The organism is Clostridium sp. LS, from assembly GCF_002760435.1.
Taxonomy (GTDB): Bacteria; Bacillota; Clostridia; order Clostridiales; family Clostridiaceae; genus Clostridium.
This window is the reverse complement of the sequence record NZ_AUUU01000121.1, coordinates 57,672-115,342: the sequence shown is the minus strand read 5'-3', so window position 1 is coordinate 115,342 and position 57,671 is coordinate 57,672. Positions and strand designations below refer to the sequence as shown.

Sequence of the window (57,671 nt, the reverse complement as noted above, 5' to 3'; positions counted from 1 at the left end):
TCACTATTAATTTGAACATCATTTGGAACTTCATTTAGTGAAATTACCATAATATGAGGAAATACCATTTCAATTAATTTTCTAAATACAGGTCTTATGTTTGGAGAAACTAATATAATTGGCTGATTATTATAGAAATAAACGGATTCTACAGTATTCTTAATGCCAGTAAGTATTTTTGTAGTTGTATCTGGATTAACTGTAGGGAAAGAGCCTTGAACAGATTTTTGAGTGTTATTTGCTATTATCTCTTCTATTTCAGGGTCTAATGTTACCACTATAATTGTTTTATTTTCATCTACCACCTGATTACAAATAGTTCTTGCTAATGAAAACCTAACATATTCAGTTAATAATTCTAAGTCTCTAGTATTTTTTGCATTATCTGCTAATGATTCCATAATAGTAACTATATCTTTGATAGGAACCTTTTCCCTAAGTAAATTTTGCAATACTTTTTGCAGTTCTCCTATAGTTAATAAATCTGGGATTAACTCTTCAACAACTGCGCTATATTTTTCTTTAGCATTATCAACAATAAGCTTAACTTCTTGTCTTCCAAGCAATTCATATGAATGACTCTTTATTGTTTCAGTTAGGTGGGTTACCATAACTGTTGTTGGATCAACTACTGTTAATCCTTTTATTTCCGCCTCTTCTCTTTGATCTTTATTTATCCAGACTGCTGGAAGACCAAATGTTGGCTCAATTGTTTTTATTCCTGGTATATCAGAATTTTCTCCTGTTGGGTCCATGCAAAGTAACATACTTGGCATTAATTCAGAAGATACAATCATTGTTCCTCTAATTTTAATTACATATTCATTAGTTTTTAATTGAAGATTATCCCTAATTCTTATAGGTTGTACCACAATCCCCATTTCTATAGCACATTGCCTTCTAACAGATGCAATTCTTTGAAGTAAGTCCCCACCTGATGTTTCATCTGCAAGAGGTATAAGACCATAACCTATTTCAACTTCCATTGGTTCAACAGAAATTAAATTCATAACATTTTCAGGCTCTTTTCGTTCTGCCTGTATGATTTCTTCTTCTTCTGATACATATTCTTTTGCCTGCTTAACATTCTGATCTTGATATAGCAAATATGTTAATATTCCCATTGCTATTGATGCTGTAAAAAATGGGATTTTAGGCATATTGGGTACAATTCCCAAAAACAACATTAATGCACTAGCAATTCCTGTAGCTATAGGAAAAGCCGTTAACTGAGTAGATAAAGTGTCACCAAGGTTATCTGTACTTCCAGAACGTGTAACTAAAATACCAGAAGCTGTAGATATAAGTAACGCTGGCACCTGACTTACAAGTCCATCCCCCACAGTTAAGATAACATATGTTTGTGCTGCATTTGCTGCAGTCATATTTTTTTGCAGTACTCCAATAATAATACCACCTATTATATTAATAATTGTTATTATTATTGCTGCTATTGCATCACCTTTAACAAATTTTGATGCACCATCCATTGCTCCATAAAAATCTGCTTCAGATTGAAGATCTTGTCTTCTTTTTTTAGCAATAGCTTCATCAATCATTCCAGAATTTAAGTCTGCATCAATACTCATTTGTTTACCTGGCATGGCATCAAGAGTAAATCTTGCTGATACTTCAGCAACTCTTCCAGCACCATTAGTAATAACCATAAATTGAATTACTATTATAATTAAAAATATTATGATACCAACAACATAATTTCCACGTATTACAAAATTACCAAATGCAGATATAATCGTTCCTGCATCCGCTTCTGTAAGTATTAATCTTGTAGAAGATATGTTAAGTGCTAATCTAAATAAAGTCGTAACTAACAACAATGTTGGGAATACTGAAAGTTGCAACACATTTGTTGTAAACATAGTTATTAAAATTATAATTATTGAAATTGTTATATTTAATGCCAAAAGCAGATCAAGTGCTTGCTTTGGTAATGGTATTATTATCATAAGTACTATAGTTATAACACCAAATGCCACTATCACATCCAAATTATTTTTAATATTTAGCTTTCTATTACCAAATTCCAAAACTCAAACCTCCCATTTTTATTCCCATTTATCATTGTAATCTTAATTTGTTTATAGATAAATCCTATTTCTTTCTAAGTTTCATTACAATTACTAAAATTTCAGCAACAGCTTGATATAAATCTTGAGGTATTTCCTCATCTATTTCTACCCTATCATACATTAGTCGTGCGAGGGGCTTGTTTTCAATTACTGGAACATCATTTTCTTTAGCAACGCCTTTTATTTTCAGTGCTATATAATCAGCACCTTTGGCTACAACCTTAGGCGCCTCCATATTTGATCCTTCCTCGTATTTTATAGCAATTGCCAAGTGAGTAGGGTTTGTTATTACAACTGTTGCATCTGCAACAGACTGCATCATTCTTCTCATACCTATTTCTCTTTGCTTTTGCTTAATCTTACTCTTTATTTGAGGATCTCCTTCAGCTTGCTTAAATTCATCTTTAACTTCTTGCTTAGTCATTTTCATATCTTTATTATGCATTCTAACTTGTAAGAAATAATCTATTGCCGCTATAATCACAAGTACAATACATATTTGTTTAAAAATATTAACCACTAGGTTTTTTACTTCACCGCTTAGTGAAGGTAAATATAAATTTGAAATACCTAATATATTCTGGTAATTCGATGCAATATAGTTGTATGCTATAATTGACACTATTGTTATTACAACTAAATTCTTAGATAAATCTACTAAACTTCTCCTAGATAACATATTTTTCATTCCTGATAAAGGATTTAACTTTCCAAAAGAAGGTTTCAAAGGCTCATATGTTATCATAAATCCTGTTTGAAGTAAACTTGCTGCTATTCCTCCCACCATTATAGATAATGCAAAGGGCAATAGGCAATTAGCTACTTTCATTATTACAGTAATTACTATATTTGAAAGTGATATTTGATTAAAATCTGTTAACATTGGAAAACTTAAAAAATAAACAATTACGTCCTTAAATCCATTAGTTATCATTTCCCATAGTGAACTAATTAATAAAGTACAAACTACCATTGTAACTGCTACTGATACATCTTTACTTCTTGCTATTTGACCTTTCTTTCTAGCATCTGATCTTTTCTTTGGCGTTGCTTCTTCTGTCTTATCGTCATCTGCAAAAATAAACGCTAATGGTACTGCCGGAATTAAATTGACTATTTCCCGGAAAATATCAGGTAAATTACTTATGGCATTTCCTATTAACTTTAGCATTAAAGGCAATAAGATAATATATGTTATAAGTCCTAATATATTTTTAATAGGCATACCAAAAATCATAATCGGGATTGTTGGTACTGTTCTTGAAATTAGTCCAAGGCATACGTCAGTTATAACAATTATTAAGACTAATGGGATTGCAATTTTTATTCCCAATGTAAAAAAATTAAAAATAGTATGCATAACTCCCATTAAGGTCTCTTGATAAACAATTGTTTTTCCTATGGGAATTATTTTTGTACTTTCTGCTAGCATGTTTATTACTATATGATGTCCATCAACAATAAAAAAGAATGCTAGAGAAATAAAATATGAAAAGTTTCCCAAAAAAGTTGATACTGTTTCACTAGTTGGATCTAGTATTGTTACCATTGAAAATCCAGCATGTATATCCATCCAAGATCCAGCTAATTTTACTGTTTGAAAAATTAAATTAGTTATGTAACCTAATATAAGACCTGTCATTATTTCACTTATTGCATAAAAGACTAACATATAGCCGCTATTCAATGTATTCAATGTGGAATAATCTATTCCGGACATAATTCCATATGCTAATATAAGTGAAAAAACTCCCTGCATAACTTGAGGTGTTCCTGTAGGAAAAAATACTTGAACAGCCACAAAATATGAAGTTATTCTTAAAAAAATTAGGAATAATGCAAGAAAGTAAGCTGCATCTATCACAGTGCCTTACCTCCTTATGTAACTACTTTTGTAATTAAATCAAAAATCCTAGTTGTAAAAGACATAATAGTCTCTAACATCCAGCTTCCTAAAAATATTCCAACAATAGCTGCTGCTACTAATTTAGGTACAAAAGTTAAAGTTTGCTCTTGAATTTGAGTTGTTGCCTGTATAATACTTATAACTAAGCCTAATACAAGAACTACTATTAATATTGGTGCTGAAACTTTTGCTGCTGTTACAATTGTATCCTTAACTACAGCATTAAGCATAGTTTGTGTCATACTGCTCACCTCACATAAAACTCTTTATCAAAGATTGCACTAATAAATACCAACCATCTACCATAACAAATAATATTAGCTTGAAAGGCAGAGATACCATAGTAGGTGGTAACATAAACATACCCATTGACATTAACACACTGGATATTACCATATCAATTACCAAAAACGGTAAATATATTAAAAAACCTATTTGAAAGGCTGTTTTTAATTCACTAATTGCAAAAGCTGGAATTAAAGTTGTAAATGATACATTATCTTTTGTTAAACTATCCTTGTCCACTTTTCCAAGTTCTACAAATAACTCTAAATCTTTATCTCTTGTTTGCTTAAGCATAAATGTTTTTAATGGTTTTGAAACTTCTTCTAATGCTTGTTCCTGAGTTATTTTATTTTCCAAATAAGGCTGGATTCCATTTGTATTCATTTGAGTATAAACAGGTTGCATAATGAATAACGTTAAAAATATAGCTAGTCCTGTTAGAATTTGATTTGGAACAGACTGCTGTATTCCCATGGCACTTTTAAGAAAAGAGAATACAACAACTATTCTTGTAAAGGACGTCATCATTATGACTATAGATGGTAATAATGATAAAATCGTAAAAAATATCAATATTTTAATGCTAGACACATAATCCTGTGGTGTCCCATTTCCATCCCCAAGAGAGATATTTAATTGAGGTAAATTTGTACTACTCGGAGCCGCATATGCATTTATAGTGCAAAACATCATAATTCCAAGAGTTATCATGAGAGTAAATACAATTCTTTTTTTATTCTTTTTCATGTTTCTCTTCCTTTGATCCTTTATTCTTTACTATCTTAGAAAAACTTCTTTTTAATTGTCGTATTAAATTATTATAATTTTCGGTCATCTCATAAGCAGCCTTCTTTTTATTCTCTTCAATAACATTAATTTCTTCTATAGACAGTTCTGATAGTTTTTCCATATGTCCTGCAGTACTAGTCATTACATATCCTTTATTTCCAATTTTAACTATTAAAATAGCATTTTCTTTTGTTACTTGTACTCTCTCAATCACCTTAACATATTTATTATTATTAATAGTATTAAGCTTTGTTCCCATTAATTTAAAACTTAAAAACATTAATCCTAATGTAACCCCTAATGCTAAAATGAGTTGTACAATCATGCCTAAAAATTCAAAATTCATTTCCTTTACCTACTGTACTATCATACTTTTGAATCTTATATCGGTAATTTTACCCTTAGTCAAATCTTTATTAATTGCCTCAATCAATTGCTTCTTTATGCTGTCTTTGTTTGCAACATTATTTATAAAATCTGCTTTTTGACTTTTAAAATAAAAAATAATATCATCTCTTACAACTACTTGATTAGTTGTTAATTCTTCTTGAAGTTTTGTTTTAGTCTTATCATAACCTAATGAGATCTCTCCCTTAAAATATCTTTTTCCACCTTCATCAGCTAAATTAACAGTAAACTCAGGCAAATCTAAATATGCGTTTTCAACTACAACTTCTTGTGCTTCTACTGTTTTATTAGTTTTCATAAATAAATACACTCCACCAAAAGTTGCTCCACCTAAAACAAGTAATCCTAAGATAAATAGAATTATCATAACTCCTTTATTGCTTTTTCCAGTATTTTCCCCTTTTTCTTTTCCTTTTCCAAAAGCCATTGTTATCACTCCTTATTACTTCCAACAATTCTAAAATTTTAAACCCCATTAATTGAAAATTTGCTTACTTTATTAACAATATTACTTACACTTATATTTTGTAAGTAAAGATCTTATTTTTATATTCTATAACAGACCTTTTTACTTCATCAATGCTTTCTAGAACTATATACTTTCTGCCATTTGTTAATGTAATTATTGTCTCTGGTACTTCTTCTATTTTTTCAATATGATCAGCGTTTAAAATAAAATGTTCATGATTCATTCCAGTTACTTCTATCATAAAACTCACCCCTTTAAAATAAATGTACAGTTCACAATACACAATTAAATAATATAATATTAGTTTTAATATTAAAAGATAAAAATATTCCAATATAATACAACAATTTCTAATTGTGCATTGTGTAGTGTGCATATATGCTTCTTAATGAATGATTAATGATGAATAGTGAATGATTGAGGATGAAAAGCTTATGCTTTTCATTAATTCTTGATGCTTCGCACGCTTTATTCCTTAAAGAAATTCCCTAAGGATTTCATCCATAATCATTCATTATTAACCATTCATCATTAATTTCTTTAAGTTTATCTCATTAATCCAGTGATAGTTTGAAGAATTTCATCTCCAGTGCTTATCATTTTTGAAGCAGCTTGGAAACTTCTAGTTGCTGTAATCATATCAGTAAATTGTTCAGTTAAATCTACATTTGATCCTTCTAAAGTTCCTTGAAGGATATCTCCAAAACCACCTTGATTGCCAGTAGCAGTTGTTGTTGAAGTTGATGCACTAGTGTCAGCTTTTCCAGTTTTATAAACTATTGGTCCTGAGTTTGAAGAGTTTAGACACATATTTCCACCAAGGTCAGTTAAACCTTCTGGGTTCTTAAAACTTGCCATAGCCATTTGTCCAATGGCAGCTCTTTTACCATCTCCTAATACTGCTACGATAATACCATCTTTTCCGATTTCAAATTTCTTAACAGGTTGCGTTACTGCTGTTGCTCCAGATCCAGAAATAGTAACGCTATCTGGTATTGCCAAAGGTTTTAATGTATTATCAGTTTCTACTTTTAAATCTTTAGAATCTGCGTTTACATAAGTAGCATTTAAAATATCATTAGTATTGTCATATGCCAAACTTTTTGCATTAGCAGTTCCACCAGTATTTGTAGCACTAGTTAAATAATATCCCATAACTCTATGCCCATCAGCAGTTAATAAATTCCCTTTATAATCTAATGTTAAATTTCCATCTCTTGTAAATAAAGTTTCAGAAAGTGTTCCAGTCGTACCAGCTGCAGTTGCTCCTGCACCTGTAGTTTGGTCAACTCCAATTCCTGCGGTAATATCACCTTTAGCTACAACTAGATATCCATCTCCATCAATACACATATCAAGACTTCTTCCTGTAGATAAGGCATTTCCTTGTCCCATCATTTTATTTATACTTGAAAGCTGTGCACCAAGACCTATTTGCTTAGCATTTGTACCTCCAAGCACTGAAGTTGGAGCTGTTGCTTCTCCTGCATTTTGATAAAGCATATCTTTAAATCTTGCACTTGAAGATTTAAAAGCTGTTGTTCCTACATTGGCTATATTATTACCTATAACATCTAATTTAGTTTGGTTAACCTTCATTCCGCTTATTCCAGAATACATACATCTTAACATAAACGTACCTCCCAATTATATATAATATTTATTTAACTTGCTTCTGTCATTCCACAAGTCTTAGCCCCCGCGTACCAGTTATAAGTTATAAGTTATAAGTTATAAGTTATAAGTTATAAATTTATGGTTGAAATGCCATAGGCATTCCTTTAAATATTTTTAAATCACGTAGTGATTTGTTCCTTAACTTCTAACTTCTAATTTTGAACTTTTAACTGACCTAAGTCCAGCTATAAAATTACAACACTATCTACATTCGTAAATATGTTATCCTTGGCTCTTTCTTTTTCAACAGCTGTTATTAAGGTTTTATTTTCAACACTTGCGATTAATGCTATATCCTTATATAACATAACAGTATTTTTTGAATTTTTGTCTTTAGCTATTTCAAAACCCTTTTCTATTTGTTTCATATCGTCTTCTGTAAAATTGATTTCACGAAGTCTTAGAGCTGCATGTTTTGATACAGTAAAACCATCATCACTATTCTTAGCAATATCTAGAACATCTTGGAATCTTGTCTTGTCTTTACTACTTACTTCTTTATTAGTTTTAGTTTGCGCAGTAGTAAGTTGTCCAATGTTTCCAACAGGATATGCTTGTCCGTTTATAATTCTATAACTCATTTATATTCCTACATTCTTATCTAAGCTGTAGTACTATTTGTCGAAGTACTGCCAGTTGTATCTGAAATAGTGTTTACTGATGTTCCACTTGTTGAAGTACTTGAACTTGATGTACTCCCTGAAGAACTTGTACTTGATGAAGTATCTGTAGTTGAAGTACTAGTTGAAGGTAATTTTACATCCATTTCATCAGATGTTAAATCACCAGCTCTTACAATATCACCATAGCTATAAGTCTTTGTTTCCCCCGTTGAATTTCCTTTATCATCTAAAAGCTCAACCTTTATCTTTACTGTTGGACTATTTACAGTATCAATGTATGCACCTACTGCTTTTCCCTTTATTAAAGTAGTAGTACCATCATCTCCTACTTCTGCTAAAACAACATTTTGATTCTTTGCCGCCAATGCTGAGGCTGCCATAAAATCTGAATTAAGAGCTGCTCTACTATTTGCTGCTGTATTGCTGTCTGTTGACTGAACAACACCTATAACCTTTGAAGCATCAACTTCTTCAGTTTTTCCATTAATGTTCAACTTTACAAAAGTACCTGTAGATTTTTTAATTACTTCAGTTACATACCCTTGAATATATGATTTTCCATCGTCAGTAGTTTCGTTTATTGTAACTAACTTTCCAACCATTTGTTGATATGCAGAATCTGACATAGTTGTATTTAAATTTTGCATTTGTTCAAGAGAAGCAAATTGAGCCATTTGTGCAACATATGCACTTGAATCTTGGTTTTGAGTAGGATCTAAATTACTTAATTGTGCAGCTAAAATCTTTAAAAAACCATCTTTACTAACACCACTATCGCTCTTTTTCTTAATGGGTGTTCCTCTATCGGTCGCGCTTTTCGTTACGTCATCTGTTACTTGTATAGCCATATAATCCACCTCCTATGCAAACATGTTTATATTACTATTGTCTTTAGCTAAATTTTCCGCTAAAGAATCGCTAGAAGTAACTTGCTCATTTGATACATTACTTTGTGAACTATTATTTTGCTTATTTTGTTCTCCAGCAAAATTTCCCGCAAAATCTTTTCCGCTAAAATGCGTAGTATCATCATGATAGAGCTCAATATTTACATCTGCAATTTTAATATTTTGTTCACCTAATTGTTTTTTTATCTCAGTTAAATTTTGTGAAAGTAAAGAAGTTGTTTCCTTGGAATTAGCTTTTAAGTTAGCCTTCATAAGACCATCTTCTTGTATTAATTTAATAGTTATTTCTCCCAAATTACCTGGATTAACCTTTACTGTTAATTCCTTAAGTGAATTAGTATTCATATATTTAACATCTTTTATTAAATCATCTACAAAGGTAGCCTTATTAATTGTAAGCCCTCTTACAGTATTAACCCCTTGATTTTGAATAGCTGAGCTTCTTGATGCAAACAAATTAATTTTATTTAATGAATCATCTTTTTTATCATCAAGTAAAGAATTTAAAAATTTATCTTCTTTTGATACTACTTTATTATCTTTTGAAGCCTCAGTATCATTGCTTTCAGTTGAACTTTCATTATCACTTTGTGAATAACTTTGATTTAGCATATCTTTAAGTTCAAAAACTCCTCCATTTTCATTCTGTTTATTACCTAAAATATTGGATATTTCAGACATTAAATTTTTTAGATTGTTTTTTATGCCTTTAGTGGATTCAGAATTATCATCAGCAAGATTAGAACTTAAATTATTCAAAAGTTTTTCCATTAGCTTTAATGAATCATTATCTAAACTATTCTTTACGGAATCATTTTTTAAAAGTTCAGACATATTTTCCAAAATGCTATTTAAATCACTGATAGAAGATTTTTGATCAGTAATTCCCTTAAGCATCATCTCTAAAGACTCAGAATTTAATTTAACATCAGTCTTCAAGTTAGAGTCTTTGTTCCCCAGCTTAACAAGTAAATTATATAACTCTGATAAAATTTCTTTAAGATCATCTTTTGAAACAGTTTTACCTGATTCGCTATCCTTCTCCATTTTTTCAAGTTTGTCTTTTAACTCATCAAGTTTTTGAGCATCAGTCTCTTCGCTTGTAGGTTGATTATTATTAACGTCACTTACTTTCTCAGTATCTTCATTTTTAGAACTAGTCTTTGAATTTAAAACTTCTTTAAAATCTTCATTTTTAGAAGTAGTTCTATTTGTATCTGCTTTCTTATATAAATCTGAAACACTTTTATTTGTAAAATCCGTCTTTGCTGATTTATATGAAAGATCAACTAAATCATTTGATGTTTTTGTTGCTGTAACCATTATTCTCACCCCCTTTCAAGCTCGTTAAATACTCTGATTTCTAACATATGCATAAAGAGCTAATTCATCTAGATTTATCTGCTCAATTCTATCTTGCTCTTTAACATATGCCGCATATTTTTTTTCTCTCAAGGTTTGAACAGTTTTTCTTTCCATCTGTTTTACTGTTAAATCTCTTCTTCGTTTATCAACTTCTTGATTTTTAATGTTTAAATCTTTTTCTGTTGATTTTATACCACTTTGAATTCCCTGAATATAATATCTTTTTAGCTTTTGATATATTATATCTTCATCTGGTGATATACCCTTATATTTATGGTAATTATCATTAAGTTCCTCTAGTTTTTCTTCCAGCTTCTTTTTTTCCCTTTGACTTTCAGTAAATAGCCTTTTACTTTCTTCTTCTTTTGCTATTCTAATTTCAAGAAGCTTTTCCAAACCAAACTTAAATCTTTCAGCCAAAACCAAACCTCCCCTTTATACAGTTATAGATAAGATTATCACTAAATATCTTAATTTATTAAATAATATTCTCTATTTAAACATTGACATTAAAGCATCTTCAGCTTCTTCAAAGTTTGATTTTTCCTCTATTCCCTGACATAAGTAATTATTTAATGCATCATTATAACTAATTGCCATATCAATTTTTTTATTGCTTCCTTTAACATAAGCGCCTATATTTATTAAATCCTCGGAATCTTTATAAGTTGCTAAAAGATCTCTTGCTAAAGATGCAGCTTCTTTATGTTCTTTAGATGCTATTTGACTCATAAGTCTGCTGACACTATTTAAAATATCAATAGCCGGATAATGGTTTTTATGAGCCAAGTCTCTAGATAGAACAATATGACCATCTAATATACCTCTAACTGCATCAGCAATTGGTTCATTAAAATCATCTCCATCAACAAGCACTGTATAAAATGCTGTTATTGAACCTTCAGTTGATGTTCCTGATCTCTCCATGAGTTTAGGAAGCTTTGCAAAAACTGAAGGTGTATACCCTTTAGTTGCAGGAGGTTCACCAATAGCAAGTCCAACCTCTCTTTGTGCCATGGCAAATCTCGTAACAGAATCCATCATAAGAATTACTTTTTTTCCTTTATCTCTAAAATATTCAGCTATTGCTGTTGCAGTTAATGCCCCTTTAATCCTTATTAAGGCTGGCTTATCTGACGTAGCACAAACTACAACTGACTTTTTCATACCTTCTGGTCCTAAATCTTTTTCAATAAATTCAAGGACCTCCCTTCCTCTTTCCCCTACTAGCGCAATAACATTTACATCTGCTTTAGCCTCTCTTGCTATCATTCCAAGTGTTGTACTCTTACCAACTCCACTACCTGCAAAAATACCAATTCTTTGACCATCACCACAAGTAAGAAAACCATCAATTGCCCGTACGCCAGTTGGCATTATATCTTTAATTCGTTTTCTCTTTAATGGATCTGGAGCTTCATTTTCTAAAGGATATTCTTCCCCTTCTAGTGATATGCTTTCACAATCTAAAGGCTTTCCTAGTCCATCAATTATATGTCCAAGCAACTTATCTGAACATTTGACACTTAATGGTTTATGTTGAGGTACAACTCTGCATCCTGGCGAAATTCCTATAAGCTCATCTAGTGGCATTAGGATTACAAATTCATCTCTAAATCCAACAACTTCACAATTTATAGGCACATTTCTTTCATTGTGTATTACACAAAGCTCTCCAACAAATGCCTTGATACCTTGCACTTCAATAGTTAATCCTATTACCTTTTTTACAACACCTTCACTATATATAGTAGATATATTATTGACTTTTTTAACTAGCTTATTAAAATCCAAGTCTAATTCTAACATACAGAATTACTCCTTTACCCTTCAATTACTTATCCAAGTATCGCTTTCCGTATTTGTTCCATGCCAATTTCTACACCTACTTTAACTATACCGCTAGGCTTTTCTAGAATTGCATTTCCTGGTTCCATAAAGTTATCTTCAAGGACAAATATTTCATTTTTTATGCTATAAGCTACTCTCCATTTTTCAACTCGAGACTTTAATTCTTCAGCATGGATTGAATTTACTTTTAAAATAACATTGTCTTCTCCTTTTGAAATTTTAAAAGCTTCTTCAACAATCGAATTTAGAGATTCTTCCTTGCTTAATTCTTTTTTTGTAATACTTTTAGCTATTTCTAATGCTAATTTTATTACTTCTATTTTTTTGTCTTCTAAATATTTTTCATAATTCTCATGAGCTGACTTTAAAAGCTGCTCTGCTTTATTTACAATTTCCGCTGCTTCTGCTCTTGCAGCTTCAATCGTCTCATCATATGCCTTCTTATATCCATCATCATATCCGTTTTCAAGGCCTTGTGCATAACCTTTTTCATAGGCTTCTTTTTCAGAAACATTAGCATCCATTTGAGCTCTTAAAACGATAACCTGACTTTCTTTTTTTGCATCTTGAATTATTCTATGACCAATATCTTCATAGCGTTTTAATAGTTCTTCCGGATCTATTTGAGGGGCTTTTATAACATTATCTTCATCAGCTCCCTCTTCAATTTCACCAGCTGATGGCTTAGTGCTTACATATTCTGTTGATATAACCTTACTCTCGCCTTGTTTTGACAATCCTTTTTTTATTAAACTGTAGTTATACGATGATTGCATCTTCTCCACCTCTTGAAATGATGATTTCGTTAGCATCATCTAACCTTCTAATAACTGAAACAATCTTTTGCTGTGCCTTTTCAACATCCATAAGTCTTACTGGACCTAAGAATTCCATATCTTCCTTCAATGAAGCAGCAGCTCTCTTTGATTGATTTCTGTAAATACTATTAGCAACTTCATCAGAACATCCCTTAAGAGCAAGTGCAAGATCAGAAACTTCAACTTCTCTAAGAATTCTTTGAATAGATACATCATCAAGAGAAACAATATCTTCAAATACAAACATTGAACTCTTAACTTTATCAGCAAGTTCAGCATCTTCTCTTTCTAAGCCCTCAGTAATATTCTTCTCAGTTGTTCTATCAACTGCATTCAAGATATTAACTAATGTTTCTACTCCACCTAGGCTTGTCATTTCAGTTCTTACAACTGAAGACAGTTTACTTTCAAGAACAGATTCGATTTCCTTGATTACCATAGGAGACGTATTGTTCATTGTTGCTATTCTATAAGCAACTTCACTTTGCGTCTCTTCTGGCAGTTCTGCCATAACCTGTGCAGCTTTATCTGGTTGAAGGTAACATAGTATTAAAGCTATAGTTTGTGGCTGTTCTGATATAATTACGTTTAATAATTGATGAGAATCTGCCTTTCTTGCAATTGAAAAAGGTCTGTATTGAGCAGTAGCTTCTGATACCTTCTCCAATATTTCACTAGCTCTTTGACTTCCTAATGCCTTTGATAATAATGTCTTAGCGTAATCCATACCACCTTCGATAATATAGTCTCTGGCTTTATTTATTTGTAAAAATTCATTTAATATTTCTTCTCTTTGTTCTGGAGTAACAGAAGTAATATTAGCTATTTCATAAGTAATCTTTTGAATATCAGCTTCTGGCAATTTCTTTAGTATTCCAGATGAAGCTTCTGGACCAAGTGTTATAAATAAAATTGCTGCTTTATGCACTCCTGTTAACTGAGTTTGTTCTTTTGCCATAGCTATCACCTCTCATTTTCAGTCAACCATGACTTAATTATTTCTACAACTTGCTCTGGTTTTTCTGTTGCGTATTTCTTAATCTCATCTTCTAAATGAGACTTTTGAGTTTTAACCTCAAATTCTATTGGATCAAAGTGATCTGGTTCCTTAGGTATTATGCTGTCATCTATCAATGTATTAATTAATTGTTCATTTTCTACTTTCTTCTTCCTTCTTCTTCTAGCAATTAAGAAAATAATTAATCCTAACAGTACTGCACCTAAAACTCCAGCAATAATCATCATTTTATTCTTACTGTCTGTTGCTGCTTGAGCATTCATTGCATCTAATTCTGCCTTAGCTTGATCTTGAAGGGATGTATCAAATGCCATTCCAACTACAGAAACTTGATCTCCTCTTAGTTTATCAAGTCCTATTGCATTTCCTATTGCATCTTCAAGGGTCTGCTGTGTTGCAGCATCTAAATTTCCATCGATCATAACTGTTGCTGTAAGTCTTTTTACTTCTCCTGGTGCACTTATAACCTTAGATTCAGTTTTACCAACTTCATAATTAGTTTTCTGATCTTCCTTAGCAGAAGTTGAATTATTATTGTTATTGGTTGCTGGTGTTGTATTACTCATATTATTATCAACAGGACTTTGGCTAGTTGCCCCTGCTGTTGAGTTATCCGATTGTTTTGAATTTTCTTGACTCACAATAACTTTATTTGGATCCACTACAGTTTGTGTCTTTTGCTTTGAGTCAAAATCTAAATTTGCATTAACAGTTGCTTTAACTTTGCCTTTCCCCACAATTGGTTCTAATGTTCCTTCAATTGCTTTATTAAGCTTATCTTCATAAGCTTTTTCCGCATCCTGTTGCTTTGATATTTCTTCAGAGCTTACTTGTCCCGACTGTTCTGAATTAATATCTTTAGTAAGCAAATTCATTTTATCATCAATAACATCTATGTTTTCTCTTGGAATATTTTCAGTAGCTCCTGATACAAGCGCTACTATTGATTTAACTTGATCTTCTGTAATAGTTGTCCCTTTTTTTAATTTTAAATAAACTGCTGCTTTTCCTGGATTCTTATCTTTTACAAAAACAGAATCTTGAGCTTCAGTAATATGTACTCTTACATCATCTACTTGCGGGATTTTTTTAATAGTTTTCTCTAACTCACCTTGTTGCATTCTAACTTTTTTAATTTTAAATTCTTCATCAGTCATCCCAAAAGAACTACCACTATCCATCAGTTCATAACCCTTACTGCCTGATGTTAATGTTGGTGCTAACTCTAAACGTAGTTCGTCAACTTGATCTTTTGGAACCATGATAGTATTATTGCTGCTATCAATTTTAGTAGCAATTTTTTTATCATTTAAAGTATTTATCACGGTTTGCGCATCTGTTGCATCAAGGTCAGAGAATAGTATTTGGTATTTGTTTGAAGTCGAATAATAAATTCCACTTATAATTGCTATAATAACTGCTAAACTTGCTGCTATAACAGCAAACTTTATTCTTTTACTCTGGGAATTAAACTTTTCCAGAAGCCCCTTAACTTTCTCTAAAAGTTTTCTCATTATTTAGCTCTCCTCACCTTACTACAATTGCAACCTTGATAATTGATTATATCCTTCCAGTAATTTATCTCGAGTTTGAGTTAAAAATTGTAAACTTAAACTAGCCTCTTGATTCTTAATCATTACTTCATCAATATTTACATCTTCACCCTTAATAAATTTTGTTGCTGTTACATCAGCGCTTGTCATCTTTCCATTAGTGTCATCTATAGCCTTTTTTAATACATCTCCGAAACTAACCGCTTCAGTCTGTTCATTGTTATCTTTGCTGCTACCTATATTTTGAAATTTACTATTAAACAGAACCTCACTTTGTGCAAACTTATCTTCTATTCTCATAATTATTTACCCCTATCTTCCAATTTCTAAAGCTTTTGAAAACATACTTTTCAAAGCGTTGAACGTATCAACATTCGCCTCATAAGACCTTGTTGCTACCATCATATCAGCCATCTCATTTAATACATTTACATTTGGCATAGTAACATATCCATTCTTATCTGCATCGGGATGAGTTGGATCATATACCTTCCTTAAAGGAGATGGATCCTTTTCAATTTTCACAGCTTTAACTCCAGCCATCTCTTTTTTTGCATCAAGAGCTTCTTGAAATACAGCTACCTTTCTAACGTATGGACCACTTCCATCAGCACTCCTAGTTGTACTTGCATTTGCCATATTGGAAGTTATGGTATCCATTCTTAATCTCTCTGCTGAAAGCCCTGTTGCACTAATTTGCATAGAACTAAATGCGTTCATTCACAAATCCCCCTTACTCTTATTTTCTAAAACAATTAATTTATAGCCTTATTTATTACTTAATGATCAATTTATTCTTTTATCTAATTACAGTTTTTAAATTATTATATTTGTTATTTAAATCAGTTATCAAAGCATTATACTTTAGGGTATTTGCAGCTTGATTAACTTTTTCTATGTCTAAGTCAACATTATTCCCATCATTTCTCATGCTTGTACTTTTATCTTGCTGTATTGATATATAATCATCTTCATCTTGAGAATTACTGCTGGCAAAATGCGCAGAATTAGTCCTTTTTAATTGAAACTCTGAAGAGCTTTCATTCTTTAGATTCTCTTCAAAAACCACGTTAAATCTCTTGTAGTCCTTTGTATTTATATTTGCCATATTATTTGCAATTGTTTTAGCCCTAACATTAGATGCCTTAATTCCCTCTTTAATTAAGTCATAAGTAGAGTCATTACTAATAGATTGAATCCCCATAATTGCATTCCCCCATATTTCTTTATAAAATTTTGTTTAAATACTAAATTCTCTCTATTGATACTTATTTTACAATTTTAATATTTTTTTGTAAAATACATCGTTTTTTTACTTAAAATGCCATATTATAAAAGATTTATGATTTTAATAAACATTTATATTTTAATTATAAAATAATTAATAAAATTTAGCCATAACATTTTTAAATTTTTTCTATAATTCGAATGAAATTTAAAAATATTAGCAATATTATGTGTTGCAATTTACAATGTACAATTTACAATTGGCAATTGAGGTTGAAGCTCATAGAGAAAGTTCGAGAAACCAAATATGAAATTTGGACTCTCACTTTTCCTTACAGGATTTCTAAAATTTATGCTGTATAATTACTAGTACAATAATATAACAATCTAATTTCAATATAAATCTAATAAAAACTCCTATATACTTTTGTTTTACAGTAATTTACATAAAAAAGAAAATAGTGCCTATAATTATAGACACCAAAATATATTAATATACGCACTTATATATAATTACATTTTGGTAACCTGACAATCATAGAAATTTACTTCCCTTAGACTCACGGCTTTGCGACCTTATTTTTCAATAAGTGTGCCAGTTTCATTTATAATTACTCGCTTATATTCTATATTACCATTTATTTCTTGGTTTTTCAATAAAAATTACTTATTTGCACAAAAAAAGAACAAATATTAGGACTTTTTCCACAATATTCATTCTTATATTCTTTTAATTTTGTAAAATGTGTTATATTATGATCATAAATGGAATAATTCATTATCTAACGTTTGCTAATACATTTAACGAATTTTGTGGCAGCTTATTGCTTTGTGCCATTAACCCTATTGATGTTTTATATAATATTTGAGTCTTTGAATAAGTTAACATTTCTTCAGCAATATCGGCGTCTTCTACATTGCTTTGTGCTCTTGAATATACTTCACTAATTTCATTAGAAGTTGCATAAGTATCCTCTAATCTTGATTGAATAGCTCCGTATCTACTCCTTATCTTTGCTATATTTACTGTAGCATCATCAACTGATTGAATTGCAGCCTGTGAATTAACAGTTACATCAATACCGTTTATATTCATGGCACTTTCTAAATTGTAAAAAGGTATATAAGTTTTTTCATTTGGCAATATTCCAATAGCCGCTAAAGATTTATCTGGATTACTTATATCCCCTGGTGGTGTAGGCGTTGATGATGATAACTTCTTTCCATTAAATGATGTATTTTCGCACAAATCCTTTATAGTTTTCTTCACCCCATCTACTTCCTTTTGTATTACTGCTAACTCTCCACTATCATATGTTCCAGTAGCTGCCTGCACAGTTAATTGTTTTAATCTTGAAAGGTTATTATTAACTTCTTGAAGAGCTCCATCATAAGTTTGAAGCATAGAATTAGTGTCTTGAATGTTTTGAGATGCCGCATCACTTGCTTTAATTTGTAAATCTAAATTTTCTACCTCTGCTATTTTATTCGGATTATCCTTCGCAGAACCTACTTTTTTACCAGTACTTATATTATTAAGTGCTTGGGATGCCTCTGAAAGGGTATTTTTATAAGTTTGATATATTCTCATTGAAATCATATTATGATTTAATCTCATTTATTTTCACCTCCTACTAATTATATTTAAACTGTTACATCTATATTTCTTCCTAAGTTCTCATCTGTAGCCATATTATTCATCATTTGTTCCATTTCAACATCTACATCTTCACTATTATTCATTGCCATTTTCATAACTGATATTTGAACTGAATTAGCAACAGAAGCTTGGCTTAATCCCATTGATAATGACCCTATATCCATAAAATCACACCTCGTTTTTTATAAAATTTAAAATCTATATATTTTTCGATAAAAAGTATAATAACTTAATATAAAATTTGAAAATAGGTTAATTACTTTTTAATTTAACAGTTAAAATTCATGAAATAATCCTTAAATCCTAAGGACAATGTTCCTTCTATCATAGCTCCTCTACTGCAATTTATAAATTCAATATGATTATTTCTGCTTATTAATTGTTCAATTTTATGTTTAAAAGTCAAATACCCCGGCGAGGTTTCCAGAATTTCTCCGTTAACTCCAAGTACAGTTTTAATTTTATTTCCCAACTTCTCACTGTCTTTAAATCCATATACCTCTTCATAAACTTTTGTGTGAGATCTATCTTTTAGATAAGCTAAATCTTGTCCTAATAACACAACAGTGTTTGCATCACTTTTTATTGCTATATCTATAGCAGAAACTGCAACAGTACCTACAACTTCAATATATGAATTACCTTTTTCTTTTTCAAAGATATATTTAGGTCCATTATAAAAATTTATAGCCCATTTAGAAGCTGAAGCTGGAAAACATAATGGTATATTTTCATTTTCATATCCCTCAAATTGCTTTTGAACAATCTCTTTCGAGTCAATTATCACTATTACATTTGGCCTTATATTCTTATTCATAAGAGCTCTTAAGGAGCTTCCAACACATATTATAATAAATTTGTTTTGATGTTCCTCTAAAAGATCTAAATCAAAATCTAAAGACGGACCGGCAGATACAATCAAAAATGGTTTTTCACATAATTTTAATTCTTTTAAGAGCTCACTTATATGTGGATAGTTTTTCAAAAAATTTTCTTTTTCATTTTCTTCTCCTAAAATCTTATAAGTATCATCAATTCTTGAAAGTTGTTTCGTTCGATTAAAATCATTAATTAAATTAAACAAATTAGCATTCGACTCTTCAATAGTTTCTAAGGAGGCTCTATGTATCATTATATCCTCAACTTTATTTAAGCACTTTGATAATAGTGAATAAAAGTCCTTATTACTACCTTCAATTATTTTTATATTTTCATAATGAAAAATCTGTGGATTTATTTCTTTGCAATAATTTATTAGCTCTTCATTGTATTCAAAAACATATAAAACAGAGTTCTCACTAATTATTTTTCCTATTTCATATATATGATATCCAAGTCCCAATCCGTATAATACACTAATTTGTTTATTTATTAATTCAATATTTCCTTTTGCAAATTGCTCTCCTTCCTTACTTGGATCATACTTGCTATGTATATATTTATTCTTATATGTTAGTGTAATAGCTCCACATTTACTTTTTTCCAATTGAAACATAATATTCTATTATCTCCTCACTAAGATTATTCTTTTATATAGTAATTTTCATGTTTGCCAGTTTTTCAATTCCTTTTGCCAAATCCCTTGCTCCATTAACATTTACAATATTTTTTTGATTATTTATAATTCGTTTCCTAATAAGCTTATTGTCAATTAATTTATTAAGAGAATTAACTAATTCCTCGGCGTTTATGTTTTTAATGCTAAATACATCTAAAACGAGCTCCTTTTCTTTCATTATATGAGCAACTTCTTCTTGATTATCTGCAATAATCACGCCTATACTTGGTACTTTCATAGCACACAGCTCATATATTGTTGACCCACATGCAGAAATAGCAATATCACATTTCTTCATAAGTTCAGACATATTTGCATTCTCATAAGGAAAAATACAGCAATATTTTTTTGATAAATCATAAATCTCCTTAACCAATGCTTTATCAAAAGCACTTCCTAGTACCACATGAATATTCTTATTACAATCCTTAATAAGCTCCAGAACTTTTTTTGTATTATAATCATTATCCATTCCACCTAAGGTTATAAGAATATCTTTAACTTCCTCTTTTATTATTTTTTCATTAGAATTTCTTCTAAATTCCTCTCTAATCATGCAATATTTAGTTCCTAGGAATAACTTTGTACGACTACTTGTAGTTTTCCCATAATCCACAAGTGATGCATTTATATTTTGATTTATTAAAAAATCAACATTCATATTGGTTGTATTAACATCATCAACATATCCAGTTAACATGAAGTGCCTTCTTAATAATTTAAAGTACTCCTCATCAACATTGTAACTATCTGTAATAATCACATCAGCCTTATGCTCTTTTTGTATATTTATAATATCCTCAATATAATTCTTCTCCCTTACTTCCATAACTTGAAATTTATTTTCTTTTAATATCTTTATTCCTGCACTATATTTTTCATCTAAGCTATTTCTGCATATAAATATTACCTCATTATTTTTTCTTAGTTCTTTTCCTAAAACTATCATCCGCATTATATGACCAAGACCAATAGACTTTCCACCATCTGCCCTTATAAAAATCTTCATATACATACCTCCGTAAAGAATAATCTTTATTAACCTAAGGTTACTCCTGAAAAGCCTTAATTTCCTGGATCTATTAAAAATCCGCCAATTACAACCTTATTACCTAAACTATTTTCATTTTTCTTATTACTTACTATCATAGTCAAAGTATGATCTCCGTTGTCTAAATTATACGAATTAATTGTAGTACTAAAGTAACATTTCGAATTCATATATAAGTCAATATTAAAGGTATAATCATCAAGCTTACATTCTAGGATTCCAGACTCATCATTTAATAAGTTCATCATACTTAAATGCTTACCCTTAAACTTAAAGATAACTCCATTTCCAACCGAAGTAGTTAAAGCACCCGAATTAAACTTATTATTCAAATTGAAATTATCTTCATGCCAGTCACCATAATACTCAATTTGTGTACTATCATAAGCAACTAAACTTGGGCTCCTAAACTTGTACTTACTTAAAACTCTGTAATCCATTTTTATTTTTATATTATTTAAATCAATATTCTCCAAGTTATCTTTTATGATTTCAAAATACAGCTCATGTCCTCTATCATTAGGATGAAGATTATCAACTGATATTTTTGACCAAGTTAGTTCCCTTAGTCCAATTTTTTTCCATACGTCATCTTAAACATCAATTAGCGGAATATTATAAAAGTAAGCAAATTTTTTATGTATATTTGTACAGCTATCGCACATTCCTGTTGGCAAATCAATAATAACTATTCTTTCAGCAAACTTAGCACATTCCCTTAGCAAACCCTCGAAATATATGCTAGAATCTGCTGAATTATATATCCTATCATTTACTGCAAATTCAATAAAGATTACATCAGGTTTAAAATCTCCCAGATCTCTTTCTAATCTAAATAATCCAAAGTTTGATGCTGTACCGCCTTACCCTAAGTTTTTAACATTAACTTCTTTATATTTATACCTTAAGTATTCTTCTAATCTATAAACATATGAATTTTTATATTCACTAGCTCCTGCACCTTCAGTTATTGAACCACCAATTATTGCAATATTCACCCTTTAGTCCTCCTATGAATTATTGTTTGTATTTATAGTATTACTCTATTTGATTTAACAAAAATTCTATTAAGTTCTTCATAGGATTTAAAATTTCCAGTGCTTCTTTTAAAGCTTTTATATATAAGCGAATATTATTATCCTTATACCTAAATGCTTTATTTAAAAGTAGTAAAAAACCTTCCTCCTCATTTTTTACATCATTAATACATGCCATATTAATAATAAAATCAGTGTATACAAGGTGTAAATATTTAAATCCATATTCTATATATAAATTATATATCTTTTCCATTTTTTCTTTATCTAAGCCTTCTAAAATAATTAAGTAATGAAGAAGTTCTTTATAAAATCTTATATATATAAACTTATCTTTTATTGCAGTATTTGTTATATATTCATAAATAATTTCACTAGTATTTTCATATTTTTCGGAAATATATTGAAAGTAACTGCTTATTTTGTTAAAGTTGCAATTTGATAATACTTTTGCCATATCATATCTTATTGCTAAAAGAATATAGATAAAGTCTCCATAGTAATTATTTTCTTTACTTAAATCAATATGAGATATGAACTCTTTATAATTGCTTAAGTCAATTGAATTATTTTTCCTAAACTCCATTCTTAATTTATTTAATGTACTATAAACTGATACACCATTACTAAAAGCCTCTTCCATCAAGGTAATATTATCGTCACTAGCACTTAGCTTATAATTTTCCAATATAATATAAAATTCATTAAGCTGCTTTTCCCTATTGCTTTTTATTAATTCATTCTCGTAATCAAGCAATAATTTATGATTATTTGAATTAACGATACCATCAATTAAATTTTTGTGCAGAACTTGCAGACTGCCTTTATTTTCATCTGCCCTTATTAAAACAGAGATGGCATTTATATAATTTTGTTCCTTGATGTATAAATCAATTAAATTATAATAAACTTCATTAATGAAATTTAGAGAATAGTAACTGAACATAACATTCTTTTCTAAATTATCGAAATTGTAATATAATTCAAGGTATTTATTTAACGCATTAATTGCCTCATTATTTTTTCCTAAGTTCGCTTGTGCCAAACCCAAAAGAAAATAGAAGTCAATAAAATCATTTTTTACTTTTAATGATTCAAGTGCATGTTTTTCCAAACTAATGTAATCGCCAATATTATAATATTCTATACATATGGACTGATAGACATATATGTATTCAGTCTTGTTAGGTCGTTTTTGTGCTAGATCATATGCTTTCTTCATATAATTAATTGCTTCATTATGATTTGCATGCACACTATAGCTTGTAGCTGCTTGATATAAGTAGTAGATATTATCCGGATCTTTTGAAAGTGTTTCCTTTAAAAGAGTTATATTTCTATTAAACTTTTTTTCCGCTAATTCTTTATCATTAGTCATATATCCATAATGAATACAAGTAACATTAAGATATTCTATTGGCGCTCTAGTTAACGGCTGCTCATGTATTGCCCCTGAAAATTTAAAATCTCTATCTTTTTTAAATAATCTAGCTGGCGAAAATATAACATAATTATTTCCAGTAGTTATACTTTTAATATTTATCGTTGCTGAATTAAATTCCATATATTTTCTAGAGTTAAAAAATTCTATTAGATTTATGCAATTTTCAATAATCTCATCAGCATCAATAAATAAAAACCATTCTCCTATACAATAACTCAAAACAATGTTTCTCATTTGTGCAAAATCATTGTTCCATTCATGAAAATATACCTTATTTGTATATTTTTTAGCAATTTCAACTGTCTTATCAGTAGAACCAGTATCTACAATAACAAGTTCAGCTTCTAAATTATCTAAAAGTGGCTTCATTGCGCTCAAGCATTTATCTAAGTATTTTTCTTCATCCTTAACCATCATCCCAATACTTAATAACATAGTGTATATCCGCTCCTTAATAAATAACTATTACTCTATTAAATTCCAATCCATAGGGGTTCCCTTTTTAATGTTTTTCTTAGCTTTTTTCCCAAGTATATCTTTTATATATTTAGTTTCTAAACCAAATCCTGGTCGTATACTCTTAAGATTCTTTTCTGAGAATATCTCACCTTCTTTAATATCTTCAATTACAAATAAACTTCTTGAATGCTCCCTGGAATTAGATTGCTTTTGAGTTAAATCATAAGTAACCTTTCCTATAGCTTTTTCAACTATTCTTATATTATCTACCATTTCCTTAAATTCTTCTGGTTCCATGGAAAACTTAGCATCTGCCCCTCCATCACTTCTTCTAAGGGTTAAGTGCTTTTCAACTATCTTAGCTCCAATTGCCACTCCTCCAACTGAAACAGCATTACCCATAGTGTGATCAGATAGACCAACTATACAATCAAAAGTTTCTTTCATGTTAGGAATAGTTTTTAAATTTATTTCTTCTATAGGGGCAGGATATGAGGATGTACATTTTAGCAGTGCAACATTTTCATTTCCCATTCTCTTGCAGGCATCTAAAGCATCTTGAATATCACTCAATCTAGAAATACCTGTTGATATTATTACTGGTTTTTTCTTGGCAGCTATGTATTCAATAAATGGAATATCGTTAATTTCAAAAGATGCAATCTTATAAGCTGGTACATCCATTTCTTCCAAAAAATCAACTGCTGTAAAATCGAATGGTGATGAGAAAAATATTAATCCTTCATTCTCTGCAACTTCTTTTAGCTTTGATTGCCATTCCCATGGAGTGTAAGCAGTTTGATAGAGCTTATGCAAAGTAGTGCCATCCCAAATAGTTCCTTGCTTTATTTGAAAATATTCATTATCACAATCAAGAGTTATAGTATCTGGAGTATAGGTTTGGAGCTTAATTGCATCAGCACCTGCCCATGCAGCCTTTTTAATAATTTCTACAGCCCTATCATAGTCTTGAAGATGATTAGCTGACATTTCAGCTATTATAAAAGTTCTTTCATCTTCCCCAATTTTTACATTATTTATTTTAAACGTTTTATTCATAATTCACCTCAAATAAGTCTATTTCTTTATTATTGTCGAAATTTTATTTCTTTTCTTTAGATATCTTAGTATATTGAAAATTCTTCAAATCTTTGTATTCAATTATAGCAAATATTATTAATAACCAAATAATAATTATTTATAAACTTACACTTAAAATATTAATTTTAATATTTTATTTATTATAAAGCTTATATTATACTATAACTTAAAGGAGTTGAATTTATGTTACTAAGCATTGGATTAATGGTTAAAAATGAAGAAAAGTATCTGGATAGATGTTTAAAATCTCTACAGATGATTTTAGACAATTTAGATTCAGAATTAATAATAGTAGATACTGGTTCTACTGATAATACTATAAATATAGCAAAGAAATATACAAGCAGAGTGTATTCACATAAATGGAATAATGATTTTTCAGAAATTAGAAATATAATTTTAGATTACTGCAAAGGTGAATGGTTCTTCTTTATTGACGGAGATCAAGTGCTTGAAGATTGTACTGAACTTATAAATTTTTTCGTCAATAATACATATAAAAAATATAAATCAGCAACAATAAACATTAAAGAATTGGAAGATTCAAATAATGAGGATTTATTTTCTATAAGTGTTGGAGCAAGACTGTTCCTTAAAGATAATGATTTTAAATTTGTTAATGCTATTCATGAACAGCCTTTACTAAAAGACCCTATTAAAAATCTAAATGTTTTTTGTAAACATTATGGCTATATTAATAATGATGTAGATGCCCTAAAAAATAAGTCTAATAGAAATATAGAGATACTGGAGAAGGAGCTAGAAAAAAAGCCAAATGATATTTATTTCTTATACCAGTTAGCATTATCTTATGGCCTAATAAAAAATTATTCAAAAGCGCTTAATTATATAATAAAAGCATATAACTTAACTCAAAGTAAAACTGATAAATTAAACTACATATATGTATACCAAACCCTATCTGTTTTATATTTTAATTTAAAAGATTATAGCAAATTAGAGAATTATTCAACAGAATTGTTAAAATATAATGCAGACATAATGGATAGCTACTACTTCTTAGGTGTTGCACAGAAAGAGTTAAAGAAAGATACTGAAGCAATTTCTTCATTTAGATCTTATTTAAATTTATATAACTCATTTGCCCACCAAGAAAAAGACCTTTCCATTACATATTATACTTTAGATAATTTAGATGATGCTTATTATCATTTATTTGAATTATTAAAAAATACTGATTATAATTCTGCAAAAGAATATTTACTTAAAATAAAGAGCATAAAATACAGTGATGAACTAATTAATTCAAAATTTATAGAATTGATAAAAGGTTCAAGACAATATGATGATTTAAAAGAATATGAAGAGATGCTGATAATTAATAACCAAATAAATAAATTAGATATTTTTTATGGAAACTTAGAAGAACTAAAGAAAGATTTAGATAAAAAGGATATTGACTATATCGAAAATTTATTTTCTGAAGGAAATACTCCCTATAATACTTTAAATAAAATGAGACAATCCTATAAAAAAATTAATACTACTAATTTAAATAAATACAAGGCAGTATTTTCTAAAATAAATTTAGGCAATAAACCCTACTATTCTGATTTAATATATTATTTCTTAATTGATATGCAAGACTTATCATTAATTTTATCTAATGTATCATTTCGAGAAATAAATCATTTTTTAAATAATATAAATTCTAAATATGAAAATCTAGATATAACTTTATATGATTATGTTGCTAAATTTAAAAATAACAATAAATTTCTTTCAATAAGGTTAAATAAACAAATTCTTCATCATTTAATAATATCAAATAAGCTTAATAAAACCGAATTAGAAGAAATTTATAATTTGTACATTAAATTTTCTTTAAAGTATGTCAGTATTGTTTATAATGAATATGTATTAAATAACGAGTTGTTAGGAGATTTGAAGGATAAAGAAGAAATTTTAATTATTTTCTTAAACAAAGCTTTTAAATATAAAGAAAATAACTTAAAACTATATATAAAATATTTAAAGAAAATTATTGAAATATATCCTCAAATGAAATTTTTTATTAATTACTTGTTAGATAAGATAAATAATAATTCTGAAAATACTTCGTTGGAAAATAAAATATTGATGAAAAACCAAATCAATGAAAATTTAGAAAGCAATAATTTAATTGAAGCAGAAAATTTAATAAATTCTTATGCTGAAAAATATTTTAATGATATAGAAATTTATTCATTTATGGGAATACTCAGCATATTAAAAAATGATTTTAAATCTGCAGAAAATATTTTGAGAGATGGTTTGAAATTTGATAGAGATAACTTTGACTTGAATTATAATTTGGGATTTGTATATGAAAATCTTAATGAAAATGGATTGGCTGTAAAATATTATGGTATTGCACTGGTTAATGCTTCTTCTGAGGATATGAATGTTCAGATTAAAGATTTACTAAAAAGCCTACTATAAGTCATTTGAGGTTGGCTCATTTGAACTATTACGATATTTTAGAGTAGGTATAAAAATTATCACATTTTATAATTATATAAGTTACCACAAAACATCCCAGGTAAGTGCATTCAAAACTTAACTGGGATCAAATCCAACTTTTAGTTGTAACTTTATTTTTCTCCACATGTTATTTGACTAATACACAATTCTACTAGTTAAACCATCTCTATTAGATATATCTATCTTTGATTACAAATTATCCAATAATGCAATCTTTACTCATTGCTATGTTTTAACATAATCTAGTTCTTTACACAATGTACTTTAAGGTAAATCTATTATCCTGAAAATTTGTTGAAAGTAGTTAAAAATATTCCTATAAATTATTTTGATTTATTATATTTTTGTTGCTTTAATCACTTTATATTAATGAATATTTTTTACTATATTTTTTTGAAAAATTTCATTTTGACATAGATATGTTTCATCATATTTTAAGAACATCTTATCTATTGTAAATCTTTCACAAAACTTGTTATATGCATTTTTTATTATTATATCTTTTTCCTGATAATTTTTATTTAACACTTTTAAAATAATTTCTCTTAAAGACTTAACATCATCATTTTCAAATAAATACCCTGTAAACTCATCTTCAATAATCTCTTTAAACGTGCTAATATTACTGCAAATTACTGGCACTTTTTCTCTAAATGCTTCTAAAATTCCTATGCTAAATCCCTCACTTAGTGATGGCAATATGAAGAAATCAAAATATTTCAAATACTTACTTGCATTATTTCTATATCCATAAAACTTTATTTTTTCTTCTAGCTTGTATTGTTTAACCTCATTCTCTAAAGCTTCAAGCATATCTCCTTCACCTATAAATACACAAAACAATTTCTGCTTAGTATTTATGTCTTTTAAAGCATTTATTATTATCTGTTGATTTTTTCTTCTACATATCGTCCCAATGCACCCGATTATATTAAAACCTTGCTTCTTTTTTAGTTTTAATTCTTCTATTAACTCATCATTTTTCTCATTAGAATTTTCCTTTTCTATACCATTGTATATCGTAATAATTTTTGAAGGTTCTACTCCTTTGTCAATCATTAGTTTTTTATCACTTCCGGATACAGCTATAATCTGATCCAAGCTATTCATAATTGTTATATCCACCTCCTCATGCTCAACTCTTTTATTAGTTCCCCATCCGTGCATGGTCTGTATTACAGGAACATATCCATTATCTATTCCTGCCCTTGCAATAATACCTATCATTCCTGGTATCGCGGCATGTGCATGTATAATATCAATATTATATTTTTTTATTATTTCTTTTAACTTGCTTACAACATTTAAATTTAAATAAAGGTCTCTTTTAAAAGTTGAGTCTATTAGAAATACAAAAATACCCATTTCATTAAATTCATCTAAATACTCTTCATAATTACAATATCCCGGTTCGTGACTTTTACTTGTTAGTATGTATACATTGCTCCCATTGTGTTTTTGATGAAAAGCTATATCCTTAATTACTTTTCCAGCACCGCCTTGAAGAAAAGTTGTTATATGCAATATATTCATAAATGTATTCCCCCCACTAAATTAAGTCTTGTAATAAAAAAATTTTAGGCTTTATGTTCAAATATATATACCTTTCAAGTATATCCTGCTTTATTTCATTCTTAAATGCGAAAGATCCAATTGCATAAGTATGATTTCCTTTCCTAATAGCCTCTTTTAATGATATTACCTCAACATTATTTATATATTTTCCATGCAAACTTTCATTTCTATCTATCATATAAGTAACTCTTATATCATAAAGTTCTAAGGCTCTCATAAGATAATTTCCCGCCTCACCCGATCCGTAAATCATAATCTCTAAAATTCCATTATTACTAACATTTTCAGCTATGGAACACATTGATTTAAGATAACCTTCTTTATCACTATCTTCAATTAGTTTCTTTAATATGTAATTAGGGTGCTTAATTGTTACTAACGCTTGTGGCCATTTAAAATCTTTTGGATTTGCTAATTTCAAAAATTTTTCTATATCTATTTTATCTAAAACATCATTATTACAATTATCATTAATTCTTATAATATTTTTGCTGCCATAATTACTTTCGTGATGTAATTTCGAAAGTGCTACTGCTTCTTTAAAAGTTGGAATTTTATATAACCTCTCAAGCATGTTTCCCATTGATCTCTTATTTTCAAAAATTTTCTCCTTGATAAACGGTTTAATTTCAATAAAATCCAAAAACATTCTCTGAAACTTTAATATGCCCCTCATACATATATCTTTTAATTCAAGCTCTTTCCTTGGTATTCTGTTCTTATCTAAAACAGGCATAAATTTACCGTCACTTTCCTGATACCCTAATGTTGAACCAACGTTCCCCATCATAAGTTCTTCGATTATATCAGGACACCAAGTAATTGATTTTACTATGTCAATATTTTCCCCCGCGTTTCCAATGAATCCTCTAATATCCTGCCCCAAAAGAAGATTATTTTTTATGCATTCCTCACCAAAAGCAAGCAAATGAATTATTCTATCATTTTTATAAGAATCCAGGATATTATCAAGCGCAGACTGCATTGTTCCCCTAAAACCTAAATCTACAGTAATAAATCTATGATCAATATTAAAATCTTGTTCAAAATATTGAATAAATAGATTCCTTTGTTGGTTGATATTATAATCTATAATATTCTTTATTTTATCACTTAACATATACTCAAAAATTTCATTTTTCAAGTTTCCATTATTTACATTAATCTTATACGCATCTTCTAATTTGACATTTTTAAATTCAGAAAATCTCTCAATATACTGGTCAATCTTTAAGCTATTGAAAAGGTCTTCCACTGTAAAATTACTTCTCTCAAACATCTTCTTCAATACTTCATTATCAAGAAATTTTAATGACGGAAGAAATATTGCTTTCCTAGAAATATAGATTGGCTTTATATTTATCTCTAAATTTCTATACTTCACTATTTTTTTAAGCATCTTTTCAAGAATATATCCCTCCCTCATTAAAGGATATATTTCTTTAACATTTTCTTTAACAGCAGTATCCACAACCCATTCACAAAACAAAGTCAAAAATGGTCCTAAAACCGCCGCACCAACTTCATACCAAATTCTTGCATTATCATCAAAATTACTACCTTCACTATGTGCTAATTTTCTCAATGAAAGAATCTCGGGTACTATATTATTATATTTCATTTTTTCTAACTCAAACAAAGTACCTTTTTCGTCAGACAAAAGATTGTAGTGAAAAGTTCTTATGTTAAATTTTTCAGCATTTATTATGTCTGAGAACAAACTATCACCTATATGTAACATCTCATGAGGTTTTAGCGTAGAATACTCCTTTATTATTTCCTTAAATAGTTTTCCCTCACTGCTTTTAGAAACATTTTTTTCAGAAGAAATAAAGAATTTATCAATTGATCCTAAATTTAATCCATTGAATTTTAGTATGCTTTTTATCTGTCCTAAATTAAGGTACATATCTGATGCTAGTACCACTTTTATCTCATTTAATTTGCATATATTAATTAATTCATAAATCTGAGGGTTTAAATAGCAATATTTTTTTTCAAGTTCTAACTCTAAATCCCCTAATCCTTTACTGGAACAACATAATTCTGGCATGCATTTATATATTTCACTCAAAAACACTTCATCAGTTCCAAATTCTTCCTTTTTGTTTCCTCTTGCTTTTTGTTCCGCTTGAATTCTTATTTGTCTAAATTCAAAAGGAGTCATTTTGAACTTATAATCATATTTACTCTTTAAAATCTGTCCCATTTCAAGAAATACATCTGAAGGACTTCGTACTATTCTAAAAATTAATGTATCAAATATATCTAAACTTAATAGTTTTATCTCTTTCTTTTCAATAACTTCCAAAACTTCTCTAAACTTCTCTAATTTCTTCATATATTCTCACACTACCTCAACTTATCGATTGTATTCATTTTATGTTTAAATTTAACTCTACCAATAGCAAATCATAAATTCTTTTATGTTTATAAACTTATTTTGCTGAAGATATTCTTTAGCATAGTACTTACCAGGCGAAGTAGCTATAAATATATAATCGAAATCTAATTCTAATATCTCTTTCGGGCTATATACTTTTTTACCAAGAAAATTTCCTTTCTTAAATTTATCGACCCAACCAACAAAATTAGAATTAGAAAATTTACTTTTTAAAATATTATTTACATTCTTTCCTCCGTCTCCAGCACCCCAAATCAAATAATTTAATCTTCTACTTTCAAAAAATTCTTTTATATACTCCACTCGTACCTTAAAAGTATCTTGAGCTGCAAAACTTCTTTCAATATATGATTTAGAATTATCATGTAATCTATACTTCAGGAGTATATCATCCAACTTTAAAATCTTAAACCCTTTTTTGATTGCTCTAAACCATAACTCTATATCCTCTGAATATTTATACTCAGAGTTATATCCATTTAACGATTTTAATACCTTTGTTCTTATCATGACTGAAGGATGACAAATTGTATATCCATCAAACAAATCCGTTTCATTTCTATCTTTATCACTAAACCCTTTAAACATTTCTTTATATGTACGCATATATTCTTCATCTATTGTGCCAAATAAATCAACATTTCCAGCTAATATATCGACATCACCATTTTTATCTAAGAACTTTACTTGCTTCTCTAACCTATTTGCTAGAGATATATCATCTGAGTCCATTCTAGCTATATATTCAGCTTTAGCTAATGAAATCCCTTCATTTAAAGAATACACTAACCCTCTGTTCTCTCTAGAGATAAGTGTTATCCTTTTATCTACATTCATATAATATTGTATTATACTTAATGATTCATCTGTTGATCCATCATCTATAACTATAAATTCAAAATCTTTATAACTTTGTTTTAATATACTCTCTATTGATTGCTTTAAGAACTTCTCTCCGTTGTAAACTGGCATTATTACAGATATTTTGGGATTAAGTGTTTTCATTAGTTTTCCTCCCCTCATTATATGAGTACAATTATTAATAATAAATACATTCACCAATTAATTATCTTATTTAGTATTTGAGTAAACTTTATCGCTCCAGTTTTGTTTAAATGAGAAACATCTTTAAAATCATCATCCTTGAACAGACTTGATCGAAAATAATCTATATATTGAAAGTCATATTTTTTCTGCACTTTTTCTATTATGTTTTTAAATTCCTGTTCAATCCGTTCGGAAAAATGGCTTGTATAATATTTCGTTGCTGGAAATACAACAACTATTGGTTTGATATCATTATCCATTAATAAGTTTAAATATGCCTCAAATATTTCAACGTTTTCTTTAACAGTATTTGGATAATTTTTATTGCAATCTCTTTTCGCCTGTTGCTTACCTATAAGCTCCATATTTTCAAATACATTTATTTTTTCATCTTCCATATCTTGAATGTCATATTTTCCATCTTTATTCTTTCTTAGAAGTTTATCACCTATACTTTTATTAATATCATATTCTTCATAAACTCTCTGAATCTCCTTGAAATGATGAGAATCTTTGAGAACTTCATAATACATCACTGTCTTACTTTTCATAGCAGATAAAGACATATCATATTGAAAACTATAATAACTTAATCCTATTATTACTGCTTTAACATTGCTCATTTCATATTTATAATTTTTAATAAGATACTTAATAATATTATAATCATAAAATAAATCTTGGCTGCTAAATGCAAATTTTAACGTTCTTTTAATACATTTCTTTTCACTGAAGCCAAACAATGCATAAGATATACCTGTAACTAATACTTCGAAAAATCCATCTAAGTGAGATTTAAAAACGTTAATATACTCTTTGCAGTAATTCCAATAATTATCCATGAATTTAGAATATTGAAATATCTTTCTCTTATCTATATTCATTAGCAAGAGCTGAGTATATATCTCCTCATTAAATTGACTGGCTATAATTATATAATCATAATCATAATTTGCTATTTTATCAGGACTTATTATATATTTATCGTTTTTCTTGCTGTTCCACTTATTGTGGTCATTATCTACATAAGCAAGAATATTTACCTTATCATTTAATAAATTCTCTATAATTGAAGATAAATTTCCTGTTCCAAACATTAGTATAGTATACAAATTATCACCTTTTAACTTTTTATATTTTGTTCTTAAAGATATGTAAATCAATTTCGTAATAACTTTATCAAATTAAATGTAACTCCTAAAACTCATCCCAAAATTTGCATAGATATTGACAAAAACTTTCTATCTTAAAGTTATTTTGAGCAAAATTATAAGCCGAATTAACAACATTTTCACTAAACTCTTTATCATTTAATTTTATTATAGTTTTTGCTATTTCTTCTGCTAAAAATTCTTCATTTAGTTCAACTAAAGATGAGAAACTATCTGCTAAAATAACTTCTGTATCTCCAACATTTGATGCTATAATATAATTTCCACAAGCAATAGCCTCCATAAGAGATTGTGATGGATAATTTTCAACTTGTTGCAAAGATAAAAAGATTCGCGATTCTTGAAAATATTCTGTTGTATCTACATAACCTTTTAACTCTATTAAATCATCCAATTTATATCTATTTATAAGTACTGATAGCTTTTCTATTTCTGGCCCTTCACCCAAAAATAGACACTTATAATGATATTTTCTAATTAAATTTTTCGCTAAATTAATCGCTTCTAGTGCTAACATTGGGTTTTTAAAATTTTGCATTCTAGCTGCAAAAATGATAGTATTTCGTTTATCCTTAGATGGTTTGAATTTTAATAAGTCAATAAAACTATTTATTGTAGGTGTTATATAATTTTGATTACAACAAATTTCTTTCAAAATCGGAACTTTAGAAGGATACAAGCAATCAATACCTTCCACAAGTTTTAGCATTTTTTTAAAAATTGGTCTATTCAAATATTCATTATAATATAATTTATTTGTATCTGTTATAGAAATAAGAAAGTTTTTTACTAACTTTTTCATTAATATAAACATTTTGTATTCTTTCTCCAAAAACTCTGTCATATGAAATATTTTAGGTTTATATTTTTTTACTTTTTTTAACGTGTCGTAATTATCTTTTGTATAAATAAATTTAATCTCTTTGAAAGAGCAGAATTTATCAATTAATATATCTGCATAATTTTTATTTCCTTGTAACACAACATATATTTCCATATCGTTAATCATATTATTTTCACATATATAGCTTATTGCTCTTAAAAATCTTCTTTCAGATCCCCCGATAGCCTTTATTGCTAATATATGAATCATAACTACATTATTGTATCTAACTAAAAATATTCTTCGTAAAATTTTTATAATTGAATAACACATATATTTTAAATAAAATATTGCGTTATATTTTTTTTCAATTGCTTTCAAAAATAGTTGAAATGAACTTATATTTATAATTTCCGTCTCTCCCAATTTGTTAAAAAAGATAACTTCTTTATATTTTAATCTTAATATTAATTTTTCAATTTCTTCGTATCCTTCAAACTGCTCTAGTGATGATGGAATTATTATTTTCCCAAATTCTTCATTTATAATTTTTTTTATATTTTTGTTTCTTCTTAAATTCTTATAGCAAAAAAAATCATTATCTACTTCAATATATTTTATATTCTCATAATCATTTTCCTTAAAATATTTACTTTCGTTTTCTTGTATAACTAAGAAAATATTACTCTTTTTACTGTCTAAGCTATCTATTAATTTTTTTACTATAAAATTTTGAGCACTACGAAAAATTAGTATGTTCTCCTCCATCATATAATCACCTTTCTGTAATTGTATTACCAATCTAACTTTAAAGTAATAAAATTTTTCATAAGAGCAAAATTTCTTTTTATAAATTTTATAGTTTTAGATTTTTCATAAGAATCGTAATCCCAAAAATATTTACATTCTTGTTTCATTATTTCTTCAAATTGCTCTTCAGTAATGCCGAATTTTTCTACTAAATAATTCATATCATCTTTTAGTGCTAACTCATCATATAACGGCTCTTTAAGCTCTTCTAATGCTTCATCTCTTGAAATTTGATTGGATGATATTAAACTTGATAAATGTGCTTTTCTTTTATCGAAGTTAAATTTATTGGGTAATATATATGCTTGAAAAAATTTAGTATAAACTGATTCATAATGCTTTCCGCCATAATCTCTCCAGCCATATTTCTCAATCAACATACTTTTTGCTTTATTTTTGTTATAATCAACATAATCTAAAATACAAATATTTTTTATTTTATATATATTATTAAAGTAAAAGATATCTAAAAAACTATATTTAGGAAAAGTTTTTAATTTTTTATTACCAAATAATTTATTAATAGTCTTTATGTACTTCCAATCTTGATGTCCATGGGACCAAGTTTTGGGCAAAATTGATTCAGATGTTGTATTTACTCCATTTATAATATATTTAACATCATATTTATGTGCTACCTTTAAAAGTGTAGACTGAATCGCATGATCTGTTGGTATTTCTGAGTCAGGTGTGGACGCCTTTAAAAATGCCAATTGTAAATTTTTAAATTCTTCCCAATTAATAACATATGTATATAAATCAATATTTAATTTTTCCAATAAGATCCTTATATTCTCCACAGCAAGTTCAGAATTCCAGCCATTATCTAAATGTACTGCTAGCGGGCTTAATCCCAATTGTTTTACGAGATAAGCAACATAGCTACTGTCAACTCCACCACTTACCCCAATAATGCAATCATATTTTTTATTCTTCCCCTTTTTCTTTATTTCCTCAACAATATTATTAAGTATATTTGCATTGCCTTCCCTTTTCATTTTAACTTCTTCAAAAACCTTGATTCCAATCTTACAGTTATTACATACTCCATTAGAGTCAAATACTATATCCTGATCTGTTGTATCCATAACACATCTAGTGCACATTTGATATTTTCTTGACATGTATATTACCCCAAACTTTCCTTAAATATTTTATTTAAATCTTCTTGATTCGGATAATTTATCAATACTGCTTTATTTATTCCATAAAATACAAAAAGACTTCCTGCTGCTGCTGCACTTGCTTTACCTCGAGTTATCACTTTATTAAAATCTTCAAGTTTTCCTGCTCCACCACAGGCTATAACAGGAATCTTAACTGATTCTGAAACCATTTTAGTTAGTTCCAAATCATACCCATTCATCATTCCATCATTATCTATAGAATTTAGAAATATTTCCCCAGCGCCATTTTGTTCTGCCATCTTAGCATATTCAATAGGGTTAATTTTAGTATTTTTACTTCCATTCAACGTCCTAACAAAATACTTTCCAAATATATTCTTTTTTACATCCATAGAAACGATTATACTTTGACTTCCAAATATCTCTGACGCCTTCTTTATTAAGCTCGAATCATTAAATACCGCCGAGTTTATTGCTACCTTCTCGAATCCAATTTTAAATAATTCTTTAATATCTTCAATAGTTTTTATACCACCACCATAGCATAATGGCATAAAGCATTGTTCTGCTATTTTTCTTAAATACTCAAAGTTAGGCTTTCTTCCTTTCCTTGTTGCCTCAATATCCAAAAATATTAATTCATCTACTTCCTTATCATTGAAAATTTTGACAGCATTAATAGGATCTCCAATATATGTCTCATTTTTAAATTTTGTTGTTTTAACTAAACCATTATTTTTTAATAATAAGCAAGGAATTAATCTATTATAATACATCTCTAATACAACTCCAAAAAATTTTTTAACACTTTCATTCCAAATTTATGGCTTTTTTCTGGATGAAATTGCGTTCCTACAATATTATCGTCTTGAATAATAGAGTCAAATTTAAACCCATAATTAGTAGTAGCCACAACATTTTCTTCTTTATTACACTTAACATAATATGAATGAACAAAATAAAATCTTGAGTCATCATATTTTTCATAAAGAAGTTTAGCTTGGTTCATTTGCTTAATAAAATTCCATCCCATGTGAGGAACTTTTAAATTTTCATTTCCATCAAACCTAAATTTTACAGTTTCAGCATCTATCCAACCTAAGCCTTTAACATTTCCTTCTTCACTATAATTGGTGATTAATTGCATTCCAAGGCATATTCCAAGCAATGGAGTCCTATTATTCTTAACTTTATCATTCAATATATCAATTAAACCTTTTTCTTTTAAGTTATTCATTCCAGCATCAAATCTTCCTACACCTGGTAATATTAATTTATCCGCTTCTAATATTATTTCCTTTTCTGATGTTATAATTGAATCATATCCAATCTTTTTAACCATATTTTGTACTGATCCCAAATTGCCCATACCATAGTCAACTATCGCAACCATAATTTATCACCCCTTATTATTTATATTTCTCTCTTTAAGATATGATATTTAATAATATGATATATAACTCCACTTAAGTAAATGCTCGTTGTTACTAAAAATGCAATAATAAACTTAAATGGAAATAAAATTTTGTTGTTAAAAAACAATTTATTAAAACTCAAAGTAAATTCTGATATGCTTCCAAAACAATTAAATAAAAATAACTTATTGCTTTTTATATATGTCGCTATAAGTTTTACTTCTTCAAACCCTTCAAATTCTTCATATGATGAAGGTATATATATTTCATCATATTCTCTCTTTTTAATTTCACTGATTAATTTCTTGTTATTTTTAAGAACTTTATAATCAAAAATTCCATTAGGTAAACTGAATATTCTTGATTCTTCAACTTTTTCTTTTAATATATCTTTTGCAGATTCTTGAGCCAAAAAATAAATATTTACCCTTTCATTATTATTATTAATGTAATCAATCAAAATATCTATAACTGAAAAATTTGCACTTCTTATTATTAAAATGTTTTTCATTTATTTCTCCTTCAAATTTTCATTAATAAATTTCATATAATTTTCTTTCCATTTTGACTCCCAATAATAATCTATATTTTCTACTGGTTGAATATTATCATCCTCTAAGATTTCTATAAGTTCATCAGCATTTTTAAACCACGTCCCAAATTTTTTTGATGTATATAATATTGAATCGCTATCCTCAAATACCAATATTTTCTTTTTTAATGCAACTGCTTCATATACTGAAGTAGATGAATCACCAATTATAAATTCACTTAAATTTATATATTGGTAGATATCTCCATCATCATTTATGATAATATTATTAAACCTCTTTAAACAATCATATATTTGTTTTGAATTCCTCTCTAGCGGATGCAATCTAAAAATTAATTTATATTTTTTATCTAATCTTGGTAAAACATTTTCAAGTAAATCTATATAATCCTTAAAGCAATTACCGCATGAAATAAAGAGTATTGCTTTATAATTTTTCAAATCATTTGTTTGATTTAATTCAGCTTTTTTATATTTCTCTAGATTAGAATACAAATGAGGGTTACCTATTACATTTACTTTTACAGGCAGTCTAATATTATCGTTCCAATATTGGCCGAAGGTCAAATAATATTGCGGCATATATTGTTTATATTCCATATTTTCATACATATTTTGGGGGTAATTATAAGCTGGGTGTTCTAACCCTACATATCCATGTTGAAATTCTGCTGTAGTTATTCCTAATTCATTTGCCAATTTTATTGCGTATGCCTTACCTCCATAACATCCATCCTCAAAAAAAATAATTTTCGGATTAACATTCTTTATTAATTCTCTATAATAATGATTATAATATTTAATTTTAATTGAAAGCTTTAATATATTTTTTCCTAATCCCTCATAAAAACCTTTTTCAAATTTAAAAGGAAAATTTTCATTTAAATATTTTAAAAATTCTTCTGTTGTTTGCAAATCTTTCTCATTATATTTATTGCCATTTAAATTTGTTCTTATCTCAACAATTTTTTCAATAAAATCTTGGTATTTTACATTTTTAGCTGTTCTAGGTCTTTCGTGTGCCTTTGCAAATTCTTCTTCTATCATTAATGTATCCTTTTCATATAAAAAAGAATAGTAATCGAAGAGTCTATTAAAATACATCCCATTTTCATTTAAAATATTAGAAGTGTTACCATATAAAAATAATATTTTCTTATTTCTACATAAGTATGGATTTTTAAAAATATAATCATAGAATATATTATCTTTTTTTTCTTCTTTATTAATTTGTATTCTATTTCCATTTTTTTTATATATAACATTTTGATATATCAGAAATCTAAAAAAAGGCCAAATTAACTCTTCGTTAAAATTATACTTAAAACTTAAAACCTCTGAATTATTTTCGAATTCAAGCAATTCATCTATCATTTAGATCACCCTCTTTAGTATCCATCTTTAATCTCGAAACCACTAAACAGCTAAATTTAATAATTTTTAAAACTAGTAGTAATAAAACATTTAATAAACTTTCTGATAATTTTTTTAATTTTTCAGATATTTTTATATAAAATATGTTTGTATTAACTTTTGTAACCTCTCCTAAGCAATTGTAGAAAAATACGTTTTTTTTAGATATTTTAGATATTATTGCTTGTATTTCTTGAAAGTTATTTATTTCTATCGTAGATGACGGAATATAAATTTCCTGATACTCTCTACATTCAACATTATTTCTTAAATTAATATTTTCTAGATAATTATTGTACTTAAAAAAACCATTTTCATTAATTATATACTTTATATTTGGATATTTGATTCTTAGTAATTCAATGGCCTCCTTTTGAATTATAATATATATGCTCTCCGAGTCATATTTCTCTAATATATAATTAATTAATCTGCAAATTATATCATAACTAGCGCTTCTAAAAATCAAAATATTTTTTTTCATTTTTATCAATCCTATACTATAATTATTTTAGAAACCTTATATTTTTTCATTTAATATTTTTGTAAACTTTCTTGCACCATTAACATTTAAATGAGAGCAATCTGAAAAATCCATATCCTTAAATTCATTTGAATTAAAACAGTCCAAAAATGTAAAATCATAATCTATATTTAATTCTTCTATTATTTCATAAAACTCTTTTTTTAATCTTCTATCAAAATTTTTGCTATAATATTTAGTTACCGGAAAAATCACTATTGTTACAGATATCCCATTTGAATTTAAACATTTTAAGTATTTACTAAGTATTCTTTTATTTTCTATTACAGTCTTAGGATAATTCTTATTAGAATCTAAAATAGCTAAATTCTTTCCTTCTTTTATTCTATCGTCAAAACTCATATTTTCAAAATTATTAGCCCAATTTTTATTAAAATCAACTTCAAAATTCACCTTTAATTTTTGTAGTATTATATTCGTATTATCCAAATATAAATTCCTATCTATTTCCATTGGTTTATTAATCCATTTCAATAATTCTGCTTTATCATCCTTATCTTTATCATAATTATGAATCAAGTTTAATATGTCTTTATATACATATATACACCTCGTTTTTCCATTACTTAACGATAAATCATATTGAAAACTGTAATAGCATAGTCCGATGATTACATTTTTTATCTTTCTCTTGTTAAATTCAATAATATTTTTAGCTAAATTGTAATCATAATATAGATCTTGACCAGATAGTGCTAAATTAACTGCATTATATTTAAACAAGCTTAAGTCAATTCCACATTCTGCATAAGATATACCTGTTATAAGTGTGTCTATATTCTCGATTTTTGCCTTATTATAATTATCTTTTAATTTTGTATATAAATATCTTTTATCTGATTTGATATGCTCCAATTCAATTATTTTCTCTACTAAGTTATATGAATTTAAAATTTTTCTATTATCAACACCTAGTGCTATTAGCTGTTTATATATCTCACAATAAAATTGAGATGCTACAAATATATACTCATACTTATGCTCATTTATTTTCTTGGGATTTATCACCAGTCTGTTGTTTATTAATTTTCCTTGTTTTTGTTCATCATTATCAATATATGCAAGTACGTTCACATTTGAGGTGTTTATAATGTTTTCCACCTTAGTACTTGCACTACCAATTCCCCATATTAAAATGTCTATCAAACTACTCACTCATTTCATTAGTTGCTTATGACTAACGCACTCTAATCCCATATCATGCATAACATTTTGTAATTCTTTAAATTTATTATCTGCAAATATTAGAATTTTCCTATTTTTCAACACTTCTTTAATGGGCTTAAATATCTGTTTCTTTTCATAAAAACCTTCTTTAAAGCTATCTACAATAATAAAATCGTCACTATTTGAAAAAACCTTCATTGCGCATACAAAATTATTCATATTATCATTAATTCCAACTAATGCGAGTTTTTCATTTCCAAGTTCTTTTGCTATGCTAATGTATTTTTTTAGCTTACTATATTGGCAAGAACTATCAAAAAATAAATTTTCATATACCTCATCACATTTTTGGCAAACTATCGGCATACCATCAAATTCCAACTTGTCATTTAATTCTTTTAAATGTTTAAATTTATCGTTAGATATTAATTCAAACATTGAAATTTCATTAATATTTCCAATAACCGCGCCTTTAAAGCAATCACCACAACATAATGAAACATCTCCGTTCGCATGTATTAAAAACTCATTTCCAATCTTAAAACATTTATGTCTACTAGGTGCCCATTCTCTTTTATTAATTGTGCTATTTTCACCAAAAATACTATTTAAATGTGTCACATATATATCATCTACTTTATCTTTCCAGAAATCTATATAATTAACAATATCCCCTTTTAATTTATCTGTTAAAATGTATTGCATAATTACCTTTACATTATTTTCATTCTCGTTTCGTTTTCTTATAAAATTCAATACATTATTATATACTTTTTCCCTAATTAATTTATTGTTTAAGCCTGATCCCTGAAAATCATTATATACATCAAAATTGTAACCAGTAACTGAGAATGTAATGTTATTTAACTTTGTTTCCAAAATTTCATCGCAAAGTTTATCACTTAATGCTAATCCATTTGTATTAAAGCGCACGCTATCAAAGCTATCACACGCATATCTTAATGCCTTAACAAAATCTTTATGTAAAATGTTTTCACCATAGCCATTGAACGAGACATTACGAATTCCTATATGTTTTGCCTCATTTAATATCTTCTTACATGTAGCTAACTCCATATCATTTTTTTCTTCTACTTTATGTCTATAACAGAAAGAACATTTTAAATTACATCTATGTGTCAGCTCAATATATAAAGTTTCCATTTTTCAATCCCCTTAAAATCATTTTCATTTCAAATTTATAATACTGCATATTTCTTTAATTTCTTCATACTTCAATCCTACAGAACTAGGTAAATTTATTCCTTTATTGACCAGTTCATTTGTTATACTCATACTTCCAAATTTAAATTCTTTATATGGTGGCATTTCATGTACTGGCAAAAAAAATGGCCTTGATTGTATTCCATTTTCTTTTAGCTTTATTATTAATTCATCTCTAGTTAGTGGATAATCTTCTTCAACTAAAATTGAATATAACCAATAAACATTTTTAACATTTTCTTTTTCTACAGGTAAAGTTATTCCTTTGATTTCTTTTAAAAGTTCATTATACATTTCTGCATTTTTTCTTTTAATTTTTATATACTCATCTATATTTTCAAGTTGAGCACATCCCATAGCAGCAAGTACATTAGGCATCCTAAAATTATATCCTATTTCTTCATGATAAAACCCCCCATTTTCTAAGACAGTTTTTGTTTGAGTTGATAAATACTTAGCTCGCACTCCAAGTTTCTCATCATTAGTTACAAGCATTCCACCTGCACCCGTACTTATTAACTTATTTCCATTAAATGAGTAGCAGCCTATATGTCCTATAGTACCAGTTGCTCTTCCATTATACAATGAACCTAAGCTTTCTGTAGCATCCTCAATAACATATAAATTATATTTTTGTGCTATCTGCATTATCTTTTCCATATTTGCTGGATGCCCATAAATATGCACAGGTAAAATAGCTTTTGTTCTATCCGTGATCAATTCTTCTATCTTATCTGCATCCATAACCCATGTATCTCTGCATACATCTACAAAAACTGGTTCTGCTCCTACGCATCTTATTGTATTTACAGGAGATATAAATGTTAGTGATGAAACTATAACTTCATCTCCTTCTCCTATATTTAGTGTTCTAAGTGCAAGTTCTAGTGCTGCAGTACCATTCATCGTAACAACAGCCTTCTCCGCTTTAACATAGCGTGCAAAATCATTTTCAAATTTATCTACATACGAACCAACTGAAGATATCCAATTTGTATCTAAACATTCTTTTATATATTTCCATTCATTACCTCTAATCTCGGGTATACATAAAGGTATCATAAGTCCAACTCCTATCATGTAAAAACTATGAATGTCTATAAAATCACTACCTTTATATTATTCTATCAGTATAACTTTATAAACAAACAACGATACTTTATTTATCGTAATAAATTGAAAAAAGTTTAGGAACAGTTTTCATTCCTAAACTAAAATAAATGCATTATATTATAAGTTTTATTTCACTATTAAATAAAGAAATCTCTTTCCTTTGGAACATTTTCAATAAATTTATCTATTATTTGATTATATGCCATCGCTCTACAGTTTTTACACTCACCTTTTTTCCATTTTTCATTGGAAATATCTTTAACTAATTTATGCTCTTCACTATTCCAAATTTCTTCTAATAAATTATTATTTAAATCTCCAATGCAAAATTCCTTATGATCTATTTCCACAATATTAGGATAAACCTTGCCATCCGTATTAATATTAGCTATCAATCCCATGTTATTACTATGACATATATCTTTAAATTTTACTTCTTTTTTAAAATCAAATATATATTCTAAATTAGTAAAGTCCTCGTTAATCTTATTTTCACTTTTTAATTGGGATACTGAGTTTCGTAAATAGCTTTCTGCTTCTTTATCCAAACCTAAGCCCCTATCTTCATAATCTCTAACAACCTTAAATAAAGCATAATCGAATTGTCTTTCTTTCATCACTTTGAGAATATTTGGAACTTCTTTATAAATTAAGTTTGTAATAACTATTCTTGCACCAACTATAGGACTGTTGTCATTATGTTTAGCTTTAATTTTTTGTGGAGCTGATAAAACTTTCTCCAAAAAATCAGAACCAGTTATTTTATTGAAAGCATCTGGATTACATGAGGGAACTGAAATTGCAATGTAATTTAACATATTAGCAATATCAATAATTCCTGTCTCCTCAAGTATAGTTCCATTAGTTAACAATGCAACTTCGACATTTTCTTTATACAGTTCTTCAATATAACTCGCCAAATTGGGATACATGGTTGGTTCTCCACCACCTGAAAAATAAACACCTTTGACTTTCATTTTAATTATTGATTTTATTAAGTTATCCATTATCTCTTTACTCAAAGACATTCTATGTTCATTTCTCTCTTTATATGAGCAGTGAATACATCTATGATTACACTTAGCTGTAGGATGAATTTCTACAGACCAAGGATTAAATCTATTTTCACCTGCCACGTAGTCACTAAATTTTTCTACAAAACAATGAGTTATTTTATTTGAATTTAGTAAATCTTTATGCAATGAATATTTCATTTTGATTACCACTCCTAACTAATACTCTAAATTTCTATATAGTTACCTACAATTATCTGTTTACTCTAGCAGGTACGCCTAACGCTAAAGAAAAATCCTGTATATCACTTATAACAACAGCTCCAGCGCCAACTGTTGCATTATTACCAATATTTATGCCTTGAATTATGGAAGCACCAATACCTATATGTGTGTTAAAACCTATTTTGACTCCGCCTGCAATAGAGACATTAGGTGATATATGTGTATTATACCCTACTTTACAATCGTGTTCTATAATACTTCCAGTATTTATTATGCAATTTTTCCCAATCTCTACTCCAGGGTTAATTATTGCTCCAGGCATAACACATGTGCCTTCCTCAATCTGTGAATAAGGGGAAACTATCGACATTTTGTGCGTTAATACCGGAATCTTATATCCAATTCTTTTTAAATTTGAATATATATCATTTCTTACAGCTATATTATTAATTGCTCCAAAAGCTATAAATGCATAATCAATCCCCTGATTATGTATATTATTTAATATATCATCTTTTCCTAATATTGGTATCCCAAATATACTGCCTTTTGCTTTACTGTCAGTAATCCCTATTATTTCATATTCATTATTGCTTTTTATAATATCTATAATAACTTTACAGTGACCACCTGCACCTATAAGAACAATTTTTTTCATATAATTAGCCTCACCTAATAAGTAAATTTCTTGTTCATCAATTTCTCATTTACAGTAAGAGATTTTAATACATTTACTATTTGTTTGCTTACATTCCCATTTCCATAAACATTTTCAATATTATTTAAATTCTTTCTAAATTCCTCATCATATAAAACTTTATTTATAGAGTTAATTATTTCTTCTTCATTATACCCTACATCAATTATGTTATTACTTCTAAGCCTTCCTTTTTGCCTATTTCCTATATTTATCACAGGCAATTTGAAGCTAGGTGCTTCAATAATACCACTAGATGAATTCCCGATCATAAGAGTAGAATATTTTAGTAAACTTAAATATCTTTTTTGACCTAAAGAATAATATATATATGAATCTTTATTATCTTTAACAAATTTATTAAGTTTATCTACAATAATTTTACTTCCAAAATCTGCATTGGGATATGTAAAGATATATTTTGCATCAAACTTATGTATTGCATTTAATAAATTATCTATTTGCTGTTCAATATTTTCTAAATGTAATGTTACAGGATGATATGTTATTAAGAAAATATTTTTATCAAAACTGATATTTAATTGTTCTTCTAGCTCTTTCTTTTCTAAAAGTTCTAGTCTTTTTATATTTTCAATTCCTGATTGCCCAACATTGTGAACTCGCCAAGGCTCTTCACCCATTTTAATTATTCGTGTTTTATAATCTTCAGCACCTGGAAAATGCAAATGGGACATTTTAGTTATTGCATGCCTTATTTGTTCATCAACCGCACCTTCTGTTAATTCTCCACCATTCATATGTGCTATTGGTATATTCATCATCATAGCACATGTTGCGGCAACAAAAGTTTCATATCTATCACCTAATATTAGTAAAATATCTGGCTGTAACCTTTCAAAACATTGAGCCATTTCAATCATTTCAATACCCATGGATTTTACAATTGAACTCTTTTTTTCTGAGTTTATTATCATATCTATTTCTTCATCAATATTAAAACCATCTTTTCTTATTTCATCTATAGTATAACCATATTCTTTAATCAAATGATTCCCAGTGACTACAAGTTGAAGCTTTAAATCATTATCACTTTGTATTTCCTTCATTGTCCAATATAGCAGACCATACTCAGCTCTTGTTCCTGTGACAACTAAAATTTTTTTCATACATTACACCTACCTAATATCACTGAAAGATATGAGACTATCAGCAGCAATATCTTCTATAGCTATCTTTCCAATTATATTTCCAACTAGTTTAGGACTTATTCCATTACCAGGTCTTTTAAAACCTATATTATTATATGAAATAGTTTCACCTTTTTTTATATTAGTAATAGCAACTATACTTTTTCTAGCAACATTTTTAGTATTTTGTTCACTACTTTCACACTTCTTAATCCCATCTCCTAAAGCTTTTTCAACATGTCTAATGCTTCTAACCATTTGTTTTAATTCTTCGGGATTTAATGATGCTTTATGATCTGGCCCTTCCATTGATTTATCCAAAGTAAAATGCTTCTCTATAATTTTTGCGCCCATTACTGCCGCAGCAACAGAAACTTCTATCCCAATAGTATGATCTGAATATCCTACAGGAAGCTTAAATGCATTTTTCAATGTAATCATAGCATTTAAATTAACATCTTCATAATCTGTTGGATAATTTGAAGTACAATGCAATAAACTTATCTTATTATTTCCTGTTTCCTTTATTGACTCTATAGCATCTTCTACTTCTCCTAAATCTGACATTCCTGTTGATATAATCATACTCTTATTTAATTTTCCAACATATTTTAGTAACGGAATATTAGTTAAATCACCAGAACTAATTTTATATAAAGGAATATCTAATTTTTTTAATAAATCAACACTTTCAAAATCGAATGGTGTGGATATAAATAGTATACCTTTTTCACTACAATAATTTTTTATTTCAATATGGTCATCATAAGATAATTCTAATTTTTTAAGCATTTCATATTGATTTCCATTTCCTGTTGTTCTCTTTTGATATTCAGCTTTATGAGCATTCTTAGTTACCAAATTTTCAGTTTTGAATGTTTGAAATTTTATTGCATCTACACCCGCTTCATAGGCAGCATCAACTAATTTTTTTGCCACATTTATATTTCCATTATGATTAACCCCTGCTTCTGCTATTATAAAGCATGAATATTCCTTAATAAATCCATTATCATCAATCATTTTTGTTCTCCTTCATTAGATATTCTGCAAATTTAAAATCTGTCATATCATCTATATCAATTGATGAATTCCTATCCATAACGTAGGCAAGAGTACTTTCAGTATACCAATTTTGTTTTGCTAACAAAACACTCGTTTTAGCTATATATATAGCTCCATTAAGTCTATATACTTTAGGCACATCTTGTCGCCTTGCATAAAACGGAATGTCATCCATAAAATCTTGCATCTTTCCATCATTAATTTTTTTCATCCAATAAGGACTAATTTCACTTTCACAGACACTTACTATAGAATCCGCATTTTCACTTATTAGTCTTTCAATTGCTTCATTTATTTGATTAAATTTCCTAAATGGTGAAGTGCATTGAAGTAAACATACATATTCAGGATCATAATTTTCATTTTCTTTAAGCCAATTTATACAGTGAATTATTGGATCTATTCCTGGTGTATTATCTTCTGCTAATTCTCTAGGTCTAAGAAAAGGAACTTCTCCACCATATTTTTGACTTATCTGAGCTATTTCTTCATCTTCTGTAGAAACAATAATTCTATTGATATAATGACTTTTTTTCGCCTCAGCTATTGTATATGAAATTAATGGCTTTCCATTAATTTCTTTTATATTCTTTCTAGGTATTCCCTTTGATCCACCTCTTGCTGGTATTATAGCTATAATATTCATACCATATCACCTATATTTCTAAAAAATTTTTTATAATTTTTAATCCTACCTCACCGCTCTTTTCTGGATGAAATTGACATCCATAAACATTTCCTTTTTTTATAGCAGCTGAAACAGTTCTTCCCCCATAGTAGGAATCCGCCAACCTATTTTCATTATTTGTTGGTTTAGCAGTAAATGAATGAACAAAATAAACATCTTCACCCTCTGCTAATCCATTAAGTATGGTTTTATCCCACAAACTCTTATCCCCATGCTTTGGGAACTTCAATGAATTCCAGCCTACATGAGGAATCTTTTGATAATTTCCACTTATAGTTGTATCTTCTATTCTTACAACTTCACCTTGGATAATCCCAAGCCCATTTGTCTCACCAAATTCTTCACTTTTTTCCAAGAGTAACTGCATTCCTAAGCATATTCCTAACATAGGTTTGTTAGTATCCGAGAATTCAATTATAGAATCTTTTAAATCTCTCTCTATAAGCTCATACATAGCATTTTTAAATGCTCCTACGCCAGGTAAGACCAACACTTCTGCATTAGTTATTTGTTCTTTTGTATTTATTACTTCTACTTGTGCTCCACAAAATTCAAAGGCACGTTTTACACTTAATATATTTCCTACTCCATAATCAATAATCGAGACTTTTTTACTCATGGCTATTTTCTCCTTACATTAATTCCAGCTTTAATAGCATCTTCTTTTAAAGTTTGTATATCCGTCTTTTTATAATGTAAAACACTTGCTATTGCAACAGCATCTGCCATTGAATCAGTGATAGCTTTTTTCATATCGTCAGACTTTCCCATTCCACCACTTGCTATAACTGGAATTGGTACAACTTCTACAACAGTTTTAATTAACTCATAATCAAACCCTTTCTTCGTTCCTTCCATATCTACAGATGTTAGAAGAATTTCCCCTGCACCAAGCTCATATCCCTTCTTAGCCCACTCTATTACATCAATTCCAGTCTTCTCTCTACCGTTATCGTAATAAGCTTCCCATTTACCATCAGATATTTTTTTAGCCTCTATTGACAGAACCATACATTGAGATCCAAATTTATTTGAAATCTCACTAATAAGTTCTGGTCTTTTAATTGCTGCGGTATTAATAGCCACTTTATCTGCGCCACTTTTTAAAATCTTTTGAACATCTTCAATAGAACGTATACCTCCACCAACTGTTATTGGTATGAATATATCCTCAGTAGTCTTTCTTATTATATCTGTAAGATTATTTCTATTATATAGGCTTGCTACTATATCCATATAAATAATTTCATCAGCACCCTGCTCATAATATATTTTAGCGAATTCATTAGGATCTCCAATTTTTCTCAGTCCTTCTAAATTAATGCCTTTTACCAAATAATCATTTTTTACATCAAGCCTTGCTATTACTCTAATGTTCTTCATAATACCACCTTAATTATTCTTCAAAAATAGTGTGTCTAAGCTTCCAAATACCATTTTCCCATTTCCACAAGTGTTGTGATCTAAATCTCTCAGCTAAATGCATGAAATAATCTCTATCCATTTTAGGCTGTTCAAACATCTTAGATGCTATTGGAAACTGATCTTCATTTATACTTAAATATTCAAATACATCTTTTTCAAATCTTTCTGGATATTCACCATCATACTTTTTAACAAGAGCTATTCCTTCTTCTCTTGTTATTTCCCCATTTCTTATTTCTTGAGCAGCATCATATGTTGCTCTACCAATTCCAAATTTAATATAAGTAGTATAGTAATGAAAATCATCAATTTTATCATCAATACTATTATATTTACTATAAGTTCCTGCTGTCCTTTCAGGTGATGGCTTAAAATTTCCATGTTCTACTGCATAGTAATATGCTTCTTGAGGATGCCATCTTAAATAATACCCTAAATAATGAACTTCAATGTTCTTCTTTTCAAGAAGTTCAGGATTAGCTGGCATATACATCTTTAAATCTACATCGTTTAGTCCAAAGTCCTTCTCTAGACTTTCTATAGATACTCCTGATAACTGTATCTTGCTTTTATCACTTGCTGTAAAATATGACCAATCTCTCTTTGCTGAAGAATTGTCAGCAATGGGATTTCCATATTCAGCCTCATTTTCACCATAAAAAATTAATGGAATATCATATAATGCCGCTATTTTAGGAGCTAATGCTTTTTGGCCTATTATGAATGGTTGAAAAGGATGGAACAAATTTTCTACAGCTAATCTTGTCAATAACCTATGTATTTTACCATCTGGTGTATGTAATATGTTATCAAACCCTGCATGTATCCAAGATTGAAAATTATTCCATCCCCATTCTGTATACATATGCGGAGCCCAAGTGATTGTTAATGGGTGCATTCCATATTTATATTTCAATATATGAGCTTGATAAAAGCTGTCTTTTCCTCCTGATCCAGGAATTAAGCAGTCGTATGAGCCGTCATTTTTTCTATATTTATTACACAGTTCTATTAATTCTTTTTCTCTAAGCTCCCAGTCAACTTTTTGTTTTTCTTTGTTAGCTTTACAAGCATCACATAAGCCATTTTCATCTATTTTTATAGTTTCCTTTTTAGATTCTTTGTTATGCTTAAATTCTACACATGAATTTGGACGTTGATTCGAAATTACACATTCAGTACAAAATTCAACTTCATTAGGAAGTCCATATTTTGCTTCCAAATTTTGATCACCTTCATATTTTGAATAATTAATTTCTACATTTCTTTTATACATAAAATCCTCCGTCAATAAGTTTATTTAAATATTTTTTAATCAATAATGCAAAAATACTTTTATTTACGTCTTCACTTTAAATTCAATTTTTAAAAATATTTTTCTATTTCTTCGTTAGCTCTATAATAATCTTCTACCTTTCCAATATCCATCCAATAATCTGTAATTGGAAAACTTCCCACTCGTTCCTTTTTATTTATAAGCATATCAATTAATTCTGTTATATCAAAATATTTTTCCTTGGGAATATTTTTTATAACTTCTGGTTCCAAAACATATATTCCTCCGTTTACCAAATGATTAATAATCGGCTTTTCTTCCAGTGATGTGACACATGCTTCATCTACATTTAATACCCCGTATGGAATTTGCGTTTCATACAACCTTGAACCTATTGTCATTTTATAATTATTTTCAACATGATATTGTAGTAAATTGTAAAAATTCACATTTGCAAGTATATCTCCATTTATAACAAAAAAAGGCTTTGTTAAATAATTACTTGCAATACCAATTGCACCTGCTGTACCCAAACGTTTTGATTCTTTTATGTACTTAATATTTACTCCAAAATCACTACCATCTCTAAAGTAATTTTCTATAATATCCGATTTATAATTCACAGAGATCAAAATATTTTTAAACCCATAATTTCTAAATTGTTCAATTATAGTTTGAAGTATAGGCTTATCACCTACTTTTAGCATTGGTTTCGGAATATTATCTGTGAATGGTCTAAGTCTTGTTCCTAATCCACCAGCCATAATCAAAACCGAATTTTCTTTTTCAAGCCTATTATAATCAATTAAATCATCTATTTCAAAATAATTTATTACGGTTTTGTTTTTATCAACTACTGGTAATAATTTTATCTTATTATCTATGAATTGTTTCTTTAATTCATCCAAACTAATATCAGAGCTGCTAAATATGCAATTTGTGTTATAAATTTCTTCTATACTCTCACTTAATTGATGCCCTGATAAAATTGCTCTTCGTATATCTCCGTCTGTAATAGTTCCAATCAATTTTTTATTCGCATCTACTACAAATAACATTCCTTTACTATTAACATTAATTAACCTCATTGCCTCAATTATTGTATTATTTTTATAGACTAACAAATTACTTAAATCTTTGTTATTCATCAATTCTCCCCTCGCCTTTTAAATTTATAATCCATATTACTATGTTTCTTTATAAAATATAAACTGCAATTTTTAATTAACTCTATTCAAAATCCCCTCAACTCTATTAAGATCTTCTTTTGTATCTACACTAAGATTTATATTTCTATTATCAAAATACTTTTTTTCTCCCTTAACATATCCAACCTTAAACTCATCCTGATGATTATAAATATAATAAGTAACATGCTCTCTATATGGTTGGTATTCACTATTATGGATGTTTTCTTTAGAACAAACTTTATTATATACTTTATTTAAAGCTTCCTTTGAAAATACTTCAACATCAAATCCTCTTTGAAAAGTATCGGGTACATCTAATCTTACATAATCATAATCATACATTAAAAATTTTGTAACCACATGATCAACTATAATTGGATTTATCAAAGGGCAATCTCCAGTAACTCTTATAATTAACTCTCCATTATATTTATCACTTGCAAGTTTATATCTTTCAAGTACATTATCCTCATTATCACTTCTGAATACATTGAAATTATTTCTTTCTACATAATCTACTAAAGGATTATTAATTTCTTGCGCTGAAGTTGCTAATATTATTTCATCAATATATCTACTTTTCTTAAGCGAATTTAAAGTGTAGCCTATCATAGGCTGTCCATTAATTTCTTTCATAACCTTTCCTGGTAATCTTTCTGAACCCATTCTAGCTTGAACTATACATAATACCTTCATATGTATTTCACCTTCTTATAATTTAATTTAGCTCAATTAACATATCGTTCTAATAATCTTTTCACTTCCGAAAAATCATTTATCTTAAAATCTGCTTCATATTCTATATCTAAGAAAGTATTAATATGATCTCCCTTTTCTCGTATAATCCTTATTGTTTTAATACCAAGCTTTCTAGCTCCAATAAAATCTTTATTAGGATTATCGCCAATGTAAATACATTCATCCCTACTGATACTGAAATGATTAATCATATCTAAATATGATCTTACATGAGGTTTCCAAAATTCTTTTCCTAAATCGTCCGTTACAATGATCTTGTCTACTAAATCTTGAATATCTAAACTCTTTATCTTATTCCATTGAACTTTAGAGCAACCATCTGTAATTATGCCAAGCTTATATCCTTGTTTTCTTGCCCAAATCAAAAATTCCTTACTATCTTTATATAATTTTAATTTCGGCTTTGAATTTCTATATATATTAACTAGTTCCTCTATGTCTTCCTCAAAATTCATCTCTTCACATATAATATTAAATATTTTACCTCTTCCATGTTCTTTAAGGATTTCTTCCATTCTAGTATATAATTGCTCTAGATTTTCTCCATATTTACTTCCAAGATAATAGGCTACTTCTTTAAAAGCTCCTAACACATATGCTTTTTCATAATATAAAGTATCATCTAAATCAAATATTAAAGCTTTTATCATCTTTCCACCCTGTAATTTATTATAATTTATTATTAGTCCTCACTAGAAATAAATACAGCTTCTTCATATCGCAGCATTGTCATTTCTTTAAACTCTTTCACATACTCAAGCTGCTTTCCAGTAATCATTTCGCAAATCTTCTGAGCATAATTACCCCCTGCTTCAAATGATAATGGAACTCCTCCTCCAAATCTTGGATTTATCTCTAGCAAATAGATTTTTCCATCATTTTTTTTAAAAAACTGTATTGTTAATGGCCCATATAATGCTAATCCATTTTCATCTCTTAATTTATTTAAATCTTCAATTACTTTTAAAGTTTCGCTTATTATTCCTTCATCTTTTACAGTAGCACTTTTAACTACTTCACCACTTCTAACTTCAATTCTTTTTCTCGGAATTATATATACTGGATTTCCCTTTAAATCAACTAAAGTATCAACTGTATATTCATCTCCATTAATGAACTCTTGCACTATACCATTCTTCACATATTCCTTAAAAAACTTTAATTCATAAATATTATTAATCTTATAAACATTACTACTTCCCATACCATCTTTAGGCTTTATTATTAATGGGAACTTATCTATGTCACCATATTTAATAATGTCTTCAATTTCTTCTTCAATATAAACTTTAGGAATATTTATTTTTGAATTTAGAAAGTATTCATATGATTCTTGTTTATCTTTGCATATATTTAAAATTTTGCTATTGCTCAGCAAAAGAATTGTTCCTATATTTTTAAATTGCTCTCTAGCATTATGTAAAATTTCAAATTCTCCTTCATATAAAGGAACTAAAACATTAATTTCTTCTCTCTTACATATATCTAATAAACCTTTAATATAACCAATTTCATTTGCTTTAGGGATTTTATAAAATCTATCTACAAAAGATTTTGCTGGATTTAACTCTCCTGCATCTACTCCTACAATCTTAAAATTCTTTCTTAAATGCTTTATAAGCTGAACTCTTTTTCCTATAGATGTCAACAATAAACTAGGCTTATTATTCACTTATATTCACCCCTTATAAAATCCATCTATTGCATGGTATTCTGATGAATCATTATGCTTAATTTTAATTAAACATATATTTTCAAGAAATTCAGAAAGAATTTCTTCCTTAATTGTTAATTGTCCATTGTCAATTGTTTAGTTGTATTTTTCATAGTCGTATAATCCTTCTTTTTTTAACAAACCTCTTAATTGATTCACATTAATCCATTCTTTATTGGTTCCAGAATTATATTCAAATCCATCTTCTACCAATCTTCCACCTGGTGTCATAAAACCTTGAGAATTCCACCAATCAAAATGTGGATAAATTATATAGTGCTTTTCATATTCATAAGTCATTCTCGAATCATCTTTAGTTATCATAACCTCATCTAACTTTTCCCCTTCTCTTATTCCTATTTCTTTTATATCAACATTATCTAACATTGCAAAAGCTAAATCAGTTATTTTAAAAGAAGGAATTTTAGAAATATATGTTTCTCCTCCTCTTGACTCTTCAAGAGCTTTAAACACCAAATCTACACCTTCGTCTAGAGTTATCCAAAACCTTGTCATTCTAGTATCTGTTATTGGTAATACTTTTTTTCCTTCTTTTATCAAAGATTCAAAGAAAGGAATTACAGAACCTCTGCTACCTGCTACATTCCCATATCTAACTACTGAAAATATAGTTCCATCTCCTCCTGAATAGGCATTTCCTGAAATAAATAACTTATCTGAAACTAATTTTGTTCCCCCATATAAATTAATCGGGTTTACAGCCTTATCTGTTGAAAGAGCTACAACTTTTCTAACTCCACAATCAATAGCTGCATCTACAATATTTTGTGCCCCATGAATATTAGTTTTAATAGCTTCGAATGGATTATACTCACAAGCAGGAACTTGCTTCATAGCTGCAGCATGAATCACATAATCAATATCTTTAAATGCTCTATACAATCTTTCTTTATCTCTAACATCTCCAATAAAAAACCTCAATTTATTCACTTTATCAGGAAAATTTATCGAAAATTCTTTTTTCATAACATCTTGCTTAAATTCATCTCTTGAATAAATTACTATCCTTTTTGGATCAAAATCTCTTAAAATTCTTTCAGTAAATTTTTTCCCAAAAGAACCTGTTCCACCAGTTATTAATATTGATTTATCCTTAAACATAATATCGCCTCATCTACATTAAATTAAGTTTCTAAATCTATAATTATTTCCTTAATTTTCTCATAATTTTCTTTTATTACTTTACTTAGCTCAGTATATAATTTATTAATCTTTATAATCTTTTTTTCAAAGGCTTCTTCTTCACTATCGGAAGCCATTATAACAAATTCATTTGATCCTTCTACTTCATAAATTACTTTAGATAATTCAGCATTAAGTAAAATTATACTTTCTAAACTATTTTGTATTTTTAAGTGGATTTCTCCAAATTCTTTTTCATTTTTTTGAACTTCAACTTTTTTTCGTAAAGCCCTATTAATCTTGCAGTTTTCTGCAGCTTGTTTTCCTTTTCTGCAAAGTTCCATGAATTTATCACACTCTTTTAATGTATACCTCAAGTAATCTGAAATTTCTTTTGTATTATTTATATCACTAAGATATTCATTTATGTCGATAATTTTCTCTTTTTGTAATTCCATCAAAACATCAGCTAACTTCTTAGTAATTGTACCTTTAATATTAGCTCCGCCTTCTGTAGCATTTATAAATTTAACCTCATTATTATTATTAATAATTTCTTCTAAATTTTTTCTATAGGTATCTAGTTGAATACTAGTCCTAACTGGATTTCCAAAAACATCTTTTACATAAATATCATCATTTCTTTTATAAAAATTATCAAAGGTTAAGTTTTCCCAAGTATTTTGTGCTAATTTATCATGTCCTTGTTCTCCAGTATATGCCAAATCTTGTCCTATAAAAATTATTGGATTACATCCCATATATAACGCTAAGTTAGTTAAACTATGAGCAATTGATCCCCCACCATATAAAGGCGGAATCTCCTTTTTTATTGCCTTTTTTATAAAAGAATTTTGAACTGAATAAAACTTTTTCCCTTTATGTTTCTCCATAACAATGCTTGGCGTAGAATCATTAAAAAACAATGGACACTCTATTTTTTCTATAAAATCCTCAACTAATTTATAGGCAACCATTCCTGGATCAACAATCCCTATACAACTCGGATTTACTCCTATATTTAAAAGTGATTGCAGTGTTCTTCCACCACTTAAAATTAATGCATTATCAACATTTTTTAATTGTTCAATATTTTTACTTAGTGACGGCCCAGCTGAAACAATAATTGCCGGTTTATTTTTATATTTATTTTCAAGTAA

General features: G+C 28.3%; 56 protein-coding genes and 1 riboswitch (2 of these 57 cut by a window edge). Of the genes, 1 reads left to right on the top strand and 55 read right to left on the bottom strand.

What is annotated here, in order from left to right; translation table 11 throughout:
* The 27 genes from flhA to pseI form a co-directional block, all read right to left on the bottom strand.
* A protein-coding gene (gene flhA, locus COL3_RS22865) for a flagellar biosynthesis protein FlhA (RefSeq protein ID WP_008428263.1) crosses the window boundary here: on the bottom strand, nt 1-2,048 show its 5' portion. 19 nt of this gene lie to the left of the window's left edge; only the first 2,048 of its 2,067 coding nucleotides appear in the window; its start codon is at nt 2,046-2,048; the stop codon falls past the left edge of the window.
* Between the two features lie 64 nt (nt 2,049-2,112).
* Entirely contained in the window at nt 2,113-3,954 is a 1,842-nt protein-coding gene (locus tag COL3_RS22860) for a fused FliR family export protein/FlhB family type III secretion system protein (RefSeq protein WP_008428265.1), read from the bottom strand.
* A gap of 14 nt (nt 3,955-3,968) precedes the next feature.
* Nucleotides 3,969-4,238 (bottom strand): flagellar biosynthetic protein FliQ, encoded by a 270-nt coding sequence (locus tag COL3_RS22855; protein WP_008428267.1) that lies wholly within the window; start codon nt 4,236-4,238, stop codon nt 3,969-3,971.
* Between the two features lie 10 nt (nt 4,239-4,248).
* Entirely contained in the window at nt 4,249-5,028 is a 780-nt protein-coding gene (gene fliP / locus COL3_RS22850) for a flagellar type III secretion system pore protein FliP (RefSeq protein ID WP_008428268.1), read from the bottom strand.
* On the bottom strand, nt 5,015-5,416 hold the full coding sequence (locus COL3_RS22845; protein WP_008428269.1) for a flagellar biosynthetic protein FliO: 402 nt from the start codon (nt 5,414-5,416) through the stop codon (nt 5,015-5,017). The genes fliP and COL3_RS22845 overlap by 14 nt, the downstream gene beginning before the upstream one ends.
* A 9-nt stretch (nt 5,417-5,425) precedes the next feature.
* Nucleotides 5,426-5,905 (bottom strand): flagellar basal body-associated FliL family protein, encoded by a 480-nt coding sequence (locus COL3_RS22840; RefSeq protein ID WP_008428270.1) that lies wholly within the window; start codon nt 5,903-5,905, stop codon nt 5,426-5,428.
* A 91-nt stretch (nt 5,906-5,996) separates the two neighbouring features.
* Nucleotides 5,997-6,188: a flagellar FlbD family protein gene (locus COL3_RS22835; protein ID WP_008428271.1), complete on the bottom strand. Its 192-nt coding sequence runs from the start codon at nt 6,186-6,188 to the stop codon at nt 5,997-5,999.
* A gap of 305 nt (nt 6,189-6,493) precedes the next feature.
* The gene (locus COL3_RS22830; RefSeq protein WP_008428272.1) at nt 6,494-7,579 is read right to left on the bottom strand and encodes a flagellar hook-basal body complex protein; all 1,086 of its coding nucleotides are present in this window, start codon (nt 7,577-7,579) and stop codon (nt 6,494-6,496) included.
* Between the two features lie 230 nt (nt 7,580-7,809).
* Nucleotides 7,810-8,205 carry a TIGR02530 family flagellar biosynthesis protein gene (locus COL3_RS22825; RefSeq protein WP_008428273.1) on the bottom strand — a complete coding sequence of 132 codons (396 nt, stop codon included), beginning with the start codon at nt 8,203-8,205 and terminating at the stop codon, nt 7,810-7,812.
* A gap of 20 nt (nt 8,206-8,225) precedes the next feature.
* Nucleotides 8,226-9,095, bottom strand: a complete 870-nt coding sequence (locus COL3_RS22820) for a flagellar hook capping FlgD N-terminal domain-containing protein (protein WP_008428274.1) — start codon at nt 9,093-9,095, stop codon at nt 8,226-8,228.
* A 12-nt stretch (nt 9,096-9,107) separates the two neighbouring features.
* The gene (locus COL3_RS22815; RefSeq protein WP_008428275.1) at nt 9,108-10,478 is read right to left on the bottom strand and encodes a flagellar hook-length control protein FliK; all 1,371 of its coding nucleotides are present in this window, start codon (nt 10,476-10,478) and stop codon (nt 9,108-9,110) included.
* 24 nt (nt 10,479-10,502) lie between these two features.
* The gene (fliJ, locus tag COL3_RS22810) at nt 10,503-10,940 is read right to left on the bottom strand and encodes a flagellar export protein FliJ (protein WP_008428276.1); all 438 of its coding nucleotides are present in this window, start codon (nt 10,938-10,940) and stop codon (nt 10,503-10,505) included.
* A 72-nt stretch (nt 10,941-11,012) separates the two neighbouring features.
* Nucleotides 11,013-12,329 (bottom strand): flagellar protein export ATPase FliI, encoded by a 1,317-nt coding sequence (fliI, locus tag COL3_RS22805; protein ID WP_008428277.1) that lies wholly within the window; start codon nt 12,327-12,329, stop codon nt 11,013-11,015.
* A gap of 29 nt (nt 12,330-12,358) precedes the next feature.
* Nucleotides 12,359-13,147 carry a FliH/SctL family protein gene (locus COL3_RS22800; protein ID WP_035284330.1) on the bottom strand — a complete coding sequence of 263 codons (789 nt, stop codon included), beginning with the start codon at nt 13,145-13,147 and terminating at the stop codon, nt 12,359-12,361.
* A complete protein-coding gene (gene fliG / locus COL3_RS22795; RefSeq protein WP_008428281.1) occupies nt 13,131-14,147 on the bottom strand; it encodes a flagellar motor switch protein FliG in 1,017 nt (338 codons plus the stop codon). Before fliG ends, COL3_RS22800 begins: the two co-directional genes overlap by 17 nt.
* Before the next feature lie 5 nt (nt 14,148-14,152).
* The gene (gene fliF / locus COL3_RS22790; protein ID WP_008428283.1) at nt 14,153-15,721 is read right to left on the bottom strand and encodes a flagellar basal-body MS-ring/collar protein FliF; all 1,569 of its coding nucleotides are present in this window, start codon (nt 15,719-15,721) and stop codon (nt 14,153-14,155) included.
* Nucleotides 15,722-15,742: 21 nt separating this feature from the next.
* Nucleotides 15,743-16,060, bottom strand: a complete 318-nt coding sequence (gene fliE / locus COL3_RS22785) for a flagellar hook-basal body complex protein FliE (RefSeq protein ID WP_008428285.1) — start codon at nt 16,058-16,060, stop codon at nt 15,743-15,745.
* Between the two features lie 12 nt (nt 16,061-16,072).
* The gene (flgC, locus tag COL3_RS22780; RefSeq protein WP_008428287.1) at nt 16,073-16,480 is read right to left on the bottom strand and encodes a flagellar basal body rod protein FlgC; all 408 of its coding nucleotides are present in this window, start codon (nt 16,478-16,480) and stop codon (nt 16,073-16,075) included.
* A 79-nt stretch (nt 16,481-16,559) separates the two neighbouring features.
* Nucleotides 16,560-16,964: a flagellar basal body rod protein FlgB gene (gene flgB / locus COL3_RS22775; RefSeq protein ID WP_008428288.1), complete on the bottom strand. Its 405-nt coding sequence runs from the start codon at nt 16,962-16,964 to the stop codon at nt 16,560-16,562.
* A 542-nt stretch (nt 16,965-17,506) separates the two neighbouring features.
* Nucleotides 17,507-17,594: riboswitch (cyclic di-GMP riboswitch) on the bottom strand.
* A 171-nt stretch (nt 17,595-17,765) separates the two neighbouring features.
* Nucleotides 17,766-18,605 (bottom strand): flagellin, encoded by an 840-nt coding sequence (locus tag COL3_RS22770; RefSeq protein ID WP_008428290.1) that lies wholly within the window; start codon nt 18,603-18,605, stop codon nt 17,766-17,768.
* 26 nt (nt 18,606-18,631) lie between these two features.
* Nucleotides 18,632-18,811: a YjfB family protein gene (locus COL3_RS22765; RefSeq protein ID WP_008428291.1), complete on the bottom strand. Its 180-nt coding sequence runs from the start codon at nt 18,809-18,811 to the stop codon at nt 18,632-18,634.
* Nucleotides 18,812-18,915: 104 nt separating this feature from the next.
* The gene (locus COL3_RS22760; protein WP_008428293.1) at nt 18,916-20,142 is read right to left on the bottom strand and encodes a 6-hydroxymethylpterin diphosphokinase MptE-like protein; all 1,227 of its coding nucleotides are present in this window, start codon (nt 20,140-20,142) and stop codon (nt 18,916-18,918) included.
* Between the two features lie 34 nt (nt 20,143-20,176).
* Nucleotides 20,177-21,214, bottom strand: coding sequence for a UDP-2,4-diacetamido-2,4,6-trideoxy-beta-L-altropyranose hydrolase (gene pseG, locus COL3_RS22755; protein WP_008428295.1), 1,038 nt, complete (start codon nt 21,212-21,214; stop codon nt 20,177-20,179).
* Nucleotides 21,215-21,270: 56 nt separating this feature from the next.
* Complete coding sequence (locus tag COL3_RS29420) at nt 21,271-21,732, bottom strand: hypothetical protein (RefSeq protein WP_242982172.1); 462 nt, start codon at nt 21,730-21,732, stop codon at nt 21,271-21,273.
* Between the two features lie 387 nt (nt 21,733-22,119).
* Nucleotides 22,120-22,254, bottom strand: coding sequence for an SGNH/GDSL hydrolase family protein (locus tag COL3_RS29415; protein ID WP_008428299.1), 135 nt, complete (start codon nt 22,252-22,254; stop codon nt 22,120-22,122).
* A 40-nt stretch (nt 22,255-22,294) separates the two neighbouring features.
* The gene (locus tag COL3_RS22745; protein ID WP_008428301.1) at nt 22,295-24,172 is read right to left on the bottom strand and encodes a glycosyltransferase; all 1,878 of its coding nucleotides are present in this window, start codon (nt 24,170-24,172) and stop codon (nt 22,295-22,297) included.
* A gap of 30 nt (nt 24,173-24,202) precedes the next feature.
* Nucleotides 24,203-25,255 carry a pseudaminic acid synthase gene (pseI, locus tag COL3_RS22740; protein ID WP_008428302.1) on the bottom strand — a complete coding sequence of 351 codons (1,053 nt, stop codon included), beginning with the start codon at nt 25,253-25,255 and terminating at the stop codon, nt 24,203-24,205.
* Nucleotides 25,256-25,480: 225 nt separating this feature from the next.
* Between pseI and COL3_RS22735 the strand changes: the two genes are divergently transcribed.
* Nucleotides 25,481-27,739, top strand: a complete 2,259-nt coding sequence (locus COL3_RS22735) for a glycosyltransferase (protein WP_008428304.1) — start codon at nt 25,481-25,483, stop codon at nt 27,737-27,739.
* Between the two features lie 408 nt (nt 27,740-28,147).
* Here COL3_RS22735 and COL3_RS22730 read toward each other — a convergent pair whose 3' ends face one another.
* The 28 genes from COL3_RS22730 to COL3_RS22595 all read right to left on the bottom strand — a co-directional run.
* On the bottom strand, nt 28,148-29,314 hold the full coding sequence (locus COL3_RS22730; protein WP_008428306.1) for a glycosyltransferase family 4 protein: 1,167 nt from the start codon (nt 29,312-29,314) through the stop codon (nt 28,148-28,150).
* A 16-nt stretch (nt 29,315-29,330) separates the two neighbouring features.
* Nucleotides 29,331-31,697, bottom strand: a complete 2,367-nt coding sequence (locus COL3_RS22725; RefSeq protein ID WP_008428308.1) for a haloacid dehalogenase — start codon at nt 31,695-31,697, stop codon at nt 29,331-29,333.
* Between the two features lie 57 nt (nt 31,698-31,754).
* Nucleotides 31,755-32,765, bottom strand: a complete 1,011-nt coding sequence (locus COL3_RS22720) for a glycosyltransferase (protein WP_008428311.1) — start codon at nt 32,763-32,765, stop codon at nt 31,755-31,757.
* A gap of 50 nt (nt 32,766-32,815) precedes the next feature.
* Nucleotides 32,816-33,970, bottom strand: coding sequence for a chemotaxis protein (locus COL3_RS22715; protein ID WP_242982171.1), 1,155 nt, complete (start codon nt 33,968-33,970; stop codon nt 32,816-32,818).
* A gap of 34 nt (nt 33,971-34,004) precedes the next feature.
* Nucleotides 34,005-35,570: a glycosyltransferase gene (locus COL3_RS22710; protein WP_008428317.1), complete on the bottom strand. Its 1,566-nt coding sequence runs from the start codon at nt 35,568-35,570 to the stop codon at nt 34,005-34,007.
* A gap of 26 nt (nt 35,571-35,596) precedes the next feature.
* The gene (locus COL3_RS22705) at nt 35,597-36,736 is read right to left on the bottom strand and encodes an N-acetyl sugar amidotransferase (RefSeq protein WP_008428319.1); all 1,140 of its coding nucleotides are present in this window, start codon (nt 36,734-36,736) and stop codon (nt 35,597-35,599) included.
* Nucleotides 36,737-36,741: 5 nt separating this feature from the next.
* Complete coding sequence (locus COL3_RS22700; protein WP_008428321.1) at nt 36,742-37,515, bottom strand: AglZ/HisF2 family acetamidino modification protein; 774 nt, start codon at nt 37,513-37,515, stop codon at nt 36,742-36,744.
* A gap of 2 nt (nt 37,516-37,517) precedes the next feature.
* Nucleotides 37,518-38,132 (bottom strand): imidazole glycerol phosphate synthase subunit HisH, encoded by a 615-nt coding sequence (gene hisH / locus COL3_RS22695; protein WP_008428323.1) that lies wholly within the window; start codon nt 38,130-38,132, stop codon nt 37,518-37,520.
* Between the two features lie 20 nt (nt 38,133-38,152).
* Complete coding sequence (locus COL3_RS22690) at nt 38,153-38,665, bottom strand: hypothetical protein (RefSeq protein ID WP_008428326.1); 513 nt, start codon at nt 38,663-38,665, stop codon at nt 38,153-38,155.
* The gene (locus tag COL3_RS22685; protein WP_008428328.1) at nt 38,666-40,081 is read right to left on the bottom strand and encodes a UDP-N-acetyl glucosamine 2-epimerase; all 1,416 of its coding nucleotides are present in this window, start codon (nt 40,079-40,081) and stop codon (nt 38,666-38,668) included.
* The gene (locus COL3_RS22680; RefSeq protein WP_008428330.1) at nt 40,071-40,604 is read right to left on the bottom strand and encodes a hypothetical protein; all 534 of its coding nucleotides are present in this window, start codon (nt 40,602-40,604) and stop codon (nt 40,071-40,073) included. Before COL3_RS22680 ends, COL3_RS22685 begins: the two co-directional genes overlap by 11 nt.
* Nucleotides 40,605-40,640: 36 nt before the next feature.
* On the bottom strand, nt 40,641-41,810 hold the full coding sequence (locus tag COL3_RS22675; protein WP_008428332.1) for a hypothetical protein: 1,170 nt from the start codon (nt 41,808-41,810) through the stop codon (nt 40,641-40,643).
* Nucleotides 41,811-41,819: 9 nt separating this feature from the next.
* Nucleotides 41,820-42,995: a radical SAM/SPASM domain-containing protein gene (locus COL3_RS22670; protein ID WP_008428334.1), complete on the bottom strand. Its 1,176-nt coding sequence runs from the start codon at nt 42,993-42,995 to the stop codon at nt 41,820-41,822.
* A 24-nt stretch (nt 42,996-43,019) separates the two neighbouring features.
* Complete coding sequence (locus COL3_RS22665) at nt 43,020-44,117, bottom strand: LegC family aminotransferase (RefSeq protein ID WP_008428336.1); 1,098 nt, start codon at nt 44,115-44,117, stop codon at nt 43,020-43,022.
* Between the two features lie 188 nt (nt 44,118-44,305).
* Entirely contained in the window at nt 44,306-45,382 is a 1,077-nt protein-coding gene (locus tag COL3_RS22660) for a radical SAM protein (RefSeq protein WP_008428339.1), read from the bottom strand.
* 52 nt (nt 45,383-45,434) lie between these two features.
* Nucleotides 45,435-46,064 (bottom strand): acetyltransferase, encoded by a 630-nt coding sequence (locus tag COL3_RS22655; protein ID WP_008428340.1) that lies wholly within the window; start codon nt 46,062-46,064, stop codon nt 45,435-45,437.
* A gap of 14 nt (nt 46,065-46,078) precedes the next feature.
* Entirely contained in the window at nt 46,079-47,230 is a 1,152-nt protein-coding gene (gene neuC / locus COL3_RS22650; protein ID WP_008428342.1) for a UDP-N-acetylglucosamine 2-epimerase, read from the bottom strand.
* A gap of 9 nt (nt 47,231-47,239) precedes the next feature.
* Nucleotides 47,240-48,274 carry an N-acetylneuraminate synthase gene (gene neuB / locus COL3_RS22645; RefSeq protein WP_008428344.1) on the bottom strand — a complete coding sequence of 345 codons (1,035 nt, stop codon included), beginning with the start codon at nt 48,272-48,274 and terminating at the stop codon, nt 47,240-47,242.
* Nucleotides 48,267-48,962, bottom strand: a complete 696-nt coding sequence (locus COL3_RS22640) for an acylneuraminate cytidylyltransferase family protein (protein ID WP_008428345.1) — start codon at nt 48,960-48,962, stop codon at nt 48,267-48,269. The genes neuB and COL3_RS22640 overlap by 8 nt, the downstream gene beginning before the upstream one ends.
* Before the next feature lie 10 nt (nt 48,963-48,972).
* Nucleotides 48,973-49,623, bottom strand: coding sequence for an imidazole glycerol phosphate synthase subunit HisH (hisH, locus tag COL3_RS22635; protein WP_008428348.1), 651 nt, complete (start codon nt 49,621-49,623; stop codon nt 48,973-48,975).
* Nucleotides 49,624-49,625: 2 nt separating this feature from the next.
* Nucleotides 49,626-50,387 (bottom strand): imidazole glycerol phosphate synthase subunit HisF, encoded by a 762-nt coding sequence (hisF, locus tag COL3_RS22630; protein WP_008428350.1) that lies wholly within the window; start codon nt 50,385-50,387, stop codon nt 49,626-49,628.
* 13 nt (nt 50,388-50,400) lie between these two features.
* The gene (locus tag COL3_RS22625; RefSeq protein ID WP_008428352.1) at nt 50,401-51,705 is read right to left on the bottom strand and encodes an N-acetyl sugar amidotransferase; all 1,305 of its coding nucleotides are present in this window, start codon (nt 51,703-51,705) and stop codon (nt 50,401-50,403) included.
* Nucleotides 51,706-51,794: 89 nt separating this feature from the next.
* Complete coding sequence (locus COL3_RS22620; RefSeq protein WP_008428354.1) at nt 51,795-52,853, bottom strand: nucleotidyltransferase family protein; 1,059 nt, start codon at nt 52,851-52,853, stop codon at nt 51,795-51,797.
* A 72-nt stretch (nt 52,854-52,925) separates the two neighbouring features.
* Nucleotides 52,926-53,591: a glycosyltransferase family protein gene (locus COL3_RS22615; protein WP_008428356.1), complete on the bottom strand. Its 666-nt coding sequence runs from the start codon at nt 53,589-53,591 to the stop codon at nt 52,926-52,928.
* 32 nt (nt 53,592-53,623) lie between these two features.
* Complete coding sequence (locus COL3_RS22610; RefSeq protein WP_008428358.1) at nt 53,624-54,304, bottom strand: HAD-IA family hydrolase; 681 nt, start codon at nt 54,302-54,304, stop codon at nt 53,624-53,626.
* Between the two features lie 32 nt (nt 54,305-54,336).
* Nucleotides 54,337-55,326, bottom strand: a complete 990-nt coding sequence (locus COL3_RS22605) for an ATP-grasp domain-containing protein (RefSeq protein ID WP_008428360.1) — start codon at nt 55,324-55,326, stop codon at nt 54,337-54,339.
* Nucleotides 55,327-55,464: 138 nt separating this feature from the next.
* Complete coding sequence (gene pseB / locus COL3_RS22600) at nt 55,465-56,490, bottom strand: UDP-N-acetylglucosamine 4,6-dehydratase (inverting) (protein WP_008428361.1); 1,026 nt, start codon at nt 56,488-56,490, stop codon at nt 55,465-55,467.
* A 23-nt stretch (nt 56,491-56,513) separates the two neighbouring features.
* Nucleotides 56,514-57,671: the 3' portion of a 6-hydroxymethylpterin diphosphokinase MptE-like protein gene (locus COL3_RS22595; protein WP_008428362.1), read on the bottom strand. Its footprint extends 573 nt past the window's final position; the window shows 1,158 of its 1,731 coding nt (coding positions 574-1,731); its start codon lies beyond the right edge, outside the window — the gene reads right to left on this strand; the stop codon is at nt 56,514-56,516.

What these genes read in the sequence shown, in the direction of transcription:
- COL3_RS22625 (WP_008428352.1), bottom strand. Translation starts at nt 51,705, where the DNA reads ATGTATAAAAGAAATGTAGAAATTAATTATTCAAAATATGAAGGTGAT.
- COL3_RS22825 (WP_008428273.1), bottom strand. Translation starts at nt 8,205, where the DNA reads ATGAGTTATAGAATTATAAACGGACAAGCATATCCTGTTGGAAACATT.
- hisF (WP_008428350.1), bottom strand. Translation starts at nt 50,387, where the DNA reads ATGAAGAACATTAGAGTAATAGCAAGGCTTGATGTAAAAAATGATTAT.
- COL3_RS22800 (WP_035284330.1), bottom strand. Translation starts at nt 13,147, where the DNA reads ATGCAATCATCGTATAACTACAGTTTAATAAAAAAAGGATTGTCAAAA.
- COL3_RS22745 (WP_008428301.1), bottom strand. Translation starts at nt 24,172, where the DNA reads ATGTTATTAAGTATTGGGATGATGGTTAAGGATGAAGAAAAATACTTA.
- COL3_RS22655 (WP_008428340.1), bottom strand. Translation starts at nt 46,064, where the DNA reads ATGAAAAAAATTGTTCTTATAGGTGCAGGTGGTCACTGTAAAGTTATT.
- COL3_RS22835 (WP_008428271.1), bottom strand. Translation starts at nt 6,188, where the DNA reads ATGATAGAAGTAACTGGAATGAATCATGAACATTTTATTTTAAACGCT.
- flgC (WP_008428287.1), bottom strand. Translation starts at nt 16,480, where the DNA reads ATGAACGCATTTAGTTCTATGCAAATTAGTGCAACAGGGCTTTCAGCA.
- fliG (WP_008428281.1), bottom strand. Translation starts at nt 14,147, where the DNA reads ATGGCAAAAGAACAAACTCAGTTAACAGGAGTGCATAAAGCAGCAATT.
- COL3_RS22690 (WP_008428326.1), bottom strand. Translation starts at nt 38,665, where the DNA reads ATGAAAAACATTTTAATAATAAGAAGTGCAAATTTTTCAGTTATAGAT.
- COL3_RS22735 (WP_008428304.1), top strand. Translation starts at nt 25,481, where the DNA reads ATGTTACTAAGCATTGGATTAATGGTTAAAAATGAAGAAAAGTATCTG.
- COL3_RS22620 (WP_008428354.1), bottom strand. Translation starts at nt 52,853, where the DNA reads ATGAATAACAAAGATTTAAGTAATTTGTTAGTCTATAAAAATAATACA.
- COL3_RS22815 (WP_008428275.1), bottom strand. Translation starts at nt 10,478, where the DNA reads ATGGTTACAGCAACAAAAACATCAAATGATTTAGTTGATCTTTCATAT.
- COL3_RS22665 (WP_008428336.1), bottom strand. Translation starts at nt 44,117, where the DNA reads ATGATACCTTTATGTATACCCGAGATTAGAGGTAATGAATGGAAATAT.
- COL3_RS22820 (WP_008428274.1), bottom strand. Translation starts at nt 9,095, where the DNA reads ATGGCTATACAAGTAACAGATGACGTAACGAAAAGCGCGACCGATAGA.
- flgB (WP_008428288.1), bottom strand. Translation starts at nt 16,964, where the DNA reads ATGGGGATTCAATCTATTAGTAATGACTCTACTTATGACTTAATTAAA.
- neuC (WP_008428342.1), bottom strand. Translation starts at nt 47,230, where the DNA reads ATGAAAAAAATTTTAGTTGTCACAGGAACAAGAGCTGAGTATGGTCTG.
- COL3_RS22705 (WP_008428319.1), bottom strand. Translation starts at nt 36,736, where the DNA reads ATGTCAAGAAAATATCAAATGTGCACTAGATGTGTTATGGATACAACA.
- hisH (WP_008428323.1), bottom strand. Translation starts at nt 38,132, where the DNA reads ATGGTTGCGATAGTTGACTATGGTATGGGCAATTTGGGATCAGTACAA.
- COL3_RS22760 (WP_008428293.1), bottom strand. Translation starts at nt 20,142, where the DNA reads ATGTTTCAATTGGAAAAAAGTAAATGTGGAGCTATTACACTAACATAT.
- COL3_RS22830 (WP_008428272.1), bottom strand. Translation starts at nt 7,579, where the DNA reads ATGTTAAGATGTATGTATTCTGGAATAAGCGGAATGAAGGTTAACCAA.
- COL3_RS22660 (WP_008428339.1), bottom strand. Translation starts at nt 45,382, where the DNA reads ATGAAATATTCATTGCATAAAGATTTACTAAATTCAAATAAAATAACT.
- fliI (WP_008428277.1), bottom strand. Translation starts at nt 12,329, where the DNA reads ATGTTAGAATTAGACTTGGATTTTAATAAGCTAGTTAAAAAAGTCAAT.
- COL3_RS22725 (WP_008428308.1), bottom strand. Translation starts at nt 31,697, where the DNA reads ATGAAGAAATTAGAGAAGTTTAGAGAAGTTTTGGAAGTTATTGAAAAG.
- COL3_RS22770 (WP_008428290.1), bottom strand. Translation starts at nt 18,605, where the DNA reads ATGAGATTAAATCATAATATGATTTCAATGAGAATATATCAAACTTAT.
- COL3_RS22610 (WP_008428358.1), bottom strand. Translation starts at nt 54,304, where the DNA reads ATGATAAAAGCTTTAATATTTGATTTAGATGATACTTTATATTATGAA.
- COL3_RS22720 (WP_008428311.1), bottom strand. Translation starts at nt 32,765, where the DNA reads ATGAAAACACTTAATCCCAAAATATCTGTAATAATGCCAGTTTACAAC.
- COL3_RS22685 (WP_008428328.1), bottom strand. Translation starts at nt 40,081, where the DNA reads ATGATAGATGAATTGCTTGAATTCGAAAATAATTCAGAGGTTTTAAGT.
- COL3_RS22640 (WP_008428345.1), bottom strand. Translation starts at nt 48,962, where the DNA reads ATGAATATTATAGCTATAATACCAGCAAGAGGTGGATCAAAGGGAATA.
- neuB (WP_008428344.1), bottom strand. Translation starts at nt 48,274, where the DNA reads ATGATTGATGATAATGGATTTATTAAGGAATATTCATGCTTTATAATA.
- COL3_RS22855 (WP_008428267.1), bottom strand. Translation starts at nt 4,238, where the DNA reads ATGACACAAACTATGCTTAATGCTGTAGTTAAGGATACAATTGTAACA.
- COL3_RS22615 (WP_008428356.1), bottom strand. Translation starts at nt 53,591, where the DNA reads ATGAAGGTATTATGTATAGTTCAAGCTAGAATGGGTTCAGAAAGATTA.
- COL3_RS22680 (WP_008428330.1), bottom strand. Translation starts at nt 40,604, where the DNA reads ATGAAAAAAAATATTTTGATTTTTAGAAGCGCTAGTTATGATATAATT.
- COL3_RS22765 (WP_008428291.1), bottom strand. Translation starts at nt 18,811, where the DNA reads ATGGATATAGGGTCATTATCAATGGGATTAAGCCAAGCTTCTGTTGCT.
- COL3_RS22730 (WP_008428306.1), bottom strand. Translation starts at nt 29,314, where the DNA reads ATGAATATATTGCATATAACAACTTTTCTTCAAGGCGGTGCTGGAAAA.
- COL3_RS22710 (WP_008428317.1), bottom strand. Translation starts at nt 35,570, where the DNA reads ATGGAGGAGAACATACTAATTTTTCGTAGTGCTCAAAATTTTATAGTA.
- COL3_RS22845 (WP_008428269.1), bottom strand. Translation starts at nt 5,416, where the DNA reads ATGAATTTTGAATTTTTAGGCATGATTGTACAACTCATTTTAGCATTA.
- fliF (WP_008428283.1), bottom strand. Translation starts at nt 15,721, where the DNA reads ATGAGAAAACTTTTAGAGAAAGTTAAGGGGCTTCTGGAAAAGTTTAAT.
- COL3_RS22840 (WP_008428270.1), bottom strand. Translation starts at nt 5,905, where the DNA reads ATGGCTTTTGGAAAAGGAAAAGAAAAAGGGGAAAATACTGGAAAAAGC.
- fliE (WP_008428285.1), bottom strand. Translation starts at nt 16,060, where the DNA reads ATGAGAATAGAAGATAAGTTTGCACAAAGTGAGGTTCTGTTTAATAGT.
- pseB (WP_008428361.1), bottom strand. Translation starts at nt 56,490, where the DNA reads ATGTTTAAGGATAAATCAATATTAATAACTGGTGGAACAGGTTCTTTT.
- COL3_RS22670 (WP_008428334.1), bottom strand. Translation starts at nt 42,995, where the DNA reads ATGGAAACTTTATATATTGAGCTGACACATAGATGTAATTTAAAATGT.
- COL3_RS22700 (WP_008428321.1), bottom strand. Translation starts at nt 37,515, where the DNA reads ATGTATTATAATAGATTAATTCCTTGCTTATTATTAAAAAATAATGGT.
- fliP (WP_008428268.1), bottom strand. Translation starts at nt 5,028, where the DNA reads ATGAAAAAGAATAAAAAAAGAATTGTATTTACTCTCATGATAACTCTT.
- hisH (WP_008428348.1), bottom strand. Translation starts at nt 49,623, where the DNA reads ATGAGTAAAAAAGTCTCGATTATTGATTATGGAGTAGGAAATATATTA.
- pseI (WP_008428302.1), bottom strand. Translation starts at nt 25,255, where the DNA reads ATGAATAAAACGTTTAAAATAAATAATGTAAAAATTGGGGAAGATGAA.
- pseG (WP_008428295.1), bottom strand. Translation starts at nt 21,214, where the DNA reads ATGAAGATTTTTATAAGGGCAGATGGTGGAAAGTCTATTGGTCTTGGT.